Below are 57,671 nucleotides of genomic sequence, written 5' to 3' on the forward strand. Positions count from 1 at the left end.
AAAATATTAAAATAAGTATATTTATTTAATATTTTTAGCATACTATAAGTAAAGAGGTAAATAAAAAACACTATACAGATATAGCATTCTTTATTTCATCTCTGCATAAATGGTCCTATACTATTAATTTTATGTCATGATATTATTATTTGCATGGGGCCATTTTTTATGCGCCTATTTTTAAAAAATGTTTTTATTATTCCTCAATTGACATTTATTTAATTTACAAAATAAAAAAAGAGGCTAGATTTCTCTAATCTCTTAAGATCTATTTAGTTCACAATATAATTCTATTGTGTCATTACACCGACTTCTATTAGCACCTCTTTTACACACTCTTGTAGATTTAAAAGTTTAGGTACTTGTTCGTAAGTATAAGTGCCATTCATTATAAGTGTCACCCACACCTTCACACATCCTGAATCTTTGTTAAAACTAAACATAATATACACTCTCCTTTTTATATAATTAATTATTTTGAACATAAAAATAACACCTAACTTTAAACTGTCGGTGTTGTCATTGTTGCTATTAATGTTGTTAATTCTGCATTAGATTTTTCTAAAGATGCTATTCTTTCTAGTGCTAGTTCCATATCTGTTTTAGGTGTTGGAACACTGTCTACATACTCATAATATAAGCTTTTAGTAGTTGGGTTATATTTTAAGATTGCATCTTTACCCTCTATCTTTTCAGGAACAGGTTCAGACTCAAGAACTAACCCTGTCTGTTCTAGTTCCTCCCTGGTCTTTCCTAAGCCATCTTTTGCATCAAATGGTTTGAGGTGAGTTATTCCAACCTCATTGTTTACAATTTCAACGTATATCATATTGTATACCTCCTTAAAGTACTATTTGATAATAAGTGTTATTGTCTATATCACAGATTACAGTTATATCTCCATACAGAGCTGTGAACATTGCATCTCGCACCTGTAATCCAAATGCAAAAGTACCATTATCATAACCTGCATATCCTTTATCTTTTAAAGATATAGCATCACAAATTTCATAATTATTATTTAAGTCTAGTGCTGTGAGTACTACTTGGGAAAAGTTTGTGCTACTACCTGTATAATAGTCCGAACTAGTGTTAACCCACAATAGACTATGCTTCTTATCATAGAACACGATTTCTTGGAAATACCTACCTACTTTATAGCCTTTGGGGTTACTCAATGTCACTGTGTTTGCTGCATAAGATACAAGGCTAAAGTTAGCTAAATTATATTTATATAAGCTAATAGTAGTGCTGGTGCTTTGGTCTGTTATTACATATAAATACGTGCCGTCTGAGTAGAGCCCTCTTTTATTGGTGGTGTATACTCCTCCACCTGCACTTAATTTTTTAGTAGTCATAGACAATGTTGTAAGACTAATCTCATATAGGTCTGTAGTCTTACCACCATCCGTACCTATGATATAAATACAGTTATTGGCTTCACAGTAGAACCTATACCTGTTCAGTGTAGAATTTATAGATGTGTACATGTTACCTTGTTTAAAACTCACCTTGCTTAAATCGGATAGAGCTACTTTATTATACTCACTTCCAATACCTTCCCTATACGCACTATAATATATATAGTCTTTATCGGCATATAGCGTTTTAGGCGCATAGTTAAATGTAGCCACAGGTGCTTCAATTATAGTCCTGTATGCGAATGTTGTTAAATCTACCTCATAAATTCCGTGTTTAACAGCTTGTTGAGTATCACTGAGCCCAGTAATTTCAAAATATACTTTTGAACCATCCGTAGAATACGTTATATTTTTAATATTAGCGGTGGCTCCTACTAGATTTAGAGTTGACACTGTTTTCAAATTTAACTTTACTAATATCTCATAGCTTTTCTTCACCTTAGAGTATTTGCATATATTTACAAACCCCTTCATTCCCTCGGTTTCTATGAGTATATCGTTGAAAAATGAATTATCTGATGCTCTGTACAAAGATGCACGAGTAGGTATAGTACCTAAAGGTACTGCATAAGCTCCTTCTAAGCCTAATGCTCCACCTCCAGCAACACCACTAGCTATAAAAAAATTGCTACCTACCCTCACAAGTTTAGTCGGAATGTTTATCTTTAATACATCTTTTTCTATGGGCTTTCCTTCTCTGTCCAGTATAGGTACACTGTTAAGAGTTGCACCTGCTAAATTATTAATGTGAGGTACTATTGTAACCTCTGTCATGTTAGTAGGAATAGTTGCAATGTAATCTAAACTCGTTCCTGTTGTTGTTATTGGTGTAAGGTCTGTGTATTTCACTTTCTCACCCAATTGTTCATTAGCTTTTTTTAATTCTGTATCTGCAATATCCATATTATAATTAAGATCATCTACATTAACATTGTCATTGTTTTCTGGCTTTTTAAATCCATAATTAGTTGTCAGCTGCATTAAATCACATCCTCTCTAAGCTGATTCCATGTTTTATTAATAGCTCCACCCCAAGTTAATCCACTAACCATATCCCAAGTATTATAAGTGAATTCATATATTACAGCTAAATGTGCTGGTTTAATTTCATCTATTGCTGCCTTTAAATCATCTATGTTTGGTGGTACTCCCTTATTACTTATAAACTTAATAATAAAGCTATAGGATGGATTATCTTCTATTACATCCACAATCCCATTATTATAACTCTCTGCAACCTCTTTAATTAGCTTTACAGTAATAGTACCTTGACCTCTTAGTTTGCTTAATATTCGGCTACGCCTATACTCTACGTTATAATTATTATTTACATCTATACCTAATTCTTTTTCCCATCTTTCCAAACTAAAATCAGCACTATCTATAAAAAATTGATTTAATACATCATTTAACTTAGACTTAAAAAAGGTTAGTTCTATAGCATTTGCATTATTAAGATCATCTAGAACTTTAGATGTCTTGTAATATTTAGGCATATAAGAAAAGAGTGTGTTCTTATCCAAGAGTCACACCCCCTAAGACTGCTACTTTTATATCTTCTATACTTATATTCGCAGTACCATTATTGACTTGTAAGTTAGAATAATCCAAAACACCAGGAGTATCAAAAATAATATTACCTATTTTCGCATAACTCACATAACTTTCTTTGAATGCAATACTCTTGAAGTATATTACTAAGTTATCTTCAATACTACTTTTCACAGCTTCTTCAGTGTAGTTATTTGTATCTATTACTAAAATAACTGAGATATTTATAACCTTCTCTGTAGCACTCTCTACTATCACTGTTGCTCCTATAGGTCTTACTTCTTCAATATGTGTATAAACTTCATTGATTAAACCTGTATCAGCTTCACGCTTATTAGAATTTATAATTACTACTTTCACTGTTCCTGGACCATTGGCAAGAGGAAATACTCTGGCATCTCCTACTCCTGTTACTTCTTTACTCCAATTAAGGTAGTGCCATTTGTTGCCGGATGTAGCAGGTGTCTGAATTTTAGTATAGTATCTTTCTCTTAAGCTCTCATCTGTTTCTTCTTCGTAGCCATTAGTAAATGTAGCTATATTAGTTACTGTTTGAAGTCCTTCTAACGTCTTCGGAAAATACTTAATAGCACCTACAGGAACATTACCTATAATTCCATATTGCTCACATTCTACAGATACATTAATAGTTTTTTCAGTTGGAATAACCTTATCTTCAAGAAAAATAAAATTAACATTATCACTTGCAACCATCTCGCCTTTAGATATTACTGCACCTACAAGTCCAGTTACAACAACCTCACCTTTTGCTTTAGTTGATAATTTTCTATTTATACCTTGTTCATATACAATTCGATCTAAATCATTTCCTGTAGCAGTATCTGCAAAGCCTTTATTCAATATGCTTTCAAGCTCTATATATGCTTTTTCAATCTCAATCGATATCGGCTTTTCTATATCATAGAAAAATGAACCTTCGCTCTTGTCATATCCATCACTTATATTACTAAGCAGTCTTTGCTGTATAACTTCCTTACTATCTGCCATTAAAACCTCACCTCCTGACCTACTGACCCATAAACACTATTAACAGTAAAGTTCACTACTAACGTTCTTTTATCTCTACTAAAACTGAATTCATCTACATTTATTATCTCTACATTCTTTTCTAATGTTTCAGTTACAGTACGTTGTATTTCTGCTTGTATATATATTTGTTGATGTCCACTATTTATAAGTTCTAATAGAGTTATTCCATATTCATCTATTTCTCCAGTTTCGTAAATCTTAAACTTAAACTTTTCTGTTTTTAATATTTTTTCTATCCAAACTTTAAGAGCTTCTATCCCCTCAATTTCTATTAACTTACCATCTCTAAGAATAAAATCTCCTATTTTGAAGTCAAATAAAAAAGACTTACCTGGAGCAGTCTTGTTTTCTTCATCTTTTATATTATTCAATTGTGGCTCATAGATTGGAAACACAACTACACCACCTTATCCACTATAAAATATTTCTGCTCGTCTGCAGTTGGAATACATAATACATTATCGTCTATTTCTACACTTATTCTACTACAGACATACATTTTTGATATTATTACTTTACCATCAAAAATTGAAATTCTTAGAGGATTTACTCCGATTACTTTCCCTATTACTGGGCCATATGGAGTTGAATTAGTTCTCTTTTTAAATTCCTTCGCTAGATCTACATCCCAACCCATAATTACCACTCCAATTCTATCGTTACATTGTGCTTATTATTAGAAAGAGTATGATTAGCACTTTTTATCTTATCCCAACCCTTTAGTTTATTAGCTACATTTAACTCTATTAATCTATTTGCTCTAATAGTTTCTGCATTTTTTATTCCTAACAGATTTATGCTAGTACTTTTAATTGCCTTGTTATATTGCTTTAACAAGTTCCTAGCTATATTTTTAGCTTGTGCTCTATTCTTTTCTTCTACAGATTCTATCTTTTGTAATAACCCAAACTTATTAATATTATTTTTATCTTGTATAGTAGCATATATAGATTTATTGCTTTCTTCACTACTTACAATTAATATTTTATTTTTCATTTCTTCTATACTGCTCTCTATTGTAATATCACTGCCTATAATAACCTTAGGCTTAATCCTCATGTCTTGCAGCCTTTTTACAACAAGAGTATTAATGTTCATTTCTTTGAAGTATTTTATCCCCTGGTCCTCTTCAGCCTGTTTTAGTATATCTTCTATGATATCATTTATAGATTGCTTATATATTTTATTAATTGTAGTAGGTATATTAACTATCTCGCTACTAATACCATATTCTTTTAGTAGGGAGGTTATAGCAGAGCTAGCCTTAATCCCATTGAATTGTTTTATAACTTCATTTTTAAAATAGAAACTATAATCCATTGCTGTATAATTATAAGAAAATTTACTTTCACTCTTTTTAATAATAATCCCTCTAAAATATTCTTTATTATTAATTAAAAAGCTAATTATAGAACCTTCTGTAAGATTAACAAGACTATCGAAGGTTACTTGCATACCCAAAGTATCTGTATCACTGCTCCAACTAATATTATTAGATTTAGCAAGTATATTCATTCCATTGAAAATAACTCTATACATTTCTATACTCCTTGAAACTAACATTGTAGTTTACTACATCATTTTCTTCTTTCCATGTCATAGATTCTACGCTTACTAGTACATTTATTAAATTTGTAGGTATGGTAGGATTAGGATTTCTGTTAATAATCAACCTTACAGGTTTTTTCTTTGACATAGAGGCATGCATAAGATTAATTATTTTATATGCCCCTATATTACTTTTAGAAAATGAATATTTACTTGGAGTAATAGGCAACTTACCTTCTAACCCAAACTCCAATAAATTCATATCTCCTATAATGTTAAAATCACCATTACTATAACTTTCAAATACTTCATTTTTAGAAGTTCTATTAAATTCTGGAAAAGTTGACGGGAGCCATGAAAATTGATACACATTTTTACCATCATGACTCCCTATGAATATATCAGCCATTCTAACCCCTCCTTACATATTACCTAGTGCTGATAACACCTTATTTGACACTACATTTCCTACATAGTTAGCATACTCTTCGTTTCCTATAACATTACCTTGAATAGTTATATACACAGCTACTCCGCCTTTTAACATTTTTTCTGATTTATCTGCTGGAATCACTTGTGATCCATTAGGTAAGTTTACTATTTCTCCACCTTTTTCATTTATCTGTGCCAACCCGCCTTTGAAATATTGAGTACCTAGTGCAAAGTTAGGTATCGTTGGAATATTAACACCGAACGTTTTTCCACCAAATTCAGGTACCCAATCTGGAATAGATACACTTATAGTATTAAGTTTAGATATAACCCAATTTATAGCGTCTATTATTAAGTTTAGAGGTGCTTTTGCTATGCCTACAAGGCTATTAAATATACCTCTAAATATCTCTTTTACACCTTCCCAAGCTTGACTCCAATTACCTGTAAATACACCTACTACAAAATCTATAACTCCACCAAAAAACGTTATTACACCTTCAATAACACTTTTTATACTATTAAATGCATTTGTAACTATATTTGCTATTACAGGAAAAACTGTTTGAAATATAACTCCAAATACACTGGCTAGCCATGTTCCAAATGGTACTAGTACATTTTGCCATATTATAGTTATTAACTCCCACAGTTTTTGTAAAAAAGGAAGAATGTTAGTTGTAAACCAATTACCTATAGCTTGTAGTATCGGAGGTAGTACACTAGCTAACCATGAAGCGAAACCCTTTAATTTTTCGAATAACCCGTCTATAAAGTTTCTAAATGTTTCACTTTTTTTATATAGGATTATACCTATTGCGATTAATGCTCCTATAGCTGCCGCAACCAAAAATATAGGATTACTTAATATTGTTGTACCAGCCTTCAAACTTTTAAAAGCCTTTTTAAGACCACTTACAGCACTTGTAACTTTTGTTATTATCATAAAAGCTCCAAATGCACTAGCTACTCCTATAATAATAGGTTTTATCCATTCCATATTATTTCCTAACCATCTAAATATACTTCCTATCTTAGAAAATCCACTTTGGATTTTAGGAATGATTTTTGCCATTATTCCTTCTATATTCACTTTAGTTATGAAATCATTTATTTTACCAAATAATTTTTCTAGTGGAGGAATAGCATTAGCCATTATCTTAGCTCCAAGGGTTTGAAAATTGAGTTTCAATGTCCTAAGACTATTTGCAAAACTTTTATTTGTTTTCGCATAGTCTCCTTGTGAATCGGCTGTATTTTCCATAAGATATTGATATCTTAATGTAGTTTGTTCAGCTTGAGACATCTCTTTCCAGGCTTTGTTTACGCCTTTGCTGAGTGCGAAAGCCTCCATATTAGCAACACTCATATTTACGCCCAAGGCCTTCATAGGCTCTGTTTCACCGCTTATTGCACTCTTAAGTTTTTCAAACGCTTCATCTGGCTCTAGGTTGTAAAATGAAGCCATATCTCCAGCTAATCCAGTAAGGCCTGTAGACATTTCTGTCAATTTACCTCCAGCAAGTCCACTTGACTTCATAATAGCACCTAAAGTACCACTATATTTCTTTGCCTGTAATTCACTTATACCAAATTTAGAACTTGTAGTTTTCGCAAAATCATCTATTTTTTTTGCCATATTACCAAAAGTTGTATCAACTACGTTTTGTACCTCGCCTAAGTCACTGGCTAACATTAAGCTATCCTTAGCAAAAGTTGCTAGTCCAATACCACCGATTAAACCTGTAACTTTTGCAGCTGTACTAGAAAATGCACCTGTTATTCCTTTTTTCATCTTTGCAGCTTGATTCTCTGCTTGTCTTATTTGCCTCTGAAACTTTTTAGTACTTTGACTAGTTTTACTAATTGTTTTGCTGAAATTATCCTTCAAGTTTAAAATAGTGTTTATAACTTTACTAGCTATTTGCTCCACCTCCTAAAACTATCTTGATAAATTTTCCTAGCTCGTTCCAATATTGCTCTCTTGCACAATGTAGAAATACTTTCTCTGAAGAGCTTAATTCTGCTAAATCATTTAATTCTTGACCTCTTACAGCATAAAAAGCATACATATTAAAATCTACATCATGCTCTATTAGTTTTTTACTTTTTCTACCTTATCACCCATGTCTATAAAGTCCATAAGTTCTTCGCCTATTTCCATAATGTCATTCAAATCAAATATCTTGCTTACAGTATCGAATGGATCTACAACTTCGATTTCTTTTTGTAATTCTACATCTTGTAACATTGGACAGCATAAATAGATAAGCTTCTTAAATCCTGGTACCATCTCACTTACTTTTAAATCTCCATTAGATACTCCCATTTCATCTATTATTTCTAAAAGAGTTTCTTCCTTAGGCTTTTTAAAAACTAAGGTTGCATCCATGCTCTCAACATAAATCTCTCTAACTTTAAATTGATCTTCCTCTTTTTTAATTTTCTTAGCTATTAAATCTTTAAACGTTGCTTTCTTCGAATTTTCTCTACTCATAACTACCTCCATAAGTTCAATTGTCTTTAATATTTTTATCTTTAAATCAATTGGTATATTTTTATTTATAATAACTAATTTTGCTAATCCTATTGTTGTATTTATTAGTTTTGCTTCTACACTCATTTGATTCCTTTTACTTTTTAAAAATTTCATACAACTCTTCTCCTAAAATAAAAAGCACCCCGAAGGATGCTTAATTATATAGTTTCTAATACATCATACTTACTAAATTTTAAAGGGAGTTCTTCTTCTATTAATGCCTTTGCTTCAAATTTAGCTAACATAAATTCTGTTATTGTAACATCACTGACTGCAACTCTCTCAGATTTACCTGTGGATTTATCTGTAAGTTTCGTAATAATTTTTATATCCGGCATAACTCCACTTATATAAGCATCACCTATAAGCTCCAATATTGTACTATCTATCTTTTGAAGTGTCATTGTCCCTTCTCCAGTGAAACCTGTATATCTACTATAAGTGCTATTATCCCCACAAAAATTCAAATCTTCAAAGTTACCTGTTACTTTTAGTTCAATTGACTTTAATTGTGATAACAACTTACCATTTACCCAGACATTACCACTTGATCCCGTAAGAACTCTATTCACGTTAACGCCCATTTCTACACCTCCTAAAACATTGAGATATTAAATCTAAGGTTTTCCATAGCACCTAAAATTTTAACATCTCCGCCTAAGTATACATTTCTTTTAAAAGTAGTATTTCTTACTTTTGTATCATTCCAAGCTTCTGCCTCAGGCTTAATTTTAACCCAAGCAGCTCTCTGTGTTACTACATCAACATCAGAATAGTTTTTATAGTTTAAATCTAATATATCTTCCTTAGCTAGACTGCTAAAATAAGTATTTACAGCACTTATGAATAAAACTTGATTATCTAAATTATTTTTATATTTACCGATATAATCATTTTTAAAGGTATTTCTTATATCGTCTGTAATTAAATCCATAGTTTCTACGGTGTCTATATATCTCATATCTTCACTATTAACGTCTGTAAATGTAGTTAAACTATTTATGCCTAATCCAACTTTTACATTATCGAAATCATTTATAAGAATGAATTTACCTAGATTTAGTGAATCATTATTGTCGGCTACTTCTTCAACTTTTGCTAAGTTTTCACACACAAAGTAAGTTGTGCCCTTTTCAATATTGCATGAAGCAATTATGCCAAGTAGGGAAGGTAAATACTTATCTCCTGTTTTCTCCGCTCTTGCATCCTTAAAAACAACATTCGCATTGGTAAAATTAACTATATGCTTACAATCTGGTGCAGTAGCATTATAAACTATCGCTTTGTATGTTTCTCCATTAGATTCCTTATCCTTAATCCAATTAACTATTGCTGTATAATCATCCGCAATCCCAACTGTAGTTATCCATCCAGTTTTAACTGTCTTTTCAACTATACTAAGAGCATCAACCATAGTTTCAGTTGTACTAACTCTAATTACAACGACCTTTGTCACTTGAAAACTCAAAGTATCTAAGATATATTGATAATTTTCACTAGTATAAAGTGTCTTTTCTTTCTCTAGTTCCTTCAAATTCTTATATTCTTTACTTGTAAAAGATGTGTCTGTATCATCCTTTACTATAAGTATTGCAATTCCTCTTTCACTTCTTTTTATGAAATTACTCGCTAATTGCTTGAAAATAATTTCAATATTAGGTAATGTTATTGTCATTATCTCACCTTCCTATATATTTATTTTTAAAATCTCCATAGGCTCACTAATATCTGTATCTGGTAATAGCTCTATAGAATATAAATTAAAGCTAGAAATAAGCACTGTGTCACTAACTTCACTTTCAACTTCCTCTATTGGAATATAAAAACTTTCAGTAACTTGTAAATCCTCTAAAAAAGCAGTTTCTATTAAGTCTTGCATTTTAGAGTTATCCATTTTGTACTTATTCCTATCTTTTGCAAAAAAATAAACCCTACAAGTAAGGTTTTTCTCTCTACAATTACTATTAAACTTGCCATTAGTAGAATTCTCAATTGCAACCTTAAGACTTGGTCTTACTATTGGTTCTGAAATATCCTCTGCAAGTAATGGCACTGAACTAAACTCAGTGCCTTTTAATGCTTCTTTAATTTTTTTATTAATTGCTTTATTAATTTCTAATAGAGTTATCATTTTATAACCCCTTTTCTAACACATCATCTATAAAGTCTTCAACATCATTATAATATTGACTTTCAAATGTTTTCCTTGCACCTTCCATGAAATTAAACCCTGGAATGAATTTTTCTTCTCCCTTTTGCCCTTTATGAGGTTTCCATATAAAGCCTTTATCTAATAAATGTGCATGTGGACTACTATTAAATGCTCTAGCACTCCATGCCCCATTAAATTTATAAGCTTTCCCGGATTTAAACCCTTTTAATAAATTTCCTGTTTCTTCTCCTATGCCCTTGCTTTTATAAACACTTTTATTTTTTCTATTTAATTTATTCGCTTCACTTCTTATAAATTTTTTAGATTCCTTGGGCATTTTTTCATTAGCTAACTTTACTAAACTTTCTCCAAAATCTGTTAATTGGTTAATATCAAACATATCAGCCATTTATTCCACCACTTCCTCACAGAATATTTCTAAAGTTTCATTTTTGAAATAAGGATTAAGAATATATTTAATATCAAACCTTTTATTATTATATATAATGTACATATCATTAGTTAGATCCTTCGCTGATTCAAATCTTATTATTATCTTATGTGTGACATTTGCTAGAATTGTGTTTGCTTGCTGATTTTGTAATTTACCTGTTTGTGGCCTCATCTCAGCCCAAACCGTCCTAAGTTTATCCCATTGAAAGTCTACTTCATCTAACTGATTTTCAACTTCTAATTTGCAATAAATATCTATTCTCTTATTTAAAGAACTTATCCTCATATCTGCACTTCCTCAGTATATTCTTTAGATAAACATAAATGATTTTTTAACATTTCATATGACTTACTATATCTCTCAGCTTCTTTATCATCTGTGCTATACTCAGCTTTACAATATATTTTAACTGCTCTGAAGATTAAACTATCTGCCTCAGTTATCTTTTCTCCAATCACTCCACTAAGTTGTAAATCAGCTTTAGCAGCATCTATAGTTTCTTGTATATCCATATCTAAGTCAGAACTATCAATTCTTAATGCAAGTTTTATTTTAGTTAACATCTAGCTCCCTCCTCAAATTTAATAATAAAGGAGGGTTATCCCCTCCAAATTAAACATTTTTCTTAGTTATAGTAACTAATGAATTCTTATCTATAACTTTGCCATCAACTAACATAATAGCTTTAGTGATTTGATCATCTGTATCATTATCCTCATAGTTCTTTATAGTCATATTAAGATTAGTATTTAATACATAATCTTTCATATTAAATAATGCTATAGGAATTATATCTTCTGTAGGTGCAGCTATATAATTATCCATATAATCATTTAAAATAACTGTTCTACCTAGAAGGATTCTTTCAGGCTTTCCTGTAATCCCATAATTAACTTTACCTACAGGTTGACCATTAGTGTCTTTTATAGTTGAGTACGCCATAAATGTTTTTTTAGTCATTAACCACACAGTTCCATTGTCATAAGCTAAAGGTAAAGCTGCTTCTGCTCCTTCTAAATGTTCTAGCTTAGGTTTTTCAGCCTTTGCAACGTCAATATTTTGCCCTTCTGCTACTGTTTCTGTTAATATACCTTGGGGTTGATTAGTTCCATCGCCATTTATAATTGCTTTTTCTATTGCTTTGGTCATAGCTTCAACAACATTGTTAATTAATGTTTGCTCAAAGATTGGTAATGCCATTGTATCAACTTCTAAGCTATTAGATACTGCACATCTTAGCTTGAAATATCCAAAATCTATATAAGATACTGTTTTCTTTTGTTTGTCACTTGTATCTCCTTCTGCTACCCAAGTCGCAACTGGTTTTAAGCTAGAAGTAGGTACTTTAACTCCACCTTTTATATTTGTTCTAGTTACTAATGGAAGTATCATTCCTGTCGCTTCCATCTTCTCGACTATCTTACTTAGAACTGTTTCTGGGATTAATACACCTACATCACTAGTTTTAGTTGGACCTACAGCATTACTAAATTCTTTTGGCATAGCTTCTTTTCTAACAACATAATTCATAAATGCTTTTCTATATTCAATAGAGTTAGTTAGATCATCATTTGAATTAGCTTCACTTATTTTATCTATTACAGTTCCAGCTATTGAACCATTAGATAATGCAGCTATATTTGATATTTTGGTATTATCTTTTAGAGCATTCAAATTTGCTAAAGCCTTTGCTTCATTTTCAAACTTATTGTCTAAGTTTTCTATTTCTTTAATCTTAGCTTGCCCATCTTCTAACTGCCCTTCATTAATTAATTTTTCTGCTTCTGTATAAAGCCCATTTCTTAATTCTAAATATTTTTCTTTTTCCATTAAATATTCCTCCTCAAATTTAAAAGCTGTAATTTTGCTTTGTTTTTCTGTAATAAAAAATCATCCTCGTTCTTATGAACTGGATGATTAATAACTGGATTATAATCCTTAAATTTTTTCAATAAATTATTGTCTAGCTTTCCTACACTATTACAAAAAGTAGTAGCATTATTTTTCAATGAATTAAGTAAATTTTTATCTACTTTTTCATCAGAATACATTATTTCATCTACTAAACCTAATCTTAAAGCTTCATCAGCAGTAAGCCATGTTTCTGCATCCATAAGCTTATATGCTTCATCTTCACTCATTCCTGTTTTTAAGATATAAGCATTAGCAGTAGTTTTATTTGCTTTCTTCAAAACTTCTACGCTATGCTCCATATCTCTATAATCTCCACTTGTTGAGGTTGATACATTGTGTATCATTATTTCTGCTAATGGAGACATTTTACACTTTCTAGCCATAGCAATAACACTTGTTATACTTGCACATAGTCCACGTATTTCTATTGTTACTTCTCCATTATAATCTTTTAACTCATTGTAGATTTCAAAACCTGAAAATATTTCTCCACCACCACTATTAATTTTAACAGTGACCGGTTGACCATTTGCACTTCTTAATGCTTTTGTTATTTGATTTGGTGATGTAACTTGAATACCATACCATTCATATAGCCATTCTTTACCACTTGGCACAATCTCACCTTTTATGTCAATGTATATCATTATTCTTCACCCCCTTTCCCTATTGCAACAGTATCTAATCTCCTAAGTGGCTTGTCACCATCTGCAACTGGAGGTAAATTAAGAACTTCTCTCCACTCGTTAGGTGTCAATGCTCCTCTATCAACCATTGCTTGTAATCCTAATTTAGTTGACATTGAAGCATATTGAAGATTGTTAGCTGTATAAATTATCTTATTTCCAAAACCTCTCTCTCGCCTTGTAAATAACTTTCTAGTATCCTCATTGCTCCATTGCATAGCTAACGGTTCAATTTCAGCTTCATAATAGGCATTCCATTCATCTTCATTAAATTTACTTTGTACTATTTTTTCGTTAGTATTGAAAAATGAATAAATTCTTTGAGTTGTCCTGTCTATTACTGCAGCGTTAGGAACATAATCTTTAGGATCTATCTGTTGAGCATCAGCTTTACTATCTACTCCAGCAGCTCCAACATTATTGTTAACATCTAAAAAGTTTTTAACAAAATCTTTTGTTTGCTTATCAATATCTTCTGTTCTCATATTGGCATTAAATTTTAATAGCCATCTTATAATTCCACTATTTTTAATAGCTTTTACTATACCTTGGTCTGTAGTACTAACTACCTCCATGAGTGGTAAGAGTGCTTCTCTAGGACTATCTCCAAATATGTCATTCTCATTAATATCCTGCCTTAAATGAATAATATTTGAATAAGGATATGTTATTATTTTCCCATTTCTATTAGTGAACTTAAGAAACAAATCTCCATCTTGATTATATATAGCTTCAACTCCAACACAAGGTATATTGTACATTTCTACTGGATAACCATTACTGTCTTTAACTAATAATGCAAATGCATTGTTATTAAGTGCTAATTGTGTAGCCATTTTTTCTCTAAAAACTTGACCTGACATATATGGATTAGGCTCTTCATATAAAAATCTTATATAAGGATCTGGATTAACTTTAAATCCTTCTACACCGTTATTCCTAATATGTTGTGGTATAAGTTTACCTATAGCTTTTATCTTAGGTCTTATGCAAGCTCTAACTACATCAGATTTATATATACTTCCACTCCATGCATAAAACCCATTACCCCTATCTTCTATCATTTCAAATCTAGTTTTAGAGATATTCCTATTGAATAAATTATTGAAAAATCCCACTTTCTCACCTCCTCTCTAAAACATTAAATAACTGACATATAACCTTCATACACCCTCTCTAATTGCACATATGCATCTAATAGTGAAGCAAGTCCATCTATACGCCTACGTTGGTTAGATGTTTTTATAGGTTGTATGTTATCATTTTTATCTATCTCTACAGCAGTATTAGTTAAGCACCACTTTAATATTGGATTATTGTTATAATTAATTATTTTCTTTTCTAAATCAGCTCCTAAACTTTTCATAGGCCCACTTAGTGTTTTCTTACCTTGATATACCGGCTCCCAAGTTTCCTTACCAAATGTTTCCTTCATATCTTGTACCCAATATTCAGCAGACCAGGCATCATAACCACCAGAATAAATATATATATCATATTCATTCTGAACTTCTAAAAACCACTCTGTAACATACTTATAATGCACCTTGTTTCCTGGTACTGTTCTAAGCAATCCAATATCTCGCCATATGTCATATGGTATTTTATCCTCATTAACTCTTTTTTCAAGTAAATCTTCTGGTAAGAAATACATTTGAATTACATAAATATTAACATCATTAGGTACTCTGAATAATACTGTTGCACAAGTTAAATCTGTTGTAGAAGAAAGGTCAGAACCACCTATTCCATAACGAGGCTTTAACTTAGTTATATCAAAAGTATCTGTATTATTAATTTGCTCAAATGCAAGCCATGCTTCGCTAGTTGTTTCTCTTATATTAAAGTCCTTACATAAAAGGTTTTTAACTAATAGAGGATTAGATTTAGCTTTATTTACTTTATTAGCTAATTGATCTATTTGTTTTATAGTTCCAAGGCCTGGATTAGCTTTTATCCAGCAATCTTCATCTATCCATTCACGCCTATTGTCTAGTTCATATACAATTGCTAATAATGTATCATCTTTATATCCATTTTCGTCATCATAGCCATTTATAACTCTTTCTACTTCATCATATTTGAGATCAAATACACTTTCTCTAACTGTACCAGCAGTTGTAGTTATAAAAATTAATGGTTCTTCTCTTGCAGTAGTACCATCAACTATAACATCATATAAATTTTTATCATTCCATGCATGAATCTCGTCTAATAAAGCACAATGAACATTAAGTCCATCTAAACTATCTGAATCTCTTCCAAGAGGTCTAAAAAAAGAATCGTTAAATTCTGCAGTTAGTTCTCCTACTAAAGGCTTTACTCTCTTTAGTAGTGTTCTTGACTTTTTAACCATCCTCTTGGATTCAAGCCATATAATTTTTGCTTGGTCTTTCTTAGTTGCACAGGCATAAACTTCTGCTCCAGGTTCTCCATCTGCTAATTGCATGTATAAACCTATTGCTGCTGCTAATGTAGATTTACCATTCTTTCTAGCAACTACAAGAATTACTTCTCTATGCTTTCTATGTCCTGTTATTTTATGAACTATCCCAAATGTAGCGGCTACTAATGCCTTTTGCCATAGTTCCATGATGAATGGTTTCCCACCTAATTTACCTTTACTGTGTCTACAATAATTTTCAATAAACTCTATAGCATGATTAGCTTTACGTGTATCATACTCCCATATGCTATCTTGATTATTTATTATATTTTCAACAAGCTCTTTATAAACTCTATATACTTTATAACTAGTATTTACTGCACCTTGTAGCTTAACTTTATTCAGTTCAACTTTAGCATCTTTTAATTCTTTCTCTTTGGATTTTATCAATAATTCATTTTCACTTTTATTCCTAAGTAATGAATTAATTTCTCGCTTGAGATTTTCTACCTTTTGAAATAATGGCTTATATTGGATTTTCTCCCAATATTCAAGTATAGGATTATAAGTTAATTCATATATTATCTTTCTTACTGTTTTACTCATTTGCTACTCACGAAATCATCAAAGTCATCATCATCATTTTTTTTATTTCCCTTTGGTAAATAATCATTTAGAGCTTTCATAGCTGAAATAAAGTTTTTAACCATCGTATTATATATTTCAACTTCTGGTGACTTCTTAGTTCCCCATTGATTTTCTCCATTTTGATATTCTGTAATCATGCCATTCTGATTTAATGTTTCTTGAAGTTCTCTTAATGTTACTGCCATGTAAGCAGCATTTTGAATTAATGAATCTACTGTCTTTTTTACATCTTTGTTTAAATCCTTAAAAAGAATGTTAATTTTCTTTATCTCTTTTGTAATCTCTAAATCTTTTGCTATCTCTTTACATTTATCATTCGTATTTTTTCTATTTGCCACTCACTACACCACCCCTCAAAAATCACTTGTGCGTTTTTTTAATCTTCGCTATACGGTCTTTGCTATCCACCCCCATGGACATTTTATGGGGGGAGTACTGGAACTAGTTGACCATGTTCATCAAACTTATAACCTTCTCTAATAGATGATAACTTTTTATTTTTCTTGAAGTGTCCTTCCTCCCTATCATGACATTTCTTACACTCATACATAAGATGTGCATGATCCAATGACACGTTAGTATCATTAATGTTTTGTGGTGTTAATAATATTTTATGGTGAACCATGTATCCTAACTCTTCTTCGCAATTCTCACACAGACCACCATCTACAGATACCCTGTACTTGATGTAATCTTCTCTACACATCTTCCATGCTTTGCTATTATAAAAAGCTTTAGCAAAATCCTTGGCCATGTCTACTCCCTACACTTTTTATTATTGATTTCTACAATTTCATATTTGCATGGAATAATAATAACTTTCTCCCCAATTCTTTCAGATAACTCCTTTTCATCTTTGGATATCTGTTCATCATTTAAACTTACTAATGACTTTAAAATAATCATATTTTACCTCCTTTTATAACGAATATTGTGTTTTATATTGATATTATAGTTCGTATTTTCTTGTTTGAATGTTTAATTATCATAGGGAATCACACATTCATCTTCAAAAGTGACTACTTCTATATGCACTTAAAATCTGACCTTGAATGTTTATACCTTATTTTTTTAAACATTCATAAGTTAAAAAATAAAATATCACCTCAAGAAATCATCTAATGATTTACTATATTGGTGATACATTTCTCTATCTAAACCTATATATAATTTAGTCTCTTCTATGCTGCTATGACCTAACATTTCTTTTACAACCACTATATTATTTTCACTTTCTAAGTATATTTTATATGCATAGGTCTTTCGCATACTGTGAGCAGATATGTCTTGTAATCCAAAATATTCACCCGCCTCCTTTAGCATATTACTTACTGCTTGTACTCCTATGTGATGATTAGTTCCTTTTCTACTTTGAAATACATATTCATAGTCCTTTTTATCTTGAATATAATCCTTTAATATAGCTGATAATTTAGGTCTTATCTCAACTATCCTTGGTCTCCTATTTCTTTCTCTTATGTTCTTTGAGTTCTTTTTCTTACCTTCAAATATTTCAAATTCTTTTCTTCTTAGTGCCTCTTTTATATCTCTTACTCTTAAGCTGACTAGATCTCCTGCTCTATATCCAGTTGTAACTCCTACAGTAAAAAGCACATAATTTCTATAATTCCTATACTTAAGGTAATCTTGTATATCTTTTACTCTTTCAACCGATTTTATAGGCTTTGAAGGTCTTTTCTTTGCCACACTTACTTCACCTGCCTAATGTTTCTACTTATCTTTGTCTAATCCTGCTGCTAACTCTCTTATACTTTCTAGCCTTCATGACTTCTCTTAAGTCATCCGTTGCAAGTTCTTTTCTTATGTGTCTACCTCCACAGTATGGGCAAGCTAAATACTTACCACTATTTACTGCACTTTTTAGCTCAGAGGTTAATAATATAAATTCCCTATTGCAACCCCTACATGTATAACTAGCATATATAGCTTCTATACTATCACCACCTTATAAACATAAAAGAAGAAGGCATCCAGCTTCTAACTGAATACCTTCTTCCTAATCATGGAGGACTAACCAAAACTTTATAATATTATATTACTATTGATTTTTATATCCTTCAATGGCATGGTTTGTGCATTAAATGTGCATCTGTGTATATTACTTTGACATAGCCAAAGCTTTCTCTTTTAGTTTAGAAAGATTATTACTACTTCTTAACGGCTGTTCATAAATTTTATCAAGCAATTCAGCAAACACTATATCAACAAGTTCTAATAAATTCTTATCTATATTATTTTGTTTTTCGATATCTCCACCGTTTGTATGCATTGAGCCATTACCTATTTCTTTTATTGCTTTTAAAAAGCCTATATCAAGTTCAACTGCCCATTTAGGTTCATTATTCTTCTCTATTTTTTCTTCAAGAGTTTTAATTTTATTTCCAAGCATTCCTTTCTCAAATCCCTGATCATATAATAACCATTCTAATGCAGACCGATACATTGCCATAGAAGCACTTACTGCCCCTACTGAACGAGCTCTATATGCCTGATCAATATAATATTTTACCTCTTTAGGTGAATTGGGAGTAACACATCCATTATAAGTATCATGTAATACTGCAAGTTCGACTTCTTCTGGGCCTTTATATATAAGTAATAGAGTTTCACTTTCGCATTGTAAACACGTTGCTTTAAATAAACAAGGTAATGATTTTACTACTATTGATTCTGTGAATTCATTTATTTCAAATTCCGGATTATGAGTTACTCGATTAACTACACATCTCCGGATATCTCCACATTTGGGACAAAATAATTCATCTATACATTCTTCAAATCCTAACGTTGTAATTTTTATATTGCTTTCGAATCTTTCTTTTTTAAAGCAATTACTTCTTTCTATAACATCAAGGAACCCACTTAAACTATCAATCATATTTTAACCCCCTAAATTATTAAATAGTTCTATATTATTGCTTATAATTATATAATTCAACAAGTTCACTTAATATCCTCTTAAAACGTACAACTGTATAATTTTTCTAATTTAATATAATTGAACATTTTATCATATTTCAGTACTAGAATAGTATTACTTATCGTTTGTCTTAGAATTAATTATTAAACTCTCTTATACTCTCCGGAAAAAGAATTGTTTTCATAGTATTTATAAGCCTACTCTTATTCCTGGTTATGGTACTTCTATCTCTATCAAGCTTCTCTGCAATTCTTTCTTCGTTGTATCGTTCTCCATGATCTGATAAATACTTAAGCTTTATTATTGGATAATATCTATCATTCTTAATCTTATCTAGTGCGTTTTCTATCCTTTTGATTTCTCTTGATGTTTCAAGCTTCTCCAACTCATACTTTTCTATTAAGTTCATATATCTATCTTGCCCACTAATATTCCCTCCTGAGGTTTGATAGACTACAATTGAACCACTCTTTTGAGGAAGTCCATGGTCTTTTATATATTTAATATCTTCATCCTTTTGTTTAAGTGCAGCTTTTAAATTATTATAGTTATATAACAATAATTCAACTTTTTTAAAGTAACTCATTTCATTTTTAATCATCTTTGAGTTCCTCAGCTCCTGGATAACTTCCTTCGCTGTTTCCTTTGCTGTTTTTGCTATTGCATCTTCAATATTTACTGTCTTATTACCCATATTAATTTCCTCCTCACTTATGCTCGTCCTATAATTAATTTACCACCCATTAATACTCTTATTAGCTCCTCTTTGTCCACTTTATTTCCTTTCGTGTATAAAGACTTATATAATGCATATATATCATTTTCTTTTATATCTAAAGCTTCTTTTACTTCCTCTAAGGTTATTTCATCTTCCGTGAATAGCTCCTGCAGACTTTCTTGTAAATCTAGTTTCATTTTCTTATCAATCTTACTATCCCCATGTACTCCATATTTATTATCCCTATGGCAAGTTCCACATAAGTACTTATGATTTATTTTGCAATCCTTTAAAACTCTACTCTGACTCTTGTGAACTATGTGATGAAGCTCTACCACTCCATATCCCCCACATTTTTCACAGTAATCTATCTTTGCCATATTTAACCCTTCTTTCTTGTTTACTTTTTATTGAGTTATGAATTAATCTTCGTCAGTTTCTACTTGTCCTGACTCTTCCAACCATTCTTCTACACATTCTAAGCAGGTGTACGCTGATACTGCTCCATCATCAGTAAATCCACTTTCACATAATGCCTGTTCACCTTGTTTTATCTCTCTTTCACAAGATACACACTTATGAGGTTTTCTACATTTAACAACCTTTTCTTTATAATCTCTTATATCTTCGTCTAACCCATAAATGCCACTATCAATATATAAATCTTTATCATATTTCATAATTTTATCTCCTTCACCATTCCTACAGATTTTCTTGAATTGTGAACTAAAAACCATTCCAAATTTGTTCACCTTTATAGTCAAAAGTTTCTTTATCATTGAAATCATCTTCGTTAAGATCTTTAATTCTTTTTCTACTTCTAGAAATATATAATTTACTTCTAATTTTTGTATTAGGTTGTCCTATTTCTAATAAATCATCAAACTCAGTTAACTTTCTATATTCTTCTTGATAATTTGCTTTTAAATGTTTAAAAAAATAATTTCTATGAAAAGGGCAAAATGTACATGCACTTGCTTTAGTTTCCAAACCCCAAACATCTTTTATATAGGCATAATTATCTTTTCTTTCTAAGTTCATATCACATAAAGGAAACTTATTAACGAACATCTTGTGTGGATTATCTTTACACCTATGTTTTTCTTCAACCGAAAAACCTAGATGCATCTCATGAGCTTTTAAGTCCTCACCCCTAGTACGTTGTCCCTTTTTATAACCTAGTAGATTTGATCTAATAAACTTTTGCATTACATTTATTTTGTAATCTAAAGTGCAATTTCTCATCATTTTACCTTTCTTACCACTTTCATCAATAGTCCAAAAAGGAATGCTTACTACTCTAGCTTTTCCAAAATTCTCAATATAGTGAGAATGAAGATTACTCTCTAACACATAAAAAGGTATTCCCACATCTTCACAAACACACTGGATAAAATAAACCTGGTCATATACCCATCTAGGTTCTTCTCCTAGATCACAAAATAATATTGCATCATAGATTGGTACTTCTGGATATATATCATCTCCATATTTCTTCTTTTCACAACTCATTAACGCTAATGCTGTACTTTGCATTCCTGCTCCACAGCTTAATATTTTCATTTTTCCTCCTCGTCAGGAGGTGAGTACTCACATTTTAACTAGTATTACTCCGATTTTATTTATTTCGTTTTATTTACAAACTCTTATTGGATTGCGAAATAAAAAATACCGCATATTCTTTTTTGAATAATACGGTATTTTTGATAACTTATATTTAATTCTCTATTCATAATATTTTATAATTAGATTTAATTTAATCTATAAACTGAAATTTAACAAGTATACCTTATTTCAATGAGGCACACTACATAAAATGCTCAACTCCAAACAAAAGTATGATTATTATAGTTGTATTGCACCACTTGTTAAATCCTCACGAAACTTATTTGCAAGGTTTTCTGTCAACCTAGATTTCTTATAGTGTTCAAGCACAAAACTACGATAACTTTTTCCATCTACAAGTATATCGCTTTTTTTAGTCAATAACCAATTCCCATTACCCCCTCCTTGTTCCCTAATACTCCATTCCTTGCCATACTTTTTATAGATTTCATGTTTTTTACCTTGAACAGACATTGATTCACTTGGAATAAAACTTATTTGCATTATAAAACCACCTTCATTTTTATTTTATGCAGATATTCGTAAAAGATATAATCTGCTGTACGCCTTCTCCTTCAAATAAATCCTAACTTATAAGTTAGTAGAAAATGATAACTCATATAATAATACAGTCATGAGTTAATTATAACATATTCTTCTAATACCGTACTATTCAATTTTCAAAGATCAAATTCTATTAACTATTTCACACTTCCTACAAATTGCGTATTACTCCGAAATTTTCAAAGGGCAATCTTTACGACATCCTTCTTCTGGACACTTAGGTCTATTGCCTAATCCAAAACATGCAATTACGCTTTCTCCATTTAAATCTAATCCTTTAACGCCACATAACATGCATGATGAACACTTAGGCTTTTCTATAAAACTTAATTCAAAAACATATCTCATGAAATTTACTCCTTTACAACAACTATAAATTACTGTATTCCTAAAATTACATAACCTTCTTCTAATCCACATTGTCCACCTTGTAAGATATAAACTATTTTCTTAACTGTTTCATTATTTGTATAATGAGCTGGTATATATATGCCATCTTTATAGTCCGTATCTCCAGGATGGTATTCTTTTAGGATTAAAGTATCTCCAACTTGGAAATCCCTATCATTCTTTCTTAACTCAAATGTTTTTCTACCTTGTTCAACATCCTTAAAATACTTTATAAGTAACTTTAATTCATGTTTTTTCATAATTTCACTCATTACTTCCTTTCTCCTAGACCTCAACTCCTTGTTAAAACAGAGGGAGCGACCTTATATTTTCAGGGGGTAACTTACTAATATAATTTTATTCATTCCTTTTTCCACATCTTCAAATATACTGACCATCCTATTAAATCCTGATAAACTGGACTAGCTTCGACTACCCTATATCCTTTGTACTGCTCTTCCCAAAATCTAAAATCATTTTCTTTTATAAGCTTCTCTATTTTTCTCTTACTGTACTTATAATCATTTTTTATAGATTCAGGCCTTATTAAATTTCTTGAAGAGCTCCATCTCTTTTTACCTTTTTTGTTATTTCTACTTTTGGTTATATATCTACTTATTCCTTCAAGTCCATTTTCATTAGGTTGTAATCTATCGGCATTTATAAATCCTATAGTGTCCCCTTCTTTTTCACCCTTCTTTTTACGTTTACTCCAAAGCTCCTCAACTTCATCTCTACTCAAACCTTTATTCATTAAAATGTGGTGATGTATTCTTATTGGCTTGTCCTCATTTTCATCTGCCATAATATATTCTGTTACTAAAATGTATTTTAAAGGTTCAAGCTCTTTCTTCTTTCTTCTATGATTTAATCTTCTAAAAAAATTACTTACCTCTTTTTCTGCATCTTCTAGTGTTTCAGGAAGATATTTATCTTTATAGGTACATGTAACATGTAAATCTCCCTTACCAAAATTCCCATTTGCAAGTTGAGTAATATATCTCTTAGAATTTTTATCATTCAAGTTTTTCTGTTTGGGTTCTGATTCTTTTACTCTTTTTGCTCTCTTGCCCTTTACTGTTTTTTCTTGCCATATTGTCCTAGGGATTATATCCACCTCTAAATATTTCTTCCCACAAAATATCCTTTTTTCTCTCATGAAGTTTCTCACGGTATTCCCCCCTCATGTATCCTTATAGGTCCTCTTATTAGTCTTAATTCTATAACTATCTTTTTATTTTATTTTTTATTTAATATCTAAATAGTTATAATGTTAATACCCCATACGAGCTATATAAAAGGTATTAAATTCTCTATTTTCATTGATTAATACCGTGAATTTTGATATACTTTAATTAGGTAATTTTTGTATACCACACGGTATATTTAGGAAATACTTTTTCATTGCAGTGAAAAGTATTTCCTTTTATTTTTATCTTGTATTTTGACACTTAGATATTCCTCCACATTTAGAACATTTAACATCATATTTTAAAGACCATGCAGAATATCCACAACTTGTACACACCTTTATCCACAACATATCTTTTCTTGTTACTAATTTATAAGTTGCCTGGCAAAGATCGGCTAAATTTTTAAATTTGGTTATTTTTTCAAAACTAATATTATTGAATTTGATATCATCTGTTACTATATTTAGAATTTCTTTAAATTCATCTTTAGTTGTGTTCCTTGATAGATAATTAAAAAGCTCTATCATAAACTCAACTCCTTCTTAAAATCATTTAATGAAAATATTCTGTAAGTTTCTCACACATTGCTTTTACAGCATCATAAACCTCTGCTTTGTTGTATTTAGAGCTATTGATTTTAACCTCAATCTTTATAGCTTCTGATGAATCAATTAATATATTATCTTCTAATATAGCTATACCACCACCAATCTTTCCTTCTAAAGCAATCTGTGTTGGATATATACTGTGAAGCTGCTCATGAGCTTCACTCTCTTGAACAGCTTCACTTAATATTTCTATTGCTACATCCAATGCTTTGATATCTTCTTCTTTAGTTTCAATACTTTCATATTCTTTATATAAATCTTTAAGGTCCTGCAAGTGCTCCATAACTTCTTTTGGATTTACGTTAAATTTATTTTTCATTATTAATCCTTTCATCTACCTAACAATAGATATAAACAATATTGTCTAATGCTTCCCTAATTAAATTCCCTAAAACTGAATCATTAAAAAACTTAATCTTGTGCTCTTTTTCTAAAGTGTTTTTTATAGCGCACAGATCAACCTCTTTATTTATTTCTAGTACACTCTCTGTTGCCTGTTGAACTTTTACCTTTATATCTTTAGATATTGTTTTCATGATGCTCCTCCTTACTAATGTCTTTAATATCCCTAGGATTTGTAATATCCTTTCCTTCATATCTAGATAGAAATTCCTCAAGTGAAACTTTCCTAATTTTATAACTTCCTAGTTTTAATACTGGAAGTAATCCTGCCTTTATAAGTTCATATACATATGTTTTATTAGTTTTAATTAGCTTTGAAACTTCTGGTACTGTATAAAGAATATCCTCCATGTTTATACCTCCTGATTAATTAAATATTTCGTATTAGTTGATTTAAACAATTCTTTAAAATCTTCTATACTCCCCCAATAAATGTTAGAATGTTATTGAAAGGGGGTAAATTTATGAATTACGAACTAAAACTTTCAGTACTATCTTTATTGATTTCATTAATATCAGTTATTATTTCTTTAATAACAGCGTACAATAATCGCAAACGACTAAATGTGGAAATCGAGCCTGGATTAAGTGAAATAGACGACATATTCTTAAACATCATTGATTATGAAAATAATTCTCCTATAATGAACTTTGGCCATGGCAGAGTATGTTATATTAAAGTTGTTAATCCATCTCCATGTGACATTGCTTTTTTTGATTTAAGAGTTGTAGACTTAAAAAAAAACTAAGCCAATATTTTTTTTAACAAGTGCAATATTAGAATTGTATTCATATCCGTCTCAACAAAAATTATTCCATTCTTGTGAAAATTCAATATCAAAATTATCTATACCTAACTCTAATTATGGTATTTTCAAATCTAATAGTTTTACTAGAATTGATCTCGCGTTCTTTCCAGAAAATGCTACCGAGATTTTAATTTCATTTAAAGTTGCAATTTCAACCATAAAACCTAATAATGAAGCAGGTCTAAGAAAAAAATTTAAATATTATAAAAAAATATTTGCACTTACTTTTTAGTTACTAAAGCAATAATTATACTTAAAAATAATGAAAGTATACTTACGATAAATGCTATAATTGGTATATTATTTTCCATTTTCATTTCCTTTCTGCTGCTCCTGAACTCGTGCTTCTGGAGCAGTCTCTCTTTTATCTTCCATTCCTTATACACCTCCCCCAAAATCCTTATTTTGATTTGGCATTAATTCAATAAATAAATATGGTAGATTTTCATCCGGGAAAAATGTTTTGTTTATAAGCATCGCTTCATCAAGATATATTGGAGATTTCCCAGATAACTTTCTACTAGCAGTATCTCTATTAATGTCTAGCAACTCAGAAATTTTAGAAATAGTTATTTCTTTCCTTGCCATTTCAGCTCTTAAGTTAGAAAATTTTATTTTTGAATTTCTCACATCTATCCCTCCTTTAACGCATTGCGTGGTTATATTTTCATAATATAGCGCAATGCGTTAAATGTCAATACTTTATTTGAAAAAAATATTGCAATGCGTGAAAAAAGTAGTATAATAATAATTGGAAAGGATGTTGGTTATATGGAATTTTATAAAATATTACAGAAAATAATGCTAGATAAAAACTTATCTATCCCTGATATCTCTAGAGCCACTGGACTATCTGATTCTACAATAAGAAGTATAATTTCTAGAAAAACTAAAAATGTTTCATTAGAAGTTGCGTTTAAACTATCTGAAGGACTTAATGTAACTTTGGAAGAATTAAATGGTGATGCCCCTTGTACTAAAATGAATAATTTAGCTAAAGAAGAAGAAATCCTTTTATCTAATTTCAATAAATTAAATGATTTAGGAAAAAATGAAGCTAATAAAAGAGTTGCTGAATTAACTGAAATAGCTAAATACTCATATACTCACGAAACCAAACATAATGATGAATCCTATATTCCTACTACTTTTGCTGCTCATGATGATAGTGATCCTGAAATTGCAAAGCATGATGCAGATGTAGCAAGAAAGTTTTTATCTAAAATTAAAAAGAAATAGTTTTACAATTGGGGTGGGGTTATATGACACAATATGAAAAAATGGTTGCAACAGCTCAAACTTACGGAATAGAAGTCTATGAACTAGATGAGTTTAGAGGTAGGAGTGGCTTTTATTCCGATAATGTAATAATGCTAAATAAAGATTTAACTGATAAAGAGAAATATTGCATTATGTTTGAAGAATTAGGACATCATTTTACTACTGTTGGAGATATATCTGATCAAACTAAAATTGAAAATAGAAAACAAGAAGTGATTGCACGTAGGTGGAGTTATGAAAAAATTATCGGTATAGTAGATTTAATAAATGCCCATAACAATGGATGCAAAAGCAAATACGAAGTTGCTGAATATTTAAATGTTACAGAAGAGTTGTTAGAAGAAGTTTTAGGTTATTACAAATGTAAATATCCTGATTATTTTCAAATTGATAATTACTATCTTATATTTAATAATGGGTTAGAGGTTATAGAAAAAATTCAATTTACCTATAAATAGGGGGTAACTTTATATTTTTTTAATTTCTACAGAACATATATTTGTACTTTACAAAAGGAAGGATGATATTATATGTCTCAAGTAAACGTTAAAAAGCGAGGTACTAAATGGCAATATATATTTGAAGGTGCTAAAATCGATGGAAAAAGAAAAAGAATCACGAAGAGTGGATTTAGAACTAAAAAAGAAGCTTTAGAAGCAGGGGTAGCAGCTCTAGCTGAATATAATAATGCAGGAGCACATTTTGAACCATCTGAAATTTCAGTATCAGATTATATGGACTATTGGTACAAAAATTATACTTTGACCAATTGTAAATATAATACTCAACAAGGATATGGACGAATAATAAAAAATCATATTAAACCGGCAATAGGACCTTATAAATTAAAATCACTTACACCTTCTATTCTTCAAGAATTTATAACAAGAATTTATAAATGGTAAATATAAAAACGGGTATTCAAAGAATTATCTTATTAATATGATTACAGTTTTAAGTGGTTCTCTAAAATATGCAGTACACCCTTGTAAATTTATTAAAGATAATCCAATGCAATATGTAAGATACCCTAAATATGAACACTCAAAGTTAGAAACTAATCATAAACTTATTTCAAATGAAGACTTTAATAAAATTATTGATAGATTTCCTTTTGGATCGTCATTTTATATGTCACTTGTTTTAGGATATTATACAGGGTGCCGAATTGGTGAAGTTATGGGGCTAACTTGGGATGATGTTGACTTCAATAACTCTAGTATATGTATAAATAAAATTATGTATAAAAGAGATAAATCTATGTGTTTTGGAAGCACTAAAACTTTATCTTCCGTAAGGACAATTAAAATAAGCAAGACATTAATTAATATCTTAAAAGCTCAAAAGAAATGGCAGATAGAAAATAGGATGAAATATGGTTCTCATTATACTCAACAATATATTAAAGAAGAGCATATTGGTAATGAGGTAATTAAAAGATTATATTCTTTCCCTTCATCTTTTGAGTTTCCTTTTGAAAAAGTTAATCTAATTAATACAAAGGAAAATGGTGAAATGATAACACCTGACTCATTTAAATATGCATCACGTGTTATTCATAATGATTTAGGCCTGACATTTAACTTTCATTCACTTAGACACACTCATGCTACAACTCTTATTGAAAATGGAGCAAATATTAAAGATGTGCAAACAAGGCTTGGACATTCTAAAGTTCAAACAACACTTGATACCTATACCCATGCTACTGAAAAAATGGCTGAAGAAACTGTTGAGATATTTGATAAGGCAATAAATGATGATTGTTGCCCGAATAAAATTTAGGGCAACAAATGGGCAACAAATCACCATAATATATATTCATTCACTTCAACAAACCGTTGGTATTACTTACTTAGCTTTACTACCGTCTCAACATGCGGCGTGTGCGGGAACATATCCATAACTTTCACTTTTTCCACCTTATATCCATTAGCAGTTAATACTTCTAAATCTACTGCTAGGGTTTTAGGGTTACAGGATACGTAGATTATTTCTTTGGCGTCAAATTTCATTACGTAGTCTAATGCTACTGGGTGTACTCCTGGTCTTGGTGGGTCTAGGATAATTATGTCTGGTTTTTCTGTTACATTTTTTATGGTTACGGCTACGTCTCCTGCTATGAATTCACAGTTGTTTAGGCCGTTGATTTTAGCATTTTCTTTTGCAGCTTCTACGGCTTCTTCTATTAGTTCTATGCCTACTACTTTTTTTGCTTTTGGAGCTACTATTTGTCCTATGGTTCCTGTTCCGCAGTATAGGTCAAATACTACTTTATCTTCTGATTCACCTATGAAGTCTCTTACTATAGAGTAAAGCTTCTCGGCTCCTTTAGTGTTAGTTTGGAAAAAGGCAAAGGGATTTATTTTAAATTTTAATCCTAGAAGATTTTCTATTATATAGTCTTTTCCATGTAGTATTTCTACAGAGTCTGCTTGCACTACATCTGATAGAGAATCATTCAAGGTATGGATTATTCCTGTGAGCTCTCCTTTTAGATTTAATCCTTTTAAAACATCTACAAAGGCTGTGAAGTCATATTCTACTTGGGTAGTTGTAACTATGTTAACTAATATTTCTCCTGTGTTTATAGCCTTTCTTACTACTAGATTTCTTAAAAAACCTTCATGTTTTAAGATTCTATAGTAAGGAAGGTTTTCTCCTCTGAAGTGGTTTATTGTTGCATTTATTATAGCTCTGAAGTCTTCGTCTACTATTTGACAGTTATGTACTGATACTATGGAAAAGCTTTTTCCTTTAGCATGCATTCCTAGGGTTAGTTCTCCACCTTTTTCAAAGTCTCCAAAGGTGAATTCCATTTTATTTCTGTATTCATAGTGAAGTGGGCTGCTTTCTATTCCTAGGTACTCGTAATCTGTTATACCCTTGTTATCTAAAAGCGCTTTTACTTGTTCTTCTTTAAATTTAAGTTGAGTGTCTAGTGATAAGTCTCCTTGACTACATCCTCCACAAATTCCAAAGATATCGCAGGCTGGCTTTACCTTGTAGTCTACATCTTCTAAAACTTCAAGAAGTTTAGCTTCTACTCCATTGGAATTTTTTTTAGTTACTCTTGCTCTAACCTTTTGCCCGGGCAATGCATTTTTTATAGCTACTTTTTCTCCTTCATGGAAGGCAACTCCCTTTCCTGGAAATTCTGTACCCTCTATGATAAATTCATATTCTTTTCTCTTTCTCATGTTTATCTCCTTATCTAATAAAATTCTATGTTAATTTAAATTTTTTATTTAAAAATAATTTCATTTATTAGGTATATTTAAAAGTTTTAATTAAATTTTTTACCCTCTATTTTGGGGCTTAAAATATGACTCTAAAAATCACCAAAACCTCTGAAACCCGCATAAACAGAACAAATAGTTAACTAGTTATATAGTTTCCTAGTTAAAAATTTATATAGGTATATTGTTTTATTGTTCCCTATTTAACTATTTTAATATTTCTATAGTTTCATATTTATATAGGTTAATAGTTTTCTAGATATATTGTTTCCTAGTTAAATAGGTATATGTTTATTTGAAATTACCTAGTTTATTATATATTATCCCCCAAATTTTATCTAGGCTTTTATGGTATAGTATATGAATTTTAGAACTTTACCATTGTCTTTGATTAAATACCACTTACATTAATGGCATATATGTGGCTTAATTGACATAAAATACATGAAGTTGATATAATGATTAAAACTGTGGAAAACTTTGAGTTAACTTTTAGAATATCTTTAAAGGGGTGAGGTTATACTGTGAGATCTAAAAAAGAAAATACTAAAGCACTGATAGTTGATAGCTTTAAAAAATTAATGACTCAACATTCCTTTGATAAGATAACTATAAAAATGATTACTGATGAGGCTAAGTTAATAAGACCTTCCTTTTACAACCACTTTGCTGATAAGTATGAACTGCTTGAATGGATTTGTTATAAGGATATATTTGAAGGTGCAACCCTTCTTATAGATAATAAAATGTTTAATGAGACAATTCTTTTTGTTCTTACTAGAATAGAAAATAATAAAGAGTTTTATGTTAAAGCTATGAAAATAGAAGGACAAAATTCCTTTGAGAGTATAATATATAAATTTCTTCTTAAGATGTTTGAAGAATTATTTTCTGTGCTAGATATAGAAAATATGAATTTTGAAGGAATTCTTACCGCTTCTGAAATTGCTAATTATTACTCTAGAGGTTTAACCTATTTTTTAATTACTTGGCTTAAAAAAGGTGTACAAGTTCCTGCTCATGAGTTAGCTGAAAAATATTATTTACTACTTTCTAATTCCTTAGAAGATATTGTGTTCAAGCCATTATAAAAAGTTATGGGGCTTTAGCAAAATATCTTACTAATCTTATATAAAACAATTAAATAGATTTGTTTTAAAGCAACTACATAAGTTGCTTTTTGTTTTTTTTGATATACATTTAGGGCGAAGTGTATTTTTACATAAAAATCTATATTGACTATAATTTAAGAAAACAGATTATGAAAGGAAGATGCTTATGAGTGTTCTGGAAGTAATCATAGTATCAATAGGATTGTCTTTAGATGCATTTACAGTGACAGTATGTACAGGTGCAACTCAACCTTATCTTAAAAAGCGTATGGATTTTATTGTTGGTCTTGCATTTGGGGGAATACAAGCTATTATGCTTACTATTGGAATGATGATTACCAAGTTTCCAGTAAGCTCAATTTATTCTGAAACTTTTAAATCCATCAATCAATGGTTTTCTGCAATTATTTTCATTTTCTTAGGACTGAAGATGATAAAAAATGCACTTACTATTAAATCTATCAATGAGCAAAGGGAAAGTTTTAATTATAGAAATATTTTTTCCTTAGCCTTTGCAACTAGTTTGGATGCTTTAGTATTAGGAATTGGCTTTGCTCTACTGCGCACTGAAATTATTATAGATATGTTTATCATATTTGTGATAACAGGGATTTCATCTATTGTTGGGCTTAGGGTAGGCTACCGTGTGGGTGATAAGTACAGAGTTGCAGTTAATATCTGTGGTAGCGTTATATTGCTTATTATGGGAGTAAAAATGATACTTTCTTACTTTAAAATTATTTAAAATGGGGGTTGGCTTATGTTAAATGTAAAATATAAAATTGAAAAGGCTGCTTTAAAGCAGGGACTTGGATACTTAAAGAAAAATCCTGAGAAAAACTTTGAGAAAATTGTTCATTGGTTAAGGAAGTTTGATACAGAAAATTTATATACTCCTCAATATGATGCCATTGAAGGATTTTTAAAGGAGAAGGATAATAACTGGGTAGAGCTTATGACTAAATTAGCCAAAGAAGTGAATCCTCATATTTTAGAGACTGTGTTTAGTAACTTCCTTCTTAATTCTTCTATTAGAGGTTGGAGTGAATCTAGGAAAAAATCTAAGGAGTATGGATATGAAATTCCCTTTACTCTACTTATAGATCCTACTACTGCTTGTAATAAGAAATGTATTGGTTGTTGGGCTGCTGATTATAACAAGGCTTTAAATTTAAGCTACGATGAATTAGATAGTTTACTTATTCAAGGTAAGGATTTAGGTATCTTCTTTTATATAATGACTGGTGGTGAGCCTTTAGTTAGAAAGAATGATATTTTAAAACTGGCTAAGAAACATAATGATTGTGTGTTTATGATATTTACTAATGGAACCTTAATTGACCAGGCTTTCTGTGAAGACCTATGTGAAGTTGGAAATATAGTTCCTACTATTAGTGTTGAAGGCTTTGATGATGCTACTGACGCAAGACGTGGTGATGGTTCTTGGAAGGATATTACTCGTGCTATGGCTCTTATGAAAGAAAATAGAGTTCCTTTTGGATTCTCAACTTGCTTTACAACTAATAACTGTGACAGCGTTTTATCTGAAGAGTTTATAGATATGATGATAGATATGGGTGCTTATTTCTCTTGGTACTTCACTTTTATGCCTATAGGCTGCAAAACAGATACTTCCTTAATGGCTAATCCTGATCAAAGAGAAAAACTTTATCGTACTATAAGAGGTTGGCGCTCAACTAAACCAATCTTTAATATGGATTTCTGGCATGATGCTGAATATGTTGGTGGCTGTGTGGCTGGTGGAAGAAGATACTGCCATATTAACGCTAATGGTGATGTGGAACCTTGTGTATTCTGTCACTACTCCAGTGCCAATATAAAGGAAGTTCCTTTAATTGAAGCTCTAGGACAGCCACTGTTTATGGAATACCAAAAGAATCAACCTTTTAATAAAAATCAATTTAGACCTTGCCCAATTCTTGATAATGCTCCAAAGATTGCAGAGATGGTTAAGGCTTCTGGGGCTAAGTCTACAGAGTATGTAGATCCTGAAAATGTAGATGATTTAGTAGCTAAAACTATAGACTATGGTGAAACTTGGGCTAAACGTGCTGAACCACTATGGGAAGAAAATTTAATGTGTAAAAATAAATAAACTATGCCCCATTGGGTAAGGAATTTTACTCCTGGCCTATGGGGTACTTTTATGAATAATAAAGTAATGCTGTTTCTTTTTCTTCCTTTTCCCCTTATAATATAAGAGTAGATTATGCTTCATAAATTTATAATATATTCTTTAATATGAAGCTTTTGAATTTAAATTTCTGGAGGAATTATGAATACACTTACTTTTATTTTTTTATGCTTTGCAGGTTTTCTGGCAGCCTTTGTAGATTCCATTGCTGGTGGTGGTGGGATAATAAGCGTTCCTGCTTATATGATAGCTGGTTTGCCTCCCCACATGGTTCTTGGAACTAATAAGTTTACAGCTTCTATGGCCTCTCTTACTAGTTCTATTAATTTTATAAAGTCAGGTAACTGCAATTTTAAGTTTCTTAAAATAGTAGCACCTTTCACTTTAATAGGCTCTATTTTAGGCGTTAAGGCTGTACTTCTATTGGATGAAAGTTTTCTTCAACCTTTAGTTCTTGTGCTAGTTCTTGCCATAGGTGTGTATACATTCTTTTCTAAATCCATTGGGGAAAAGGATAATTTTAAGGGATTAAATAAAAGGAATATGACTATTTCTATAATCTTTGCTTTTTTACTAGGATTCTATGATGGATTCTTTGGACCTGGTACAGGCTCCTTTTTAATCTTTGGTCTTATTAATATTTTAGGTTTTAATTTTCTTAAAGCTTCAGCCAATGCTAGAGTTTTAAATTTTGTTAGTAATATTGCTGCTCTTGTTACCTTTGCTTTTAGTGGTAACATAAATTACCTAATTGGTATACCTGTTTGTGTATTTATGATATTAGGAGCTAAGCTTGGAACAAAGTTAGCTATTAATAAGGGTTCAAAGGTTATTAAGCCTATTTTTGTTACTATGTCCCTTGCGGTAGCTATAAAAATGTTATTACAACTATTCTAATATTAAATATTTTATATATTAGGAATAATTTTCTTTACAGGAACTTATCCTTAGCCTATACTTATTAATGTGTGCTAAAAAGGAGGCTTTGTGCTCATGTATTCATTTGTTGTTGTAATTATTATAATTATTATTGGATTTTTAGTTTGTAAAAGAAATTATAAAAATAGAGCTAATCATATTAATGGCAATTTATTAGAGTATTGTTATCACATTGTTGTAGAATTTGAAAAACTCGACTTTGAACAACGAGGGAAGTTTAAGGATTCTCTTACTCAAAAGGAATCGGATCTATTTGATGGTATAATAACTAGAAGCATGACTTTAGGTAAGAATCTTAACATACTTCAAAGTCATATGTTTAATCTAGAGTCTATTATGAAAAAAATAAAGGCACAAAAACTAATATAATGCAATAAAAAATATTAAAAAAATATTTTAATAAATATTTAGATATAATTTCTCATATTATACATAAACTAAATGGGAATCTTAAGAAAGGAATGATATTATGAATTTTAAAAAATTAATAACAAATACTTTAGCTATTGTAGGTGCTGTTGTGGTTGTAGATAAAATTGTAAATGCCGTTTCAAACAAGAGCATAAAGTCTATAAGTGAGGCTCTTATGAAGGGTGATTCAAATGAAGATGAAGATAGAGATGAAGATTCAGACCTATGTCAATGTAGCTTCTTAGATGATGACTATGAAGAAAATCTAAATGCTTGTCACTGTGGTGAAGATTCTGAAATTGATTATGAAGTTTTTCCTGACATAAAACAATATGAAGATAGTGACGAAGGTGCTTTTCAGTATGCTATAAAAACTGAACCTATTACGGATACACCAAAAGAAGTATAATATGTATTAAAAGTCCACCTTTCTTAAAAGAAAGTGGACTTTTTAATTATCTGTGATGTTTTTTATGATGTTTTTTCTTCTTCTTGCTCTTCTTCTTACTTGGATAACATTCATCAAATTCTTTATAATCATAGTATTTCTTTTTATGATGTTTGTGTCCATAATCACAATTATTTAGATACATGTTTTGAAGTAAATATTCACACTTCATGCAGTTGCTCTTAGGCTGCACACATTCCTCACATACCTTATAACTTATTGGATCACGATTTTCTAATCTACGACGGTCTCCTTCATATTCTTCTCTTAGGATGTCATCATATACTGGTTTTTCATATCTTTTACTATTATCAACATCCTCTAATAAAATATCATTTTCTTCTTGTTCTATACATTTTGCTTCTATTTCTTCATAGTCTATGTGTTCTTTAAAATTATTTCTATCTATTATATCATTTATATCATTGTCATCATGGATTTCTTTTTCAATATCATCATACTGATCTTCATTCCACTTATCATATTCCTCGTGATGATCCTCATAGTTTTTATTACATCTTGGACAAGGATTTTCACATTTTTCATCTAACTTTTTATAAGGATTCTCTATTCTACACTCTCTATTAATTTCAGAAAGACCAAATTTATCCCTAAATTCCCTATTATCATAATATTTTTTATATGCTCTTTCAGCTTCTAATCTCTTCATATATAAAATATCATCAAATTCATCATCTGTTTCTACAAAGTCATCATAGATATCAAAATTTTCTTTTCTTTCAATAGGTTTAATAAATCTTTTTGCTAAACTATCTACAGGATCCTTAAATTCTACAGATTTTACATCAGTATAATCATCTACATCCCATCTGTTATTACATTGACATTCATGGGGATTTTCATTATTAAATACTATCTCCCTACCAAAGGTGACATTAGCACTAGCTCTCTCTTGTGAAAAATCTCCGTCTGTATCAAAGGCTTCAATAGACATTATATACCTTTCTCCTAGACTTGGTTTGTTAGCTAGTTTTAAAACATAGGAGTTAGCATCTCTGCCTAATGTGGTTACATAGTTGGAGTTTATGAATATATTATATCCACCTAAATCTATATCAGTATTTTTAGTCCAATTCATTCTTATTTCTTGGCCTGTTGCTACTGCTCTAAAATCTCTTACACTTCTAGGTTGCGTTAATAAATCTAAATTTTCTGGTCCATAGTTTAAGTCTACTGGTGGATTTACTCCAGGCATGGTTCCATTTTCAGTAAATTGCCACATTCTCCATCTAGTCCATCCACCTTGATCTCTTGGATATGGAGGATTTGCTGGTAATTCTGGATACATAGCAATCCAAAGAGGCATATCTGCTAGAATAAAGCCTTTCTTAGTATGGTAGAAATTATTATATAAATCAATAAAAAATGCTCCAGTATATAACATCATTTTTCTTCTAGTTTTTCTTTCAAATCTCTTTCTAAATCTGTCTACCCAATCTAGTAAGGCATCTGTAGATATAGATTTATCTAGTGGTGCTTCAATGTCAATTACAGGGAATAGATCTCCATATCTTCCTGGTCCATAAGCTTGTTGTAATATGTCTATAAATCCATCACATTGAACATCTGCGGTAGTTAAATCTGTGGAAGGTACTGCATAGTGATATGCTCCTGTTTTTACTCCCACATTTCTTAATCCGTTTACATACTCAATAAATTTTCTGTCTATTCTAAATCTACCAGTACCATAACCAGAACCACGTAAATAAGCATATGGGGTTTGTGTTGCAAGTAGAGTATAATTTACATCGCCCCTATATTCATTTAAATCAGGACCTATTATGTTACGACTAGTTTTATTTTGCATACTCTCCTCCGAAATTGAATGCTTCACTTATTATATTACTAGTCATATATCCAATGTGTTACAACATTTTTATTTAAATTTTTAATTGAATTTATAATTAAAATTATATGATTTTTTTAAAATTCCTCTCATTAGATTTTAATATATAGAATCTAATTATCTACTGATTCTTTACTTTAATTTCTCCACTCTGTAAGTTTACCTCATATATTTTATTGTTTAACAAAATATTTTCATCCCTTCTATTATTTCCTGAATAGGTTATATAGAAAATTATGCTATTTTTATCTTTAAATAAGCTCTTGTAGTATGTGGTAACTCCTTTTACATATTTGTCGGAATCCTTATTTTGAGTGTTTGATGCCTTTATATCTTTTATAAATTTAAAAATTTCCTCTTCAATATAGTTATTAATTTTCATCTCTATATCCTTGTTTATCATATTTTCAATTTTAGGATAACATAAATACTGGTTAAAATCTTCACTACTTTCTTCATAATTTATTGTTTTTATTATTGGGGCTTCCACTTGAATATTTACTTTATTTAAACCTTTAGGAAATTTACTTAGGGGTATATAAAATTTAGGAATACCTGCTACGTAGGGAGCAATTTCATATTCATCAAAATATATAACTAAGTCTTTATCTGTTAAGAAAAATTTTTGATTATAAGGGATTACATTTAGTTTATCTACAGCTTCTTTGAAATATAATTCAGGATTTTTATTTATAGTAGCTTTCACATTGTCTAAAATAATTTTATTATAATTCCTATTATTACCCAAGAAATCTTCAATGACTCCTCTATTTCCTGTATTTATATCAAAGTTAAAAGACTCATCTACTGATGATCCATGAGCTCCACCTGTATAACTATATAGGTTTAGTGTTATTGAAAGGATATTATTCTTATTATAAGTCACATTATTGTTTACATTAATTACATAGGGTTTTGGTTCTAATCCAACTTTTATATTATATTCATTGTCTCTAACAGATAACTTTGTTATATATTCTTCAAAGTCATTAATTCTTTTTGATATCTTATTATTTATAATCCCTTCTGCTTCTTTATTTTTAGCAATCTTTACAATGGGCTTATTGATATTTACAGATACATACTTATTAGAATATACCTTTTCCTCGTTTTCTATTGTGGCACCTTCTTCATCTTTCAGTATATTATTAACCATTCTTGGTAAAGATATCTCTACGGAATCAGGATCACTGTGTGTATCTATGGCAAATGCTCCATGAAAATTAGTAGTTAATAATAAAACTAAAATTAAATATATAACTTTCCTCATAACATTTCTCCCTTCTATAAAATATATTTTAAATAAAATAAGTTTATATTAGTTTGCCCATATAAATCTTGTGTACACCTGTTAATTTTTAATAAAAAAATGCCTTAACCCTTAGTTAAGACATTTCTTTAAATTAATTTTTTTATAATTTAATTCTTAATTTACTTAATGCAGTACTTGTTATTAATTGTGGTCCTCCTATAACATAGATCTTATTTATACTATCTCTATTTTGTGTAACTATATTCATAGTAGGTCCTTTAACTTCACTGTCACTATGCAATATTACAAAAGATGAGTTTTTAGCAGCTAAAGCTGACACTGAAAGAGCATCAGGGAAATTAGTCCCTAAGGTCAAATACATTTGTGAAGTATTTAAACTGCCTTTAAATCTATTTAAAATTATCTCATTAGTTGCATATCTATCGCTTCCTCCAAGCCTTTCTGGATTTTTAAAAGTCTTAAATAAAGCATCTGATATTATTACAGAACCACCTACTACATAGGTTTTAGTAATATTTTTACTATTCAAGTAGCTTCTAGCACTGCTTGGGAATTCACTATTTTTAGTTAAAAGTATTGGCATACCTTTAATCCCTGCCACAGCTGATATAGAAAGACTATCTGCAAATCCTGTGCCTGTTGCAATTGCTACTTCTCCCTTAGTACCCACTGCTTCAGCAATTTTTACAGAGGTCTCATATCTATTTAAGCCACCTAATCTTTCTGTAGATATAGACATAGACTTAATTCCATTTTCAAAGGATGTAGAAAGGACAGTCGGTCCCCCAACTATAATAGCTTTTTTTACTTTTAAACTAGAGAGTAAGCTTTTCAACTCACTTTGATTGCTTAAAGATTCATTTTTTGCTAGTAAAATTGGTGCATTATTTTTTGCTGCTAGTGGTCCTGCACACAAGGCATCTGGATAACTCATTCCCGGTGCTATTATTACCGTATCTGAAGTCGTCCATCCTTTTTTTGCTGCTAAATAAGAAGTTTCATATCTTGTAGCTCCATATATTCTCTCTCCTGGGGTTGAAGAAAGGGTTACATTAGCATTTAAATAATTTTTTATACCATTAGCTATACCACTGGCTAATAATTCTTGATAAGCATTGGTATTCATTTTAATTGCTTCATTTTTATTACTTATAAAACCACATTCTGCTAAAATTGATGGCATTTTAGTTTCTCTAACCACATGATAATCAGCAGTCTTTACTTTTCTATCATAAGCTCCTGTACTGCTTATTAATTGTTTTTGTACAGAATCTGCCAGTGGCTTTGAATCCATTCTATTAGGATAATAATAAGTTTCAATACCATAGGCAGCAGTTGTCGTCGCAGAATTTATATGAATTGACGCAAAGGCATCAGTCCCTGAATTATTAGCAAGGGAACTAATTTCTCTAAGCTCCAAAAATTTATCTGTAGTTCTACTCATTACTACATCTATTCCTTTACCTTGAAGAATCCTTTGTACCTTAAGTGCTATAGATAAAGTTAAATCTTTTTCTTGTAATCCGTTTGCACAGGCTCCAGGATCTTTCCCACCATGCCCAGCATCAATAAATACCCTATAATTACTGTTAGTTGTAATAGTTTTTGCAGTGGTTGCCGTTAAAGTTCTAGATGATGCTACTTCTTTAGTTGGATCTTTTACGATTACTTCATAAACATAAGTACCGCCTTCACTCTCAAGGGTTATAAATGTTTCCCCTGAAGCTACCCCAACAAATTTGCCATTTTCGTCTACTTTGACTATACTTTCATCTCTTGAACTTAATTTAAAAGGAATCGAAGCTTCTTCTTCTGCTAAAAGGCTAGTATGGTCAATTGCTTGTCCAACATCAATGGATAATCCATTTTTTACTTGTAAATTAGCCCCTTCATTTTCACTTAGTATGGTTTGTAATTGATTTTCTGTATTACTTATGCCACCATCTTCTGCTGCAGCTAATCTACTAACTGGAGATACCATAGTAATTGTTAACACTGCAGTTATTGCACATAGTAGCTTTCTAATACGACTTTTACTTCTTTTCACTCTTCTTTCCCCCTATTATACATAATTATACATTTTATCACTAAAATATAGTCACCATTAATTTTATTCTACATATATTATTCATATCCTTTTGATTTTTGCTAAATTATGTGGAATTTTTACTTTTACACTGTTACTTATACATTATAACATATAAATTAGGAGTAATTTGTAAACTTTTAAAAGATATATCCTAATGACTTTCATCACTATGATATACCTTTTAATTCTTACTTTAAATTATAAAATCCTTTGGATCATGTTCCTTTGCTTTAGGACCATTGTATTCAGCCTTAGGCCCATTAAATACAGCTTTTGCACTTTCTACTTGAGGATCATGATTTATATTTTTTTTCTTAAAATGTCCATCTTCTTTTTTATTATTTTGTGTTCTTTTCATATTTGTCACGGTATCACCCCTTTGTAATATTAGAGTAACCACAAATCTTTAGTTTATACTTTTTAAAGTTTCTTAAATTTAAAGATAATATATTTTCTAATATTTACCTGCATTTATAATCATATTATGATATAATTATAGTATTATACTCATATATTAAGAGTAAACTTATTATAAAAAATAATTTAAAGGAGGGTATTACATTATGGAATATAATTTATCAACTTTAGAAGCTTTTCAAGCTTTAGATTCTCATCCTACTTACAGAGCTATTAATTCTGAAGGTCATACTTTAGAACTTAGAGGTCCAGAAAAATTTATCATTCACAGACGTGTAAAACTTGCAAAAGATAAGCATGTAAGTCTAAATGATACATGGAGAATAATTAAGCCTATTGATTATGAACTAGCTAATGAACTATTCAAAAGGCTTAGAACTATAGAAATTAGATTTGAAGATGGTACTAAGAAATTCTATTCAAAGATGCCTGATAATGGTCATGTTATCCTTGAAAGTGATCTACCACATTATAAAAATTGCTTATTTTATTGTTTTAGTTACTATGAAGAGTAAAATTTTTATGTAAGGATTTATTATGGATATTGATGAGTGCATAAATAAAAAATAGACTATGAAACTTAATTTACTGTTTCATAGTCTATTTTTTGTAACCTTTAAAGTACCTACTAATATATTATATATAGATAGTACTTTTTAGGAGATTTATATGGAACTTTACGGAAGCCAAACTGAAAAAAATCTGAAAAAGACTTTTACTGGTGAGAGTAAGGCTAACACTAAATATACATTATATGCAGAAAAAGCTAGAAGTGAAGGTCTTCACTATGTAGCCCAAGTTTTTGATGAAACTGCATTTAATGAACTTGCCCATGCTAGAAGGGTATTTGGAGAATTTTTAGGTGAAGTAAACTCTACAGAAGAAAACTTAATGAATGCCTTTATGGGCGAAACTGCTGAAGCAACTGCAATTTATAAAGAATATGAAGAAGTCGCAAGAAGGGAAGGGTTCGAAGAAATCGCAGACTTCTATAAAGAACTTGCGGAAGTGGAAGCTGAGCATGATTTAAGATTCCGTGCTCTTTACAACCGATTACTTAGCTGTACCTTGTATAAAGGAGATTCTGATTCTCTATGGCAATGTACTAACTGTGGATATATACATGAAGGTGATACTGCACCTAAAGTATGTCCTCTTTGTAAATTCCCTCAAGGATGGTTTGAGCCATATTGTAACCCTCTAGATTAACCACTTTAAAATAGCGTAGATACCCATCCCCCAGGGTAATCTCGCTATTTTATTTTTATTATATAAAGGTTTTTAATGATTTTTATAGAAATATTTAATTTATATACTATGGAGCTAAATTAATACATATTAATTTTAATCTTCTACTATACATTAATTGAAGATATCATGTTTTTTATTAAAAGTTTATATTTTTTTATTATAGGAGTTATTATGAGTATTAAAATTTTAATTTGTGATGATGATGCACTGATAAGAGAAAGTTTAAAAATTATATTATCCATGGATGAGGAGTTAAATGTTGTACATGTTTGTGAAAATGGTTTGGAAGCTGTTAAGTATTGCTGTAATAACTCTGTGGACGTGGCACTTTTAGATGTTCGTATGCCTAAATTAAATGGTGTAGAGACAACTAAAGAGATTTGTAAAGTCACATCAACTAAAGTCATTATATTAACCACCTTTGATGAGGATGAATATATTTCTTCTTCATTAAGGAATGGAGCTAAGGGTTATTTGTTAAAAAGCAATTCTCCTAATACTATTATTAACACCATAAAAGTAGTTCATAATGGAAGTGACGTAGTGGAAAATGGAATTATAGATAAGCTTCTTTCTAAAACTTCTCCAGTATGTCCTAACCCTAATATGAATAATTTTTCTAAAAGAGAAGTGGAAATTATAGAATCCATTGCTGAAGGTTTAAGTAATAAGGAAATTTCTGAAAAGCTATATATCTCTGAAGGTACTGTGAAAAATTATATTACAAACATATTAACTAAAACTAATTTAAAGCATAGAACCCAAATTGCAGTTTATTATTTAAAAGGAAAAATTTAGGTATGACTAAAGTCATATAAAGTTATGACCTTTTCCACTTATTAGTGGGAAAGGTTTTTTATATAATTTAATTATAGGATATTCTAATTATATTTAAATTTCAGCTAAGAAATATCAATAAGATTTTTAGAAAATACTTAATAATTTTTTAGCTTAAAAAGGGGTTGTTATAATGTTAATAAATATGGAAAACCTGACTAAAAACTTTGGTGATAATATTGCTGTAGATAACTTAACTCTTTCCATTGAAAAGGGTGAAATTCTAGGTCTTTTAGGCCCTAACGGTGCAGGTAAAACTACTACTATAAATATAATCACCTCCATACTAAAGCCTACTAAAGGTAATGTAGAAATCTTTGGAAAATCTCTTTATAAGTATGGACCAGAAATTAAGGCTCGTATGGGTATAGTACCTCAATGCATATCTTTATACGAAAACCTTACAGTAGAAGAAAATATAAGTTTTTTTGCAAAACTTTATGGGTTAAGGGGAGCTTCTTTGAGAGAGGGTTTAAACTATGCTCTAGATTTTACCTCTTTACAGGATCATAAAAAAACTAAGTGTAAAAATCTATCTGGTGGAATGCAGCGTCGATTAAATATTGGTTGTGCCATAGCTCATAAGCCAGAAATTATAATTATGGACGAACCAACCGTGGGAATAGATCCTCAATCTAGAAATCATATATTAAATATGGCAAAGGAGCTTAATAAAGAAGGTTGCACTATTATTTATACTTCTCACTACATGGAAGAAGTTCAACAGCTGTGTAATAAAATTGTTATTATGGATAATGGAAAGCTAATAGCAAAGGGAACTAAGGATGATTTAATCTCTTTAATTTCTGATAACTCCACTTTAGAAATTGAAGGCTATGATATTAATGAATCTGTTTTAGAAAAGCTTTTGGAAATAAAGGGAGTAAAAAGTTATTCCTTAAATGAAAATAAAGTACTGATAACCTCCAGTAAAGATGTATCAAATTTAAGTTCCATTATTAACTTTTTTACTTCTAATAATATAGAAATTAGAAATATGGGTTATAAAACCTTAGATTTAGAAGATGTATTCTTAACTTTAACTGGCAAAAAGCTTAGGGATTAGGAGGAAATTATGAAATTTTTAAATGTTGTTTATTATGATATATTAGACTTACTTAGGGATAAGACCTCCATGTTATCCATGATAATTTTCCCTATATTATTTATGACTACCCTTGGAATAACTTTAAGTGGAGCCTTTTCTTCAAGCTATGAATTTAAACCTAAAACAGTGATATATGTGAACAATCTTTCTACCACTTCTGATTATAGTGAAGAAAAACTTATATTAAATAATTTCTTAGAACTGGGGAAAAAAAATAATATAACCTTTAAAGAAATTTCATCTGTAGAAGAAGGTCAAAAAGAAGTTCAAACTGCTAATTCTATATTCCTAGAACTTAGGGATAAAAATATTATAGTTTATAAAAATTCTAAGAATAAATATTCCACAAATATAGTTATAAGTATGCTAACTTCCATATCTAAAAAAGTCACTCTAAAAAGTATCACCAATGGTAATATTGAAACCTTAGAAGAAGGCTTTACTACTGCTACTGAATTTCAGCCTAAAAAAGGATTTACCTCTTATGATTATTATGGCATCGTAGAAATAACCATGATGGTCCTTTATGGTTCGGGCTATGGGTTTTATACCATTTATAATAATAGAAGAAACAAAATAGAAGCTAGGTGCTTTCAAGGGAACCTTTCTAAAAATTCTTATATAATAACTAAAGTTACTTCAACATTTATTGTAACTGTGATATCACTGATTCCTGCAATGCTTTACTCCATATTTGTTTTAAAAGCTAATTGGGGTGAGGATTACTTCTCTGTTATAACACTACTTTTATCTTTAAATTTCTTTGGCACTACCCTTGGGATTTTATTTGGATATATTTTTAAGGAAGAAAAACATGGTTCCTTCTTTCTTAATACCTTAATTATACCTGTTATGACCTTTTTAGGTGGAGGATATATATATTTAGAAGATGGTAATAAGCTCCTTGATATAGTACGCTATATTTCACCTTTAACCTTAATAAATAAATCTATTCTTTCCATAGCTTTTTATGAGGACTATTCTAAGTTTTATATAAGTATTCTTTACTCTGTAACACTGGGAATTTTATTTTTAGCTTTTACTTTCTGTATATCAAATAAAAAGGAGGCTTATTAATGAAGATTTTATTAGTTATGGCGGAAAAAAATCTAAGGCTTATATTTAAAGATAAGCTTTCTATAATACAGCTATTTATTCCTATAATAATAATATTATTTAGTATAAAATTATTTAGTTTCAGCAATGGAACTGTAAAAATTGGGATTATAGATGATGATTGCTCTAATTCATCAAAGCTTTTAATAAGTAGTTTAAGTAATAATTCTTCAATTAGTACAGTACCTCTTGAAAGTTCTACTGTTGAATCAACTATGATGGAGACATCTATTCCTGTCACCATTGAAATCCCTAAGGATTTTGAAGAAAGTATTATAAATGGAACTCCTAAAAAGATTAATGTACTTTCTGAAAAAGACAGTTCTATGGGTGATGCTATTACCTCCATAGTAAATCTTCAAGTAGAAGATTTATATAACTTGGGCATTAATGCTAATAAAAGTAATGATGAATATGAAAATCTTTTATTAAAATATAGTAATGATCCAGTGAAAATCACTTCTAAAACCTTATCAGACTTAGAGAATGATTTTGAATTAACTCAAACTTCCATTGGCTTCGTAATTTTCTTTCTCATGATGAGGGCATCTTCTATATCTCATATAGTATTATCAGAAAGATGGAATAAAACTTACTATAGAATATTTACTACACCAGTTACCTCCTTTCAATATATTGGAGGAAATATCTTAGCAAACTTTTCACTTTTAGCCTTTCAACTTCTAATTGCCCTTATAACTCTAAATTATTTTGTAGATATATATACTGGGGTAGGCTTTATTCCTCTGTTCCTTTTGTTATTAGGAATTGCCCTAGTTACCGTGGCCTTTGGTACTTTTTCCGTAGCTTTATTTTTTAATTCTAAGGGATACGGTATGTTTTCTAACATTGTAATTACTATCACTACCATGGTATCAGGTGCTTTTACTTCTATTGACTTTTTACCTGAAAATATTAGATTTATAGCTCCCTTCACTCCTCAGTACTGGGTAATGAATGGAATAACTAAGCTTCAAATGGGTATGGGAATAGATTCTATTATTATTAATTTGGGAATATTATTACTCTTCTCCATTGCACTATTTTTTGCTGCAGCCTATAAGCTTAAGTTCAAACTTCAATAAAAGTTTTATATTTAATGTAAGTATTATAAATACTGTATTAAAGACCATTATAATAAACCCCCACTAAGAAATTTAATTTATTAGTGAGGGTTTATATATGTATTCTTATCTTTAAATGATATAATTAAGCAATAATATTTTTTAATTTTACTTTGAAAGAAGGGATATAATGAGTATATTATCTTTAAAAAATGTTTCTTTTCAAGATGCTAATACAAAAGTTCTAAAAGACATTAATTTAGAAATCAATGAAGGAGATTTTATAACTATCACAGGTCCTTCTGGTGGTGGCAAATCAACCTTACTGAGAATTTTAGGGGACTTAATTTCACCAACTTCTGGTCATGTATACCTGAGAGATAAGGATTATTCTGAAATCCCCCCTCTTAAGCTGCGCAATGAAATAAATTATTTCTTTCAACAACCTTATTTGTTTGGTAATACTGTCTATGATAATCTTTCTTTTACCTATGAAATTAGAAAGAAAAATATAGATAATAGCAAAATATATATGCTTTTAGAAAAGTTTAATATAGACAAGGATTACTTAAGTAAAGATATAAACAAATTATCTGGTGGTGAGAAACAAAGAATTTCCCTTATTCGCTCTCTTCTCCATCCAGGTCCTGTTCTCTTACTAGATGAGATTACTTCAGCACTAGACAAAGAAAATAAACTTTTAGTTGAGCATATTATGAAGGATATGAATAATAAAGGCCATACAATCTTATGGATTACCCATGATTTATCTCAAATAAAGGACTTAGGCAATAAAAAGATTATTATAGAAGATGGAACAATAATTTCTAAGGAGGGATTTTAATGAGTACTCTATCTCTTATAGTTTCTTCAGTATTAATTTGTATTCCTATCTTCATCTCCTATAAAGAAGATTTAGGACTAGGTAAAGATATACTTATTAGTATGGTTAGAGCCATAATACAATTAGTTATAGTAGGCTATATACTTCAATTTGTATTTAGCTTAGAAAATCCTATATTCACTATTTTATTAGTTATACTAATGATTATAAACGCAGCGCTTAACACCAAAAAGCGTAGTGAGAATATAAAAAAACCTGTTAGAACATCCTTTATTGCTCTATTTTCAGGTGCTTTTATAACCCTTTCTATATTAGTACTTTCTGGTGCTATTAACTTTATCCCTAATGAAATAGTACCTGTGGCCGGTATGGTTGTCAGTAATTCTATGGTTGCCATAAATCTTAGTTACAAAAACCTTAATACTACCTTTAGTAGCAAGAGAAATGAAGTTGAAATTAAACTTGCCCTTGGAGCTACAGCTAAGGTTGCATCTAAAGAGATTCTTAAAGATAGTATAAAACTCTCAATTATGCCTTCCATTGATTCTGCTAAAACCCTTGGCATTGTATCCCTTCCTGGGATGATGACTGGATTAATTTTAGCTGGATCATCTCCACTTATGGCAATTAAATTTCAAATAATGGTTACCTTTATGATATTATCTTCAACCTCCATTGCTACCTTAATAGCAACCTATATCTCCTACAAAAGCTTCTTTAATGAAAGATCTCAATTAAAAATATAGTATTAATATAAGGATTGTCTAAATAAATTAAATAGTTATTTAGGCAATCCCTTATTAAATTGCCCTGTTATGATAAAGGAAGAATCATTATTATAGTAAATCCATCTTCTCCATTAAAACTAATATTCCCTCCAAGGTCTATTACTCTCTCCTCCATTGCCTTAAGTCCAATGCTCTTTTTTATATTCACTGCTCCATCACCATTATCTTTTATAGATACTCTTACAATCTTATTTAGGACTTCAATATTTAAAGAAACACTGTTACCCGTAGAGTGTTTTTTTATGTTTGTAATTCCCTCCATTAGGTTATTAATTATACACTTCCAATGACTATAGGTAAGCTTGTCTATATTTCCAGAGTGATTAAAGGTATATCCATAACTATTATGACTAAAAGCATCATCCATTATAGATTTCACTCTATTTATACCTAATTGTTCCTCGGAAGGCTTAATTATTTTTAAAGTTTTTCTAATATCATCCATACCTTCTCTCAGAACTTGAATAGTTGTATTTATCATATTTTTAGCTTCATCTTTATCTTTATCTATTACTACCTTTGTGGCTTCTAGATGCATTAAACTAGAGGCTATAGTATGTCCAATTTTGTCATGCATTTCCTTTGATAGCTTATTTCTTTCTTCTAGCTTTGTAGTATATATTATCTGTTTTGAATAATTTTTTTCTTTTTCTACTTCTTTAGTATACTTGTCTATTTTTTCTCTTAACATTAAGTTTTCTTTCCATATTTTATCTATTTTACTTACTTTGTTAATTAATATCTTTGCTGCTATATAGTAAAATATTGCAAACAATAAATAATTCATAACTATGTCTTTTGGTATCATGGTTATAAATAAGATACTCCCTATAAAAGAATAGATAAGCTTTATATTTATCAGTATACCTATATCAAAAAAGGTAAATGGTATTAATATAAAAAATATACTGTTGTATTTTATGCCTAGTCCATAAGAAATACAGAAAGACATGGCTGATAAACATAGCTTTATCTTAATATTCTCTAAGTAATATAAAGCTATGTTTATTATTATAAAACACAGTAATCCTATAATTATAGAGCTTTGGAAGCCGCCACAATTTATATATACATAGATACTAAATATGAGCCCAAGTAATTTTATATTGAGAAAATAATCATCCCTGTTATTAAGCATGCGATTTCCACCTTTGCTAAATATTATATCTTTATATTATCACAATAATAAGGTCTTTCACAAAATATCTGAGATAAAATATTGAGCATGTACTTATATAATTTAAATACATGCTCAACATTTATTTTTATTAATTTATTTTGTGAAAACCCTTTTTATTATTGACCTAAGTTAGATTCTCTGACTTATATTTCTTCTCCCTCACATAGAGTTATGGTTGCATTTTCCTCAAGAGTATTTACCATACTTTCCTCCTTTTGTTTTTCATATTTTTCTTTTCCTCTAAAAAACATTAGAAATATTATCACTGGGATTTGAACAAATATAAGAGCTGCAAGTATTCCAAATACACCTGATAAATTTATATCCCTAAATCTTTTATAACTTAAAATGAATAACATTATATTTATAAAAACTATCAGGGTAATCTGAAAAGACATGGAAGCCGCTATTAGCAACCCATTATCAGTTTTTTCAAGTTTAAAAGTAATAAATGTTCCAATAATCTCTAAAATTATAAATCCTATTAAGAAAGCCAGTACATAGATACTATATTTTTTTCTTCCTATTCCTTTGTTAAGTAAAAATAAGTCATCACTCATTTCATCACCTCATTAACAGTATTTTACATCAACCTACTATAATTCTATACACATTTTCAAATATTATAACTAAAATCAATAAACCTCTGGAAATTATTTCAATAATCTCCAGAGGTTTATTTTAATGCTACAGCATAGTTCTATATAAATATTACTTTTTACTTTTATATAAGTCTACATATTCATTATAAACTACAACTACTTTTTCTATATAGTTTACTGTTTCTTTAAATGGTATTGTATGAACTACTTCTCCATCTTTGGAATATCTAGGATCCTGAAGCCATTTACATACATTCCCTATACCACCATTATAAGCTGCTAGCATTTCATTTGTATATTTAAGTTGATTTTTTAAGTAATTTAGATACCAACATCCCATTTCTATATTCACATCTTCATTCTTCAACATTTCTATAGAAAAATTTTCTATATTTAGTTGCCTGGCTATCCATTCTCCTGTACTCGGCATTATCTGCATTAATCCTACAGCCCCCATAGATGAAACAATATCCTTATCAAACCCACTTTCTGTTTTGATTATAGCTGCAACTAAATAAGGATCTAGTCCATAGATTTTACTATATGCTTCAATTTTTTCACTATATGGTACTTGTATATGATTCTCTACTATATCTTTTTCATTACTATCTACTTCCTTAGTTTTTTCATTTTCATGCAAATTCATAAAATATAAATTAATACATATTCCTGCTATAAATAAAATAGCCGTTATACTAATAAACTTAAGATTTAACTGCTTTTCTTCTAATATTTCCATTATACCTCCACTAACAATGTATAACTTTATTATTTAAATCAGAATTCATGTATTAATTAGTATTTCACCTTTACCATAAAATAAACAAAAAAGACTCTAAAATAAAAATTAATTTATTTTAAAGTCTTAATTTATCCGATGACTACCAGCTCTAATACCCCCATTTTCTTCAAAATGGGAGTAAAGAGCTGCTACGTCCCTGGATAACGATTTCTAACCTTCAAAGAAGCTAAGAACTCTGTTTATCCGATGACTACCCTTATACTAGAGTTTAAATTGTTCCATAAACTCTTTCATATTTTCTGTAAGTCCAAGTAATTTTTCTGCTGCATTTGCAACTTCATCACTAGAAGCTGTAAGTTCTTCTGTAGATGCAGCTATTAGTTGTGTATTTCCTGAAACCTCAGAAGATATTTGCGTTGAATTTTCTATATTTTCAGTAATAGAATTTTTATCTTCTATAATTTTTTTAGAGCTAACTGCTACATGTTCTATTTTAGGTACCATATCTAAAACTAATGCTGCAATATTTTTAAATGACTCAATAGCATTATCTACATTAATTAATCCTTTGTTTAATTCTCCATTTATATTATTGCTTTTAATTTCTATAGTTTCACTCTCTTTAATAGCATTATTTATTACATTATAAATATTTTGGGTAGATTCCTTGCTTTGCTCTGCTAGCTTTCTAATTTCATCAGCTACTACTGAGAAACCTCTTCCAGCTTCCCCAGCTCTTGCAGCCTCTATAGCCGCATTTAGTGCTAGAAGATTTGTCTGTTCAGATATACTATTAATAATTTCTGTTATTTCTGTTACAGTTTCCATACTAGATTTCATACTATATATAGAACTATTAAACTCTTTAAAAGAATTACTTAACTCATTCATGGCCATGGCTAACTTTTCCATATCCTCATTACTCTTATCCGCTTTGCTATTAATATTTTCCGCCATATCACTAATATTATATATGTCACTAATATTATTAGAAAGTTTATTATCGAATTCTTCTAGTTCTTTAGTTACATCTTCCAATTCTTCTGCCTGCCTTTGTGAGCTTGTAGCAGTTTCTTCTATACTTTCACTTATGCTTTGAGCTCCTGATACAAATTCTTCTGCCAAAGCAGCTAGAGATGAAGCCTCGCTTTCAATAACCATGGAACTATCTTTAACATTTAGAATCATTCCACCTATAATTTCCTTGCTTTTTTCTACAGCCGTATATATATCTTTGATTTCATCATTGTTCATTTTGCCTATATTGGATTTAGTGAAATTACCCTTTGCCATATCTTCTACAATAGTACCTATTCTGCCTAATCTTTTAGTCATAGATTTAGCTACTAGGTATCCAAATATTAGACCTAACACTATAAAAATAATACATACAATTACTACTTTTATTTGAAGTTCTGGTATTTCTGCTAATAGCTCACTTCCACTTACTTCTACACCTACAGACCACCCTGTTGATTCTATAAATGCGAATCCAATATATTTTTCATTAGCAGCTACTCTATACTCACCTGCTCCTCTTTCTCCCGATGTCATCTTTCCTAAAATCTGTTTCATATTTTCAGAACCATTTTTATCTTTTACTGTATCTAATAGTTTAGTTCCTATAAGCAAGGAATCATTATGAGTTATTATATTTCCTTCACTATTTATTAAATAAGCATTTCCACTTTTACCTATGGATACCTTTGATATTATTGCTGATAATTTACTAGCATCTAGATAAGCTATTAAAACACCTTTTATATTCCCATTTTCTTTTATTGGGGTACTTATAGCTATTTCTAGCATATTATCAGTTGTACCTAAGTATGGTTCACTAACAAATGTAAGCCCACTTAATCCATTTGAAAAATAGTCCTTATCACTAATATTAGTACTTTCTCCTGAAGTATCTATACAATTTCCTTCAGCATCTACTATAGCAATTTCTTTTAACTCTATTTTTTCAGCTATATTCTTTAATTTTGTTAACTTTTCTTTCTTATCTACTGTATCATCTATTAAAAAATCATTTATTGCTATTTGATTTACTATAATTCCATAACTATCTGTCAATTGATTTATTTCTCCTGCCATAGATGCAGCTACATTTTCTAGGAGACTTTTAGATTTGTCAGTAATAATTTTCTTGTTCATAAAAAGAGAAAAAGCAGATAGAAATGCTGCAACTAATACTATGATTACTGTAAAACTTAACATAAGTTGCATTCCTATTCCTCTAATCCTTTTCTGTTTTCCTTTTTTAGTATTTTTAATTTTCTTACTTTTTAGTTCATTCTTTGCCCTTTTCCTACCCTTCATATCTTTCCCACCTTACTATATACAAAAAAAATTTACAGCTATATATACACTCTGTACATAAATATACTCGAAACAAAAAATAACATTCTTTACTACACAATATGGTACTTTTACTATTTTCTAAATATAAATAATAATTTTAATATAAATTTAAGATTTGTATGATAAAATTAAATAAAAAAACGTAATATTATCTAAAAATTTGTAATTAAAGGGTGATGAATTATGAAATTATTATTAGTTGAAGATGAAATACACCTTGCTGAAGCTCTAAAAGAAATTCTCAGTAAAAATAAATATATAGTAGATAGCGTTTATGATGGTGAAGCAGGTCTTGATTATGGTCTTTCAGGAATATATGATTTAATTATATTAGATATAATGCTACCCAAAGTTAATGGATTAGAGATTCTAAAGGAGCTAAGAGCTAATAATGTATCTACCCCTATTCTTCTTCTCACTGCTAAAGGTGAAATTCAAGATAAAGTTAAAGGATTAGATTATGGAGCAGATGATTACTTAGTAAAACCTTTCTCTCATGAAGAACTTCTTGCTAGATTAAGAGCTCTTAGTAGAAGAAAAGCTGAAGTTATAAATGATAATGCTCTTCATTTTAGTGATTTTTCCTTAAATCTATCTACCTATGAACTTGAGGGAAATAGTAACTCTGTCCGACTTACCTCAAAGGAATTTGAAATTCTAAAATACTTTATGGAAAGACCTATTTTAATAGTTACTAAAGATGATTTAATTACAAAGGTTTGGGGCTATGACTCTGATGCTGAATATAATAATATCGAGGTCTATATATCTTTTTTAAGAAAAAAATTATCCTATGTGGGCTCTAAATCCAAAATATCCACCCTTCGTGGTATTGGTTATAAATTGGAGGAGTAGTATGTTTAAAAAATTAAAATATAAATTTATTATGATAAATATGTCTCTTTTAACCTTTGTATTTCTTTGTATATTTGGAGTCATATACTTTATAACTTGGAATAGTGGAGAAAGACAAATTAACTTTTCTCTTAATGCACTAATCCATGAACCTAACAATGGTGGACCCAGTAAAGGTGGTCCCCTTAATAATGGTATACTAATAAATCTTGACCATAATTTAAACGTGATAAATATTATCACTCCATATAATATTGATAAAGATATTCTTGTTGAATCCGTAGCTAATATTATATCCACGGAATCTTCATCAGGGGTTATAAAAATTGAAGATACTGATTTTGCATACTTAAAAAGCTTAGATCGTAAAATTAATAGAATTGCTTTAATAAATAAGTCACCTCAGCAAAATTTATTAAAAAACCTTTTGAAGACTTTTTTCATAACTGGCTTTATCAGTTTGATTACATTGTTTACTATAAGCTATTACCTAGCTTATAAAACCATAGCTCCAATTAAAGAGGTATTTGAAAAACAAAAACAGTTTATTGCAGATGCCTCTCATGAGCTTAGAACACCCATTGCCATTATTAAAACTAATTTAGCTTTAGTTTCATCTAATAAAGATAAAACTATTGAAAGTCAAGGCAAGTGGATGAATTATATAGATCTACAAACTGATAGAATGTCTCATCTTATAGATGATATGCTTTCCTTAGCAAAGCTTGATGAAGATAAAAAAATACTTAACCTACAACCTGTAAACATAAATAAAATACTAGAAAATTTACTTATGTCTTTTGAAGCAGTTTTCTTTGAAAATAAAATAGAATTAGAAAACAATTTAAAGGATAACTTTTTTATAAATGGTGATTTAGAAGAAATTAAAAAGCTTTTTAATATTCTAATGGATAATGCTATTAAACACACTTTTCCAAATGGAACTATTACCATCACTTCAAGTAAATTAAAATCTAAGATGAAAATAATTATTACTAATACTGGAGAAGGAATTCCTAATAAAGACCTAGAAAAAATTTTCGAAAGATTTTATCGTTCTGATGAGTCTAGACAACGGAAAACTGGTGGTTATGGTTTAGGCTTAGCTATTGCAAATGGCATAGTAACAAGCCATAAAGGAAAGATTTATGCCAGAAGTAATGTAGGAAAAGATACCTCCTTTATTGTTGAACTTCCTATTTTAGAATGAAATAATTTATAATGAAACATAGAAAAGTACTATAATCTAAATTATATAAGTTTAAAAGCTATCTTAGATATATACTCTGAGATAGCTTTTAGTATTTTACACATGATATTTTTTTTCTTTTAAACCTTAGCACTACTATTATCGCTGCAATGACTCCTAGAAGACATATGCCATATATTATCAAATTAGATTTAATGTTTGTATCATTTGCCGTATTTCCCCTCATATTATTTGGAGAATTTTCTCTATTAATATCGCCTGGATTATTTCCTGGCATAAAGTTACCCTGAGGAGCTCCTTTTTCAGAATTATTCTGCATATTGTTAGGTTTTTCTCCAATCCACATTCCCTTTTCAGTATGATTATTCTCTTTCATATCTTGAGGAATATCCTTTCCCTCTCTATTACCCCCACCACCTTGACTACCAAGGGCAGATAAATTTAAATTAGTAGCCATATTTCCAGTAGAAGTAGAGGACTGGGATCCAGAAAGTTGAGCCGATATACTCTTAGCTCTGTCTACTCCATAGGTAATTAACTCAGGAATAGAAGCTACATATTCATCGTAGGTATAAAAGGCTGTAGCATCATTTTTCACATAGTCACCAATTAAATTATCTGTATTATTAATTGTTTCAGTAAATACTCCACTATTTACATAATCCTGAACTATTTCATTAAGGTACTCATGATATTTTTCTTTATACTCTTCTACTTCCAGAAGCTTTCCTATAAGTGGACTACTTTCTAAACTATCGGCTACAGGATTATCAATGGGAAAGTTTATAACATTACTTGCACTTCCTCCTTGAAATGCTCCAAAAGCTAAATTGTAATCCCAAGGAAGTATTGAACATATTCCATCCTGTTCATATAGATAATAATTATGCTTCATATTTGATGCATAACTATCTAAATTTACAACAAAAGTATTTACTGCAAAATATCTTAATACTTCATCTACATCTAAATATTTTTCTATGTCATCAATATCTTCATTAAGGCTTTTTATCATGGCTATGATTTTATCGTAGTCCTCTTCATTTGTATAATCAAAAATTGCATTTTCAAATATAGTAGAATAATTAGAACGCTCATCTCCAGAATATACTAAGTCTGCTCCACCAGTATTTCTTCCCATAGGTCCATTGATTTCTTTGCCTTGTTCCATATGCATATTGTTATTTGCCATATTCCCCTGTTCACCTTTTTCTGGTGGGTTATTCATTTCTGGATTTGATGGTGGAGACATTAAATTTTCTTCATTATTAAGATTAGGATTTTCCTTAGCAGTATCTGTTGTAGCTTTTGTTGTAGCATCATTTTTCATCTCCATATCAACTTTAGCTCCACCAATTCCTCCTGCCATATTAGTAGTTTCAGGTTTGTATAAATTTCCATCTGTGGTTCCATAATATCTTTCAATATAACTTCCTTCCATAACCTCAAGGGCTAAGTATAAACCCCAAGGCTCTCCATTTAAGGTGATGCTAGCATACTGAAACGCTGGAGTAGAAACTCCCATTTTCTTTAATAGATCATAGGAAAGATATTCTTTCATATAAGTTGTATCTTGCATCATATTATTTAATGCTAATTTCTCAAGGCCTTTAAGAGTTTGTCCATCGATATATTCATCAAATTTAACTTTAAAACTATACCTATCCGTAGTATCATCATTAGCAACTTGTGATAATGTTGTATTTCCCTTAGCTCGAAGCCCAACATTATAGTATGTTTCTCCGTTAATAGTTATATTGGCACTATAATATTCTTCTTCCATAGCATTATCTGCTAGTTCATTCCAGAGTTTCTCATCTATATCTATATCAATTTCCATAATGTCATCTTTGTTAAAAAGATTTGTTATATACTCTGGGTGGGTTGTTTTCTCTGTAGCATTTGCTTCAACCGTAGACATATCAATGGTTGCCATTACTCCAGCCAAGGCCAGACTTAATGTCATAATTATTGCTATAAAAATATTTATATACTTATTTGAAATCACTTCATACACCACCTAAATATTAAGACATGTATTCTCCGTTGTAACTTACTAACACTGCATTATTTACTCCTGATATACTGCTAATTTCATTTACAAATTGAGTAGACATTTCTTTTAATCTTATTTCTACTGTTAATTCAATATTGCTCCCTGCAGAAACAGTTTTAGACTTCACCACATATTTTTTAACATATTTATTAATATACTCCATGGCATTATTTTCACTGCTATCTCCCTTACAACTTACAACTAAGATATAAGGATTATCAATACTTTTCTTATTTGCAAACACCATAATCATAATTCCTATAAATGCTGAGCCAAATACCGCAAGAGGTATTAATCCTGCTCCTACAACAATTCCTACACTTATTGACCAAAATAAAAATGCTATATCCATAGGTTCTTTAACTGCTGTACGAAACCTTACAATTGATAAAGCACCAACCATACCAAGTGA

Annotated in this window: 68 protein-coding genes and 3 pseudogenes (1 of these 71 running past the window's edge); 20 read left to right on the forward strand and 51 right to left on the reverse strand. The window is 30.0% G+C overall.

Annotation, left to right across the window (positions count from 1 at the left end):
- Positions 1-290 precede the first annotated feature (290 nt).
- From IO99_RS19355 to IO99_RS13235, 39 genes and pseudogenes are all read right to left on the reverse strand, one after another.
- Positions 291-443: a hypothetical protein gene (locus IO99_RS19355; RefSeq protein ID WP_198028590.1), complete on the reverse strand. Its 153-nt coding sequence runs from the start codon at positions 441-443 to the stop codon at positions 291-293.
- Positions 444-502: 59 nt separating this feature from the next.
- Positions 503-829 (reverse strand): hypothetical protein, encoded by a 327-nt coding sequence (locus tag IO99_RS13060; protein ID WP_051824109.1) that lies wholly within the window; start codon positions 827-829, stop codon positions 503-505.
- Positions 830-842: 13 nt separating this feature from the next.
- Positions 843-2,402 carry a hypothetical protein gene (locus IO99_RS13065; RefSeq protein WP_035134145.1) on the reverse strand — a complete coding sequence of 520 codons (1,560 nt, stop codon included), beginning with the start codon at positions 2,400-2,402 and terminating at the stop codon, positions 843-845.
- A complete protein-coding gene (locus IO99_RS13070) occupies positions 2,402-2,944 on the reverse strand; it encodes a putative phage tail protein (protein ID WP_051824110.1) in 543 nt (180 codons plus the stop codon). Before IO99_RS13070 ends, IO99_RS13065 begins: the two co-directional genes overlap by 1 nt.
- Positions 2,937-3,980 carry a baseplate J/gp47 family protein gene (locus IO99_RS13075; RefSeq protein ID WP_035134153.1) on the reverse strand — a complete coding sequence of 348 codons (1,044 nt, stop codon included), beginning with the start codon at positions 3,978-3,980 and terminating at the stop codon, positions 2,937-2,939. The genes IO99_RS13070 and IO99_RS13075 overlap by 8 nt, the downstream gene beginning before the upstream one ends.
- Complete coding sequence (locus IO99_RS13080) at positions 3,980-4,417, reverse strand: DUF2634 domain-containing protein (RefSeq protein WP_051824112.1); 438 nt, start codon at positions 4,415-4,417, stop codon at positions 3,980-3,982. Before IO99_RS13080 ends, IO99_RS13075 begins: the two co-directional genes overlap by 1 nt.
- 2 nt (positions 4,418-4,419) lie before the next feature.
- Positions 4,420-4,659, reverse strand: coding sequence for a hypothetical protein (locus tag IO99_RS13085; protein WP_035134162.1), 240 nt, complete (start codon positions 4,657-4,659; stop codon positions 4,420-4,422).
- A gap of 2 nt (positions 4,660-4,661) precedes the next feature.
- Positions 4,662-5,561 (reverse strand): XkdQ/YqbQ family protein, encoded by a 900-nt coding sequence (locus tag IO99_RS13090; protein WP_035134163.1) that lies wholly within the window; start codon positions 5,559-5,561, stop codon positions 4,662-4,664.
- A complete protein-coding gene (locus IO99_RS13095; RefSeq protein WP_035134165.1) occupies positions 5,554-5,979 on the reverse strand; it encodes a hypothetical protein in 426 nt (141 codons plus the stop codon). The genes IO99_RS13090 and IO99_RS13095 overlap by 8 nt, the downstream gene beginning before the upstream one ends.
- A gap of 12 nt (positions 5,980-5,991) precedes the next feature.
- Positions 5,992-7,935: a phage tail tape measure protein gene (locus tag IO99_RS18480; protein WP_051824120.1), complete on the reverse strand. Its 1,944-nt coding sequence runs from the start codon at positions 7,933-7,935 to the stop codon at positions 5,992-5,994.
- Positions 7,919-8,074, reverse strand: coding sequence for a hypothetical protein (locus IO99_RS19360; RefSeq protein ID WP_198028591.1), 156 nt, complete (start codon positions 8,072-8,074; stop codon positions 7,919-7,921). Before IO99_RS19360 ends, IO99_RS18480 begins: the two co-directional genes overlap by 17 nt.
- A 23-nt stretch (positions 8,075-8,097) precedes the next feature.
- Complete coding sequence (locus IO99_RS13105) at positions 8,098-8,655, reverse strand: hypothetical protein (protein ID WP_051824121.1); 558 nt, start codon at positions 8,653-8,655, stop codon at positions 8,098-8,100.
- 44 nt (positions 8,656-8,699) lie between these two features.
- Positions 8,700-9,125, reverse strand: coding sequence for a phage tail tube protein (locus IO99_RS13110; RefSeq protein ID WP_035134169.1), 426 nt, complete (start codon positions 9,123-9,125; stop codon positions 8,700-8,702).
- An 11-nt stretch (positions 9,126-9,136) separates the two neighbouring features.
- Positions 9,137-10,216 (reverse strand): phage tail sheath C-terminal domain-containing protein, encoded by a 1,080-nt coding sequence (locus tag IO99_RS13115; RefSeq protein ID WP_035134174.1) that lies wholly within the window; start codon positions 10,214-10,216, stop codon positions 9,137-9,139.
- Between the two features lie 12 nt (positions 10,217-10,228).
- On the reverse strand, positions 10,229-10,672 hold the full coding sequence (locus tag IO99_RS13120; RefSeq protein WP_035134179.1) for a phage tail terminator family protein: 444 nt from the start codon (positions 10,670-10,672) through the stop codon (positions 10,229-10,231).
- 1 nt (position 10,673) lies between these two features.
- Complete coding sequence (locus IO99_RS13125; RefSeq protein WP_035134181.1) at positions 10,674-11,102, reverse strand: hypothetical protein; 429 nt, start codon at positions 11,100-11,102, stop codon at positions 10,674-10,676.
- Complete coding sequence (locus IO99_RS13130; RefSeq protein ID WP_035134183.1) at positions 11,103-11,432, reverse strand: phage head closure protein; 330 nt, start codon at positions 11,430-11,432, stop codon at positions 11,103-11,105.
- On the reverse strand, positions 11,429-11,710 hold the full coding sequence (locus tag IO99_RS13135) for a head-tail connector protein (protein ID WP_035134185.1): 282 nt from the start codon (positions 11,708-11,710) through the stop codon (positions 11,429-11,431). The genes IO99_RS13130 and IO99_RS13135 overlap by 4 nt, the downstream gene beginning before the upstream one ends.
- Positions 11,711-11,759: 49 nt before the next feature.
- Positions 11,760-12,977 (reverse strand): phage major capsid protein, encoded by a 1,218-nt coding sequence (locus tag IO99_RS13140; protein WP_035134186.1) that lies wholly within the window; start codon positions 12,975-12,977, stop codon positions 11,760-11,762.
- A complete protein-coding gene (locus IO99_RS13145; protein ID WP_051824122.1) occupies positions 12,977-13,708 on the reverse strand; it encodes a head maturation protease, ClpP-related in 732 nt (243 codons plus the stop codon). Before IO99_RS13145 ends, IO99_RS13140 begins: the two co-directional genes overlap by 1 nt.
- A complete protein-coding gene (locus IO99_RS13150) occupies positions 13,708-14,865 on the reverse strand; it encodes a phage portal protein (protein ID WP_035134188.1) in 1,158 nt (385 codons plus the stop codon). The genes IO99_RS13145 and IO99_RS13150 overlap by 1 nt, the downstream gene beginning before the upstream one ends.
- A gap of 23 nt (positions 14,866-14,888) precedes the next feature.
- Positions 14,889-16,739, reverse strand: coding sequence for a terminase large subunit (locus IO99_RS13155; protein WP_035134190.1), 1,851 nt, complete (start codon positions 16,737-16,739; stop codon positions 14,889-14,891).
- On the reverse strand, positions 16,736-17,119 hold the full coding sequence (locus tag IO99_RS13160) for a P27 family phage terminase small subunit (RefSeq protein ID WP_035134192.1): 384 nt from the start codon (positions 17,117-17,119) through the stop codon (positions 16,736-16,738). Before IO99_RS13160 ends, IO99_RS13155 begins: the two co-directional genes overlap by 4 nt.
- An 83-nt stretch (positions 17,120-17,202) precedes the next feature.
- Entirely contained in the window at positions 17,203-17,535 is a 333-nt protein-coding gene (locus IO99_RS13165) for a hypothetical protein (protein ID WP_035134194.1), read from the reverse strand.
- A 2-nt stretch (positions 17,536-17,537) separates the two neighbouring features.
- Complete coding sequence (locus IO99_RS19140; RefSeq protein WP_156964369.1) at positions 17,538-17,687, reverse strand: hypothetical protein; 150 nt, start codon at positions 17,685-17,687, stop codon at positions 17,538-17,540.
- A 195-nt stretch (positions 17,688-17,882) separates the two neighbouring features.
- Positions 17,883-18,488: a tyrosine-type recombinase/integrase gene (locus IO99_RS13170; RefSeq protein ID WP_035134196.1), complete on the reverse strand. Its 606-nt coding sequence runs from the start codon at positions 18,486-18,488 to the stop codon at positions 17,883-17,885.
- A gap of 607 nt (positions 18,489-19,095) precedes the next feature.
- Positions 19,096-19,680: pseudogene (locus IO99_RS13175) on the reverse strand (DUF4145 domain-containing protein); the annotation flags it as partial.
- Positions 19,681-19,858: 178 nt separating this feature from the next.
- Complete coding sequence (locus tag IO99_RS13180) at positions 19,859-20,416, reverse strand: hypothetical protein (protein WP_035134200.1); 558 nt, start codon at positions 20,414-20,416, stop codon at positions 19,859-19,861.
- A 17-nt stretch (positions 20,417-20,433) separates the two neighbouring features.
- A complete protein-coding gene (locus IO99_RS13185) occupies positions 20,434-20,820 on the reverse strand; it encodes an HNH endonuclease signature motif containing protein (protein WP_035134202.1) in 387 nt (128 codons plus the stop codon).
- A gap of 42 nt (positions 20,821-20,862) precedes the next feature.
- On the reverse strand, positions 20,863-21,120 hold the full coding sequence (locus tag IO99_RS13190; RefSeq protein ID WP_035134311.1) for a hypothetical protein: 258 nt from the start codon (positions 21,118-21,120) through the stop codon (positions 20,863-20,865).
- Positions 21,121-21,166: 46 nt separating this feature from the next.
- Positions 21,167-22,003: a hypothetical protein gene (locus IO99_RS13195; RefSeq protein ID WP_035134204.1), complete on the reverse strand. Its 837-nt coding sequence runs from the start codon at positions 22,001-22,003 to the stop codon at positions 21,167-21,169.
- A 282-nt stretch (positions 22,004-22,285) separates the two neighbouring features.
- Positions 22,286-22,549, reverse strand: a complete 264-nt coding sequence (locus IO99_RS13200) for a hypothetical protein (protein ID WP_035134207.1) — start codon at positions 22,547-22,549, stop codon at positions 22,286-22,288.
- A gap of 225 nt (positions 22,550-22,774) precedes the next feature.
- Positions 22,775-22,957, reverse strand: coding sequence for a hypothetical protein (locus tag IO99_RS13205; RefSeq protein WP_035134209.1), 183 nt, complete (start codon positions 22,955-22,957; stop codon positions 22,775-22,777).
- A 29-nt stretch (positions 22,958-22,986) separates the two neighbouring features.
- A complete protein-coding gene (locus IO99_RS13210; RefSeq protein ID WP_242844131.1) occupies positions 22,987-23,271 on the reverse strand; it encodes an ASCH/PUA domain-containing protein in 285 nt (94 codons plus the stop codon).
- A gap of 89 nt (positions 23,272-23,360) precedes the next feature.
- The gene (locus IO99_RS13215) at positions 23,361-24,170 is read right to left on the reverse strand and encodes a rolling circle replication-associated protein (protein ID WP_035134211.1); all 810 of its coding nucleotides are present in this window, start codon (positions 24,168-24,170) and stop codon (positions 23,361-23,363) included.
- 261 nt (positions 24,171-24,431) lie between these two features.
- On the reverse strand, positions 24,432-24,719 hold the full coding sequence (locus IO99_RS13220) for a hypothetical protein (protein ID WP_035134213.1): 288 nt from the start codon (positions 24,717-24,719) through the stop codon (positions 24,432-24,434).
- Between the two features lie 25 nt (positions 24,720-24,744).
- Entirely contained in the window at positions 24,745-25,119 is a 375-nt protein-coding gene (locus tag IO99_RS13225; protein WP_035134215.1) for a hypothetical protein, read from the reverse strand.
- A 19-nt stretch (positions 25,120-25,138) separates the two neighbouring features.
- Entirely contained in the window at positions 25,139-25,336 is a 198-nt protein-coding gene (locus IO99_RS13230; RefSeq protein WP_035134217.1) for a hypothetical protein, read from the reverse strand.
- Positions 25,320-25,553, reverse strand: coding sequence for a helix-turn-helix domain-containing protein (locus IO99_RS13235; RefSeq protein ID WP_035134219.1), 234 nt, complete (start codon positions 25,551-25,553; stop codon positions 25,320-25,322). The genes IO99_RS13230 and IO99_RS13235 overlap by 17 nt, the downstream gene beginning before the upstream one ends.
- A gap of 113 nt (positions 25,554-25,666) precedes the next feature.
- On the opposite strand from IO99_RS13235, the gene IO99_RS13240 reads away from it, so the two are divergent.
- Positions 25,667-25,951 (forward strand): hypothetical protein, encoded by a 285-nt coding sequence (locus IO99_RS13240; protein WP_035134221.1) that lies wholly within the window; start codon positions 25,667-25,669, stop codon positions 25,949-25,951.
- Positions 25,952-26,389: 438 nt separating this feature from the next.
- On the opposite strand, the gene IO99_RS13250 is transcribed toward IO99_RS13240, so the two are convergent.
- Positions 26,390-26,641, reverse strand: coding sequence for a helix-turn-helix domain-containing protein (locus tag IO99_RS13250; RefSeq protein ID WP_198028592.1), 252 nt, complete (start codon positions 26,639-26,641; stop codon positions 26,390-26,392).
- A gap of 141 nt (positions 26,642-26,782) precedes the next feature.
- Between IO99_RS13250 and IO99_RS13255 the strand changes: the two genes are divergently transcribed.
- From IO99_RS13255 to IO99_RS13265, 3 genes and pseudogenes are all read left to right on the forward strand, one after another.
- Positions 26,783-27,250 carry a helix-turn-helix domain-containing protein gene (locus tag IO99_RS13255; protein WP_035134225.1) on the forward strand — a complete coding sequence of 156 codons (468 nt, stop codon included), beginning with the start codon at positions 26,783-26,785 and terminating at the stop codon, positions 27,248-27,250.
- 23 nt (positions 27,251-27,273) lie between these two features.
- Positions 27,274-27,750, forward strand: a complete 477-nt coding sequence (locus IO99_RS13260; protein ID WP_035134227.1) for an ImmA/IrrE family metallo-endopeptidase — start codon at positions 27,274-27,276, stop codon at positions 27,748-27,750.
- Between the two features lie 72 nt (positions 27,751-27,822).
- Positions 27,823-29,077: pseudogene (locus IO99_RS13265) on the forward strand (site-specific integrase).
- 62 nt (positions 29,078-29,139) lie between these two features.
- Here IO99_RS13265 and rlmD read toward each other — a convergent pair.
- Positions 29,140-30,492 carry a 23S rRNA (uracil(1939)-C(5))-methyltransferase RlmD gene (rlmD, locus tag IO99_RS13270; RefSeq protein ID WP_035134229.1) on the reverse strand — a complete coding sequence of 451 codons (1,353 nt, stop codon included), beginning with the start codon at positions 30,490-30,492 and terminating at the stop codon, positions 29,140-29,142.
- A gap of 563 nt (positions 30,493-31,055) precedes the next feature.
- Here rlmD and IO99_RS13275 point away from each other — a divergent pair.
- The 6 genes from IO99_RS13275 (at position 31,056) to IO99_RS13300 (ending at position 35,557) form a co-directional block, all read left to right on the forward strand.
- The gene (locus IO99_RS13275) at positions 31,056-31,622 is read left to right on the forward strand and encodes a TetR/AcrR family transcriptional regulator C-terminal domain-containing protein (protein WP_035134231.1); all 567 of its coding nucleotides are present in this window, start codon (positions 31,056-31,058) and stop codon (positions 31,620-31,622) included.
- Between the two features lie 187 nt (positions 31,623-31,809).
- Entirely contained in the window at positions 31,810-32,388 is a 579-nt protein-coding gene (locus IO99_RS13280; RefSeq protein ID WP_035134233.1) for a manganese efflux pump MntP, read from the forward strand.
- A gap of 15 nt (positions 32,389-32,403) precedes the next feature.
- Complete coding sequence (locus IO99_RS13285; RefSeq protein ID WP_035134235.1) at positions 32,404-33,759, forward strand: radical SAM/SPASM domain-containing protein; 1,356 nt, start codon at positions 32,404-32,406, stop codon at positions 33,757-33,759.
- A gap of 180 nt (positions 33,760-33,939) precedes the next feature.
- On the forward strand, positions 33,940-34,695 hold the full coding sequence (locus tag IO99_RS13290; RefSeq protein ID WP_035134238.1) for a TSUP family transporter: 756 nt from the start codon (positions 33,940-33,942) through the stop codon (positions 34,693-34,695).
- A gap of 96 nt (positions 34,696-34,791) precedes the next feature.
- The gene (locus tag IO99_RS13295) at positions 34,792-35,106 is read left to right on the forward strand and encodes a hypothetical protein (protein WP_035134240.1); all 315 of its coding nucleotides are present in this window, start codon (positions 34,792-34,794) and stop codon (positions 35,104-35,106) included.
- Positions 35,107-35,206: 100 nt separating this feature from the next.
- Positions 35,207-35,557 (forward strand): hypothetical protein, encoded by a 351-nt coding sequence (locus IO99_RS13300; RefSeq protein ID WP_035134242.1) that lies wholly within the window; start codon positions 35,207-35,209, stop codon positions 35,555-35,557.
- 46 nt (positions 35,558-35,603) lie between these two features.
- On the opposite strand, the gene IO99_RS19760 is transcribed toward IO99_RS13300, so the two are convergent.
- From IO99_RS19760 to IO99_RS19855, 4 genes and pseudogenes are all read right to left on the reverse strand, one after another.
- Positions 35,604-37,424, reverse strand: a complete 1,821-nt coding sequence (locus tag IO99_RS19760; RefSeq protein ID WP_084178182.1) for a GH25 family lysozyme — start codon at positions 37,422-37,424, stop codon at positions 35,604-35,606.
- 160 nt (positions 37,425-37,584) lie between these two features.
- Entirely contained in the window at positions 37,585-38,733 is a 1,149-nt protein-coding gene (locus IO99_RS13310) for a DUF3298 and DUF4163 domain-containing protein (RefSeq protein ID WP_035134243.1), read from the reverse strand.
- Positions 38,734-38,875: 142 nt separating this feature from the next.
- Complete coding sequence (locus IO99_RS18485) at positions 38,876-40,783, reverse strand: N-acetylmuramoyl-L-alanine amidase (RefSeq protein ID WP_051824124.1); 1,908 nt, start codon at positions 40,781-40,783, stop codon at positions 38,876-38,878.
- Between the two features lie 295 nt (positions 40,784-41,078).
- Positions 41,079-41,183: pseudogene (locus IO99_RS19855) on the reverse strand (CPC_1213 family protein); the annotation flags it as partial.
- A 205-nt stretch (positions 41,184-41,388) separates the two neighbouring features.
- Here IO99_RS19855 and IO99_RS13325 point away from each other — a divergent pair.
- The 8 genes from IO99_RS13325 to IO99_RS13360 all read left to right on the forward strand — a co-directional run bounded on the left by IO99_RS13325 (position 41,389) and on the right by IO99_RS13360 (position 48,208).
- Positions 41,389-41,757, forward strand: a complete 369-nt coding sequence (locus tag IO99_RS13325) for a hypothetical protein (protein ID WP_035134245.1) — start codon at positions 41,389-41,391, stop codon at positions 41,755-41,757.
- A gap of 154 nt (positions 41,758-41,911) precedes the next feature.
- The gene (locus tag IO99_RS13330; RefSeq protein ID WP_035134247.1) at positions 41,912-42,451 is read left to right on the forward strand and encodes a rubrerythrin family protein; all 540 of its coding nucleotides are present in this window, start codon (positions 41,912-41,914) and stop codon (positions 42,449-42,451) included.
- A 213-nt stretch (positions 42,452-42,664) separates the two neighbouring features.
- A complete protein-coding gene (locus tag IO99_RS13335) occupies positions 42,665-43,291 on the forward strand; it encodes a response regulator transcription factor (RefSeq protein WP_035134249.1) in 627 nt (208 codons plus the stop codon).
- A gap of 172 nt (positions 43,292-43,463) precedes the next feature.
- On the forward strand, positions 43,464-44,396 hold the full coding sequence (locus tag IO99_RS13340) for an ABC transporter ATP-binding protein (protein WP_341349096.1): 933 nt from the start codon (positions 43,464-43,466) through the stop codon (positions 44,394-44,396).
- A 9-nt stretch (positions 44,397-44,405) separates the two neighbouring features.
- Positions 44,406-45,515 (forward strand): ABC transporter permease, encoded by a 1,110-nt coding sequence (locus IO99_RS13345; RefSeq protein WP_035134253.1) that lies wholly within the window; start codon positions 44,406-44,408, stop codon positions 45,513-45,515.
- Positions 45,515-46,639 (forward strand): ABC transporter permease, encoded by a 1,125-nt coding sequence (locus IO99_RS13350; protein ID WP_035134255.1) that lies wholly within the window; start codon positions 45,515-45,517, stop codon positions 46,637-46,639. The genes IO99_RS13345 and IO99_RS13350 overlap by 1 nt, the downstream gene beginning before the upstream one ends.
- A 169-nt stretch (positions 46,640-46,808) precedes the next feature.
- Positions 46,809-47,462, forward strand: coding sequence for an ABC transporter ATP-binding protein (locus tag IO99_RS13355; RefSeq protein WP_035134257.1), 654 nt, complete (start codon positions 46,809-46,811; stop codon positions 47,460-47,462).
- Positions 47,462-48,208, forward strand: coding sequence for an ABC transporter permease (locus IO99_RS13360; protein ID WP_035134259.1), 747 nt, complete (start codon positions 47,462-47,464; stop codon positions 48,206-48,208). The genes IO99_RS13355 and IO99_RS13360 overlap by 1 nt, the downstream gene beginning before the upstream one ends.
- Positions 48,209-48,275: 67 nt before the next feature.
- On the opposite strand, the gene IO99_RS13365 is transcribed toward IO99_RS13360, so the two are convergent.
- From IO99_RS13365 to IO99_RS13380, 4 genes are all read right to left on the reverse strand, one after another.
- On the reverse strand, positions 48,276-49,388 hold the full coding sequence (locus IO99_RS13365) for a sensor histidine kinase (protein WP_035134261.1): 1,113 nt from the start codon (positions 49,386-49,388) through the stop codon (positions 48,276-48,278).
- Positions 49,389-49,573: 185 nt separating this feature from the next.
- Positions 49,574-49,990, reverse strand: coding sequence for a DUF805 domain-containing protein (locus tag IO99_RS13370; protein WP_035134263.1), 417 nt, complete (start codon positions 49,988-49,990; stop codon positions 49,574-49,576).
- Between the two features lie 151 nt (positions 49,991-50,141).
- Complete coding sequence (locus IO99_RS13375; protein ID WP_242844132.1) at positions 50,142-50,771, reverse strand: lytic transglycosylase domain-containing protein; 630 nt, start codon at positions 50,769-50,771, stop codon at positions 50,142-50,144.
- A 264-nt stretch (positions 50,772-51,035) separates the two neighbouring features.
- On the reverse strand, positions 51,036-53,096 hold the full coding sequence (locus IO99_RS13380; protein ID WP_035134265.1) for a methyl-accepting chemotaxis protein: 2,061 nt from the start codon (positions 53,094-53,096) through the stop codon (positions 51,036-51,038).
- Between the two features lie 225 nt (positions 53,097-53,321).
- On the opposite strand from IO99_RS13380, the gene IO99_RS13385 reads away from it, so the two are divergent.
- Both IO99_RS13385 and IO99_RS13390 read left to right on the forward strand, forming a co-directional pair.
- The gene (locus tag IO99_RS13385) at positions 53,322-53,993 is read left to right on the forward strand and encodes a response regulator transcription factor (protein WP_035134267.1); all 672 of its coding nucleotides are present in this window, start codon (positions 53,322-53,324) and stop codon (positions 53,991-53,993) included.
- A 1-nt stretch (position 53,994) separates the two neighbouring features.
- The gene (locus IO99_RS13390; protein ID WP_035134270.1) at positions 53,995-55,203 is read left to right on the forward strand and encodes a sensor histidine kinase; all 1,209 of its coding nucleotides are present in this window, start codon (positions 53,995-53,997) and stop codon (positions 55,201-55,203) included.
- An 88-nt stretch (positions 55,204-55,291) separates the two neighbouring features.
- Here IO99_RS13390 and IO99_RS13395 read toward each other — a convergent pair whose 3' ends face one another.
- Together IO99_RS13395 and IO99_RS13400 are read right to left on the reverse strand one after the other, a co-directional pair.
- Positions 55,292-57,211 (reverse strand): CotH kinase family protein, encoded by a 1,920-nt coding sequence (locus IO99_RS13395; protein ID WP_035134271.1) that lies wholly within the window; start codon positions 57,209-57,211, stop codon positions 55,292-55,294.
- Between the two features lie 19 nt (positions 57,212-57,230).
- On the reverse strand, positions 57,231-57,671 hold the 3' portion of the coding sequence (locus tag IO99_RS13400) for a DUF4956 domain-containing protein (RefSeq protein ID WP_035134273.1). 246 nt of this gene lie beyond the right edge of the window; only the last 441 of its 687 coding nucleotides appear in the window; its start codon lies off the right edge, out of view; the stop codon is at positions 57,231-57,233.

This window comes from Clostridium sulfidigenes (assembly GCF_000732635.1).
GTDB lineage: Bacteria > Bacillota > Clostridia > Clostridiales > Clostridiaceae > Clostridium_J > Clostridium_J sulfidigenes.

What these genes read in the sequence shown, in the direction of transcription:
- IO99_RS19355 (WP_198028590.1), bottom strand. Translation starts at nt 443, where the DNA reads ATGTTTAGTTTTAACAAAGATTCAGGATGTGTGAAGGTGTGGGTGACA.
- IO99_RS13060 (WP_051824109.1), bottom strand. Translation starts at nt 829, where the DNA reads ATGATATACGTTGAAATTGTAAACAATGAGGTTGGAATAACTCACCTC.
- IO99_RS13065 (WP_035134145.1), bottom strand. Translation starts at nt 2,402, where the DNA reads ATGCAGCTGACAACTAATTATGGATTTAAAAAGCCAGAAAACAATGAC.
- IO99_RS13075 (WP_035134153.1), bottom strand. Translation starts at nt 3,980, where the DNA reads ATGGCAGATAGTAAGGAAGTTATACAGCAAAGACTGCTTAGTAATATA.
- IO99_RS13085 (WP_035134162.1), bottom strand. Translation starts at nt 4,659, where the DNA reads ATGGGTTGGGATGTAGATCTAGCGAAGGAATTTAAAAAGAGAACTAAT.
- IO99_RS13090 (WP_035134163.1), bottom strand. Translation starts at nt 5,561, where the DNA reads ATGTATAGAGTTATTTTCAATGGAATGAATATACTTGCTAAATCTAAT.
- IO99_RS13095 (WP_035134165.1), bottom strand. Translation starts at nt 5,979, where the DNA reads ATGGCTGATATATTCATAGGGAGTCATGATGGTAAAAATGTGTATCAA.
- IO99_RS19360 (WP_198028591.1), bottom strand. Translation starts at nt 8,074, where the DNA reads ATGTATGCTTTTTATGCTGTAAGAGGTCAAGAATTAAATGATTTAGCA.
- IO99_RS13105 (WP_051824121.1), bottom strand. Translation starts at nt 8,655, where the DNA reads ATGAAATTTTTAAAAAGTAAAAGGAATCAAATGAGTGTAGAAGCAAAA.
- IO99_RS13110 (WP_035134169.1), bottom strand. Translation starts at nt 9,125, where the DNA reads ATGGGCGTTAACGTGAATAGAGTTCTTACGGGATCAAGTGGTAATGTC.
- IO99_RS13115 (WP_035134174.1), bottom strand. Translation starts at nt 10,216, where the DNA reads ATGACAATAACATTACCTAATATTGAAATTATTTTCAAGCAATTAGCG.
- IO99_RS13120 (WP_035134179.1), bottom strand. Translation starts at nt 10,672, where the DNA reads ATGATAACTCTATTAGAAATTAATAAAGCAATTAATAAAAAAATTAAA.
- IO99_RS13125 (WP_035134181.1), bottom strand. Translation starts at nt 11,102, where the DNA reads ATGGCTGATATGTTTGATATTAACCAATTAACAGATTTTGGAGAAAGT.
- IO99_RS13130 (WP_035134183.1), bottom strand. Translation starts at nt 11,432, where the DNA reads ATGAGGATAAGTTCTTTAAATAAGAGAATAGATATTTATTGCAAATTA.
- IO99_RS13135 (WP_035134185.1), bottom strand. Translation starts at nt 11,710, where the DNA reads ATGTTAACTAAAATAAAACTTGCATTAAGAATTGATAGTTCTGACTTA.
- IO99_RS13140 (WP_035134186.1), bottom strand. Translation starts at nt 12,977, where the DNA reads ATGGAAAAAGAAAAATATTTAGAATTAAGAAATGGGCTTTATACAGAA.
- IO99_RS13145 (WP_051824122.1), bottom strand. Translation starts at nt 13,708, where the DNA reads ATGATATACATTGACATAAAAGGTGAGATTGTGCCAAGTGGTAAAGAA.
- IO99_RS13155 (WP_035134190.1), bottom strand. Translation starts at nt 16,739, where the DNA reads ATGAGTAAAACAGTAAGAAAGATAATATATGAATTAACTTATAATCCT.
- IO99_RS13165 (WP_035134194.1), bottom strand. Translation starts at nt 17,535, where the DNA reads ATGGCCAAGGATTTTGCTAAAGCTTTTTATAATAGCAAAGCATGGAAG.
- IO99_RS19140 (WP_156964369.1), bottom strand. Translation starts at nt 17,687, where the DNA reads ATGATTATTTTAAAGTCATTAGTAAGTTTAAATGATGAACAGATATCC.
- IO99_RS13180 (WP_035134200.1), bottom strand. Translation starts at nt 20,416, where the DNA reads ATGGGTAATAAGACAGTAAATATTGAAGATGCAATAGCAAAAACAGCA.
- IO99_RS13185 (WP_035134202.1), bottom strand. Translation starts at nt 20,820, where the DNA reads ATGGCAAAGATAGATTACTGTGAAAAATGTGGGGGATATGGAGTGGTA.
- IO99_RS13190 (WP_035134311.1), bottom strand. Translation starts at nt 21,120, where the DNA reads ATGAAATATGATAAAGATTTATATATTGATAGTGGCATTTATGGGTTA.
- IO99_RS13195 (WP_035134204.1), bottom strand. Translation starts at nt 22,003, where the DNA reads ATGAAAATATTAAGCTGTGGAGCAGGAATGCAAAGTACAGCATTAGCG.
- IO99_RS13200 (WP_035134207.1), bottom strand. Translation starts at nt 22,549, where the DNA reads ATGCAAATAAGTTTTATTCCAAGTGAATCAATGTCTGTTCAAGGTAAA.
- IO99_RS13205 (WP_035134209.1), bottom strand. Translation starts at nt 22,957, where the DNA reads ATGAGATATGTTTTTGAATTAAGTTTTATAGAAAAGCCTAAGTGTTCA.
- IO99_RS13210 (WP_242844131.1), bottom strand. Translation starts at nt 23,271, where the DNA reads ATGAGTGAAATTATGAAAAAACATGAATTAAAGTTACTTATAAAGTAT.
- IO99_RS13220 (WP_035134213.1), bottom strand. Translation starts at nt 24,719, where the DNA reads ATGATAGAGCTTTTTAATTATCTATCAAGGAACACAACTAAAGATGAA.
- IO99_RS13225 (WP_035134215.1), bottom strand. Translation starts at nt 25,119, where the DNA reads ATGAAAAATAAATTTAACGTAAATCCAAAAGAAGTTATGGAGCACTTG.
- IO99_RS13230 (WP_035134217.1), bottom strand. Translation starts at nt 25,336, where the DNA reads ATGAAAACAATATCTAAAGATATAAAGGTAAAAGTTCAACAGGCAACA.
- IO99_RS13235 (WP_035134219.1), bottom strand. Translation starts at nt 25,553, where the DNA reads ATGGAGGATATTCTTTATACAGTACCAGAAGTTTCAAAGCTAATTAAA.
- IO99_RS13240 (WP_035134221.1), top strand. Translation starts at nt 25,667, where the DNA reads ATGAATTACGAACTAAAACTTTCAGTACTATCTTTATTGATTTCATTA.
- IO99_RS13255 (WP_035134225.1), top strand. Translation starts at nt 26,783, where the DNA reads ATGGAATTTTATAAAATATTACAGAAAATAATGCTAGATAAAAACTTA.
- IO99_RS13260 (WP_035134227.1), top strand. Translation starts at nt 27,274, where the DNA reads ATGACACAATATGAAAAAATGGTTGCAACAGCTCAAACTTACGGAATA.
- rlmD (WP_035134229.1), bottom strand. Translation starts at nt 30,492, where the DNA reads ATGAGAAAGAGAAAAGAATATGAATTTATCATAGAGGGTACAGAATTT.
- IO99_RS13280 (WP_035134233.1), top strand. Translation starts at nt 31,810, where the DNA reads ATGAGTGTTCTGGAAGTAATCATAGTATCAATAGGATTGTCTTTAGAT.
- IO99_RS13285 (WP_035134235.1), top strand. Translation starts at nt 32,404, where the DNA reads ATGTTAAATGTAAAATATAAAATTGAAAAGGCTGCTTTAAAGCAGGGA.
- IO99_RS13290 (WP_035134238.1), top strand. Translation starts at nt 33,940, where the DNA reads ATGAATACACTTACTTTTATTTTTTTATGCTTTGCAGGTTTTCTGGCA.
- IO99_RS13295 (WP_035134240.1), top strand. Translation starts at nt 34,792, where the DNA reads ATGTATTCATTTGTTGTTGTAATTATTATAATTATTATTGGATTTTTA.
- IO99_RS13300 (WP_035134242.1), top strand. Translation starts at nt 35,207, where the DNA reads ATGAATTTTAAAAAATTAATAACAAATACTTTAGCTATTGTAGGTGCT.
- IO99_RS19760 (WP_084178182.1), bottom strand. Translation starts at nt 37,424, where the DNA reads ATGCAAAATAAAACTAGTCGTAACATAATAGGTCCTGATTTAAATGAA.
- IO99_RS13310 (WP_035134243.1), bottom strand. Translation starts at nt 38,733, where the DNA reads ATGAGGAAAGTTATATATTTAATTTTAGTTTTATTATTAACTACTAAT.
- IO99_RS13325 (WP_035134245.1), top strand. Translation starts at nt 41,389, where the DNA reads ATGGAATATAATTTATCAACTTTAGAAGCTTTTCAAGCTTTAGATTCT.
- IO99_RS13330 (WP_035134247.1), top strand. Translation starts at nt 41,912, where the DNA reads ATGGAACTTTACGGAAGCCAAACTGAAAAAAATCTGAAAAAGACTTTT.
- IO99_RS13335 (WP_035134249.1), top strand. Translation starts at nt 42,665, where the DNA reads ATGAGTATTAAAATTTTAATTTGTGATGATGATGCACTGATAAGAGAA.
- IO99_RS13340 (WP_341349096.1), top strand. Translation starts at nt 43,464, where the DNA reads ATGTTAATAAATATGGAAAACCTGACTAAAAACTTTGGTGATAATATT.
- IO99_RS13345 (WP_035134253.1), top strand. Translation starts at nt 44,406, where the DNA reads ATGAAATTTTTAAATGTTGTTTATTATGATATATTAGACTTACTTAGG.
- IO99_RS13350 (WP_035134255.1), top strand. Translation starts at nt 45,515, where the DNA reads ATGAAGATTTTATTAGTTATGGCGGAAAAAAATCTAAGGCTTATATTT.
- IO99_RS13355 (WP_035134257.1), top strand. Translation starts at nt 46,809, where the DNA reads ATGAGTATATTATCTTTAAAAAATGTTTCTTTTCAAGATGCTAATACA.
- IO99_RS13360 (WP_035134259.1), top strand. Translation starts at nt 47,462, where the DNA reads ATGAGTACTCTATCTCTTATAGTTTCTTCAGTATTAATTTGTATTCCT.
- IO99_RS13365 (WP_035134261.1), bottom strand. Translation starts at nt 49,388, where the DNA reads ATGCTTAATAACAGGGATGATTATTTTCTCAATATAAAATTACTTGGG.
- IO99_RS13370 (WP_035134263.1), bottom strand. Translation starts at nt 49,990, where the DNA reads ATGAGTGATGACTTATTTTTACTTAACAAAGGAATAGGAAGAAAAAAA.
- IO99_RS13375 (WP_242844132.1), bottom strand. Translation starts at nt 50,771, where the DNA reads ATGGAAATATTAGAAGAAAAGCAGTTAAATCTTAAGTTTATTAGTATA.
- IO99_RS13380 (WP_035134265.1), bottom strand. Translation starts at nt 53,096, where the DNA reads ATGAAGGGTAGGAAAAGGGCAAAGAATGAACTAAAAAGTAAGAAAATT.
- IO99_RS13385 (WP_035134267.1), top strand. Translation starts at nt 53,322, where the DNA reads ATGAAATTATTATTAGTTGAAGATGAAATACACCTTGCTGAAGCTCTA.
- IO99_RS13390 (WP_035134270.1), top strand. Translation starts at nt 53,995, where the DNA reads ATGTTTAAAAAATTAAAATATAAATTTATTATGATAAATATGTCTCTT.